Consider the following 57,671-nt stretch of genomic DNA (forward strand, 5'->3'; position numbering starts at 1 on the left):
GGCGCGCTTCTGGCCGCCGCCGCCGACCGCAGACACGCGTTGCGGGTCAGCGACGAGGTGATCCGGCGCTGGCGCTCGTTCAGCCAGACCGGTACGCCCGGCGAGGACTGGCCGGCTTACACGCACACCCGCCGTGCTGTCATGGTGATCGACCGCAAGAGTCGCGTCGAGATCGATCCGCACCAGCACCGCAGGCTGGCGTGGGACGGCTTCTCGCTGGCGCGGTGAACGTCATGAACGACGAGGGCGACCAGAACGCGGGCATCATCGAAGAACCCGGCGACCTCACCGCGTCGTGGCTGACCGAAAAGATCGGCGCCGGGGACGTCACCGAATTCACCGTCGAGCGGATCGGCACCGGCCAGATGAGCGAGTGCTACCGCGTCCAGCTCACCTACGCGGTGCCCGGCGGTCCGTCGTCGGTGGTGCTCAAGGTCGCGGCCACCGATCCGATGAGCCGCCAGACCGGCCAGGCGCTGGGGCTCTACGAACGCGAAGTTCGCTTCTACGCCGAAGTGGCGCCGCGTCTGGGTGGGCCGATAGCGCCGTGTTATCACGCCGCCGTCGACGCCCAAACGGGCGCATTCGACCTGTTGCTCGGTGATGCGGGGCCAGCGCTGGTCGGCGACGATATTGCCGGTGCCACGGTCGCGCAGGCACAGCTCGCGGTCAGTCAGCTGGGGCGGCTGCACGGTCCGCTGCTCGGTGACGCGGCACTGGCCGAAGCGCCATGGCTCAACCGTGATTCGCCGCTGAACCAAGCCATGGTCAGCGGGCTGTACGCGGGGTTCCTCGACCGCTACGGCGAGCAGATCGACCCACGCAGTCGCATGGTGTGTGAACGGTTGGTGGCGGCGTTCGACGGCTACCTGGCTCAGGAGTCCTCCCGAGGCGCAATCCAGGGCTTGGTGCACGGTGACTACCGTTTGGACAACCTGCTTTTCGGTGCCGCCGGTGCCGAGCGGCCGTTGACAGCGGTGGAATGGCAGACCGTATCTTGGGGCCCGGCTCTGACAGATCTGGCCTACTTCCTGGGCTGTGCCCTGCAACCGAATGAGCGGCGCGCGCACTACGACGACCTGCTGCGGACCTATCACGATGCGTTGGGCCCGGAAGCGCCGATCACGCTCGAGCAAGTCGCCGACGAGGTACGGCGGCAGAGCTTTTTCGGCGTGATGATGGCGATCGTGTCATCGATGCTGGTGGAACGGACCGACCGGGGCGATCGGCTGTTCATGACGATGCTGCACCGCCACTGCGAACACGTTCTGGACACCGACGCCCTGGCCACGCTGCCGGATGCGGCACCGCCGGAACCGTTGTGCCCGGGTGAGCAAGACGAAATGGCGCACGAGCCCACCGATGAGCCGCTCTGGAGTGAAAGCTGTTACGCCGATTTCGTCGATGCCGCACAGGGTTTGGGCGGCTGGTTTCGTCTCGGCCGAATAGCGAACCAGCAGAAGGCGTGGGTACACGCGTTGCTGTGCGGGCCCGACATGGCGACCGTGGCGGTTGCCGACATCGAGGTCGCGCTACCCGATGACCCGTGGTCGGTGCGAACCGGTGATATTGAGCTGCGCCACCATGCCACGGCACCGCTGCAGACCTATGCGGTGGAGTTGCGGGCGCGAGGCCAGGCATACGAGGACCCGTCAGCGTTGCTGCGCGGGGAGCCCGGGGATCCGGTCGAGGTAACGATGAACCTGGTCTGGACAACCAACGGAGTCCCCTACCAATACCGGCTGACGTCGCGTTACGAGATCCCTTGCACGGTAGCGGGTACCGTGACCGTCGACGGGACGCACTATCGCGTCGATGCGGTCCCCGGACAGCGTGACCATTCCTGGGGTGTGCGCGACTGGTGGAGCATGGACTGGATGTGGAGTGCGCTGCATCTCGACGACGGAACCCACCTGCACGGGGTGAACATCCAGCTGCCGGGCACTCCCGCCTTCAGCGTTGGCTACGTTCAGGATTCCGGCGGGAACCTCACCGAGCTGCAGGCCGTGAACTTTCGGGAAGCGTTCGGCGGCAACGGCTTACCGCAGAACACGACGTTGAGTCTGAAACCGGGTGATATCACGGCGAAAGTCGACGTACGTGCCCACGCGCCGGTACGCCTGAGTGCCTCCGACGGGCGCGTGAGCCATTTCCCGCGCGCGTGGGTCGCTGTGGCCACCACGGATGGTCGCAGCGGCGTCGGATGGATGGAATGGAACCGCAACCAGGTGTGAGCGTCCACCGGTCGCCGAAACCGTCACCGATCGTGGTGATGGGTGTTTGCGGGGCAGGCAAGTCGACGGTAGGGGCGGCGCTGGCACAGCGTTTGGGGGTGCCGTTCACGGAGGCTGACACGCTGCATTCGCAGGCCAACGTCACGAAGATGGCCGCCGGCAAGCCCCTTGACGACGATGATCGCCGCCCCTGGTTGCGGCGGGTCGGGCGGTGGTTGGCCGACCATCCCGGCGGGGGCGTGATCAGCTGTTCGGCGCTGGCGCGCCGGTACCGCGACGCGTTGCGGGAGAACTGTCCGCAGGTTGAGTTTCTCCATCTGAGCGGCTCCGCAGAACTGATCGGCCGCCGTTTGGCCGCCAGGTCGGATCACTTCATGCCGGCCACCCTGCTGCGCTCCCAACTGGACACATTGGAGCCGCTCGGTGACGACGAGCGAGGTGTAACCGTGGACATCGACGGTGTGGGCGGCGATGTCGATTCGATCGTCGAGGCGTTCCTGGCTAGTGGCTAGTGCCGACGGCCCCTAACCGGGGCCTCGACCCGCGCACGCGCGGTGTCGGCGAGCTGGGTGCCTTGGTGGCGTGCGGTCTCGGCAAGTTCAGCCCCGCGAACGCGGGCGCTGTGGGCTAGGCGCTCGCCCCGCCTGCGTGCCGCCTCGGCCAGCGGGGCACCTTTCTCCGCTGCGGTGCTTGCCAGCTCCCTGCCGCGTTCCAGCGCGGCTTCCGCATAGGGGGCGCTCTTCGCCGCTGCGGTGCTGGCCAGCTCGCGGCCGCGCTCGGCTCCCGCCTGTATGCCATGCACGATCTTGTCGCCCAACTCGGACTCCACCCGCATGTCGTCGGATCCCGGCAGAGCCGAAGACACCGCGCCGGACAACTTCTCGGCGGCCCGCCGGCCCCGCCAGGCCAATGACGGCTTGCCCGCGGTGTCGGCGGACGCGATGATCAGTCCGCCGAGCAGGCTTACGTCAGTGAGGAATTCCCGTCGCTTCTGGGCTTTGCGGTCCGGGTCTGGCTCGTTCCAAAACATGTGGGCGCCAAGGTTTCCCGGTACCACCGTCAAGGCCAACGCAGCGGAGGCCAGGCGCGGCAACCAGCCCGTGGCCAGGAGCAGGCCACCGCCGATCTGAACGGCGGCGTTGATCTGGGCGACGGTTTCGGGATCCGCCGGGACGCGGCTGCCCATCGGTTCCGGCAGGGTGCGCAAACCCGCCACCGCGGGTGCGGCGGCCTGCGCCGCCGGCCTGGGGTTCAGCAGCGACTCGACGCCCTGGCCGATGAACGCCGCCGACAGCATGGGTCGTGCGATTCTGCGGATCAACATGATTCTCGTATTACCCGCTGTGCCGGCGAACAAACCCACGGCCGGTTTGTCCCGCCGCACGGTGACCACGTCCCGCTGGCGATATGGTGGACGCTGTGCGAGCGTTGATCATCGTCGATCTGCAGAACGATTTCTGCGCCGGCGGCGCGCTGCCAGTGCAAAACGCTGACCTCGTGGCACGCGCGATCAACGACTATCTGGCTGGTAGCCCCGGATATGACCGCGTGGTGGCCACCCAGGACTTTCACATCGATCCTGGTGCTCACTTCTCGGATTGCCCGGATTACTCGTCGTCATGGCCGCCGCACTGTCGTGCCGGCAGTACCGGCGCCCAGTGCTGTCCGGATCTGGACGTCGCCCCGATTGAGGCGGTGTTCCGAAAGGGCGCCTACTGCGCTGCCTACAGCGGATTCGAGGGTGTGGATCACCACGGCACGACGCTGGAGGACTGGCTGCGACAGCGAAGTATCGATGCGGTCGACGTGGTTGGTGTTGCCACCGACCACTGCGTGCGTCAGACCGCCGAAGGCGCGGCTCGGGCCGGCTTCGCTACCCGGGTGCTGCTGGACCTGACCGCGGGCATTTCGGCCGAGACAACCGAGGTGGCGCTGGCCGGGATGCGCACCGCCGGGGTCGCGTTGGTCGGGAGCCGGTAATGGCCCTACCCAAGCGCGACGATCTCCTGGCCGCCGTCGAGCGGTCGCCACGGGCCGCCGCGGCCCACGATCGCGCCGGCTGGGTGAGTCTGTTCACCAGCGACGGCCGCGTCGAAGACCCAGTGGGGTCGATGCCACACGTGGGGCATGAACAGATCGGCCGGTTCTTCGACACGTTCATCGGTCCACGAGACATCAAGTTCCACCGGGACCTCGACATCGTCTGCGGCACGGTGGTACTGCGCGATGTCGAACTCGAGGTGGCAATAGCTGCGGGCGTCACGATGTTCGTCCCCGCCTTTCTTCGCTACAACCTGCGAAAGGCCAGCGACGAATGGAAGATCGCCGTGCTGCGGGCGTATTGGGACCTGCCGGCGATGATGCTGCAGTTCCTGCGGCGCGGGGGGGGGGGGGGGGGGGGGGGCAGGTAGCCAAGCCCGCAGTCATGCTCTCCCGGGGTTTACTGGGCAATCAGGGGTTGCGCGGGACCGCGGGTTTCATGACCGGATTCCGGCGGTCGGGTGCGCGTCACCAAGCGCTGGTGTCGACCTTCCTCGACGCCGTCGTTCGTGGCGACAGCCAGGCCGCAACGCGGACCCTCTCGGACACGGCCACAATAACTTTGGGCGACGACGATGTGCCGGAGCTGGCTGAACTCATCGAGCAGCTTCGTCGGGCCACCTGGTCGAAGATGATCGGATCCGGGTCCACCGTCACGGTGTCAGTTGTCACTGATCACGGGCGGGGCATCATGTTCGCCGAGTTGCCCTGGCGAGGCAATGAAATCCACCGAGTCCGCTACTTCCCGAGCTGATCGCGGCCAATCCGGCGCAACGCGGGTACTAAGGACCTAGATACCGTCGGCGTTGGAGCCGGGGCCACCATCGAAAGCGAAATGTTCGACAAGCCGCTGCGGCGCCGGGAGCTGCTGCGGGGTGCTGGACTACTCACCGCGGCGGCCCTGGCACCGGTGGCGGCCGGTTGCGCTTCCGACGATGACGCCCTGACGTTCTTTTTCGCGGTGAATCCTGAGGAAGCGGACGCCCGGATCCGGGTTGTCGAGGCGTTCGGGCGCAGTCATCCCGACATCAAGGTGCGGACGTTGTTGTCAGGTCCGGGGGCCTTGCAGCAGATATCGACGTTTTGTGCCGGCGGCAAGTGTCCAGATGTATTGATGGCGTGGGAATTGAGTTACGCCGAACTGGCCGATCGAGGCGTGTTCCTGGATCTGAACACCATGCTGGCGCGGGACCAGAAGTTCGCCGACGAGCTGGCCGCGGACAGCATCGGGGCACTGTATGACACCTTCGCCTACAACGGGGGCCAGTACGCGTTTCCCGAGCAGTGGTCGGGAAACTTCCTGTTCTACAACAGAGGGCTCTTCGCGGACGGCGGTGTGCCACCTCCGCCGACCAGCTGGGACCAGCCCTGGAGCTTCGCCGAGTTTCTGGACACGGCCCGCGCGCTCACCAAGCGCGACGGCGCGGGCCGGGTCACACAGTGGGGATTTGTCGACACGTTTGTGCCGCCGCTTTCGGCCGGGCTGTTCGCGTTGAACAACGGCGTACCGCGGTCGACTCCGCGGATGAATCCGACCCACCTCAATTTTGACGACGACGCCTTCATCCAGGCCGTGCAGTTCTACGCGGACCTGTTCGCCAAGCACCAGGTGGCCCCCACCGCATCGGAGCTGCAGTCGATAGCCACCACCGACCTCTTCTCGTTGGGCAAGGCGGCGATGGCACTGGGCGGCCATTGGCGATACCAGACCTTCGACCGCGCCGACGGGTTGGAGTTCGACGTCACCGCGTAGCCGTTGGGCCCAACGGGCGCGCTGCGTGCTCCAACATCGGCGCCACCGGTCTGGCGATTGCGGCCAGCAGTGCACGCAAAGAACAAGCCTGGGAGTTCGTCAAGTTCGCCACCGGTCCGGCCGGGCAGGCGTTGATCGGCGAGACCGATCTGTTCGTCCCTGTGCTGGGGTCCGCGCTCAACTCGGCCGGGTTCGCCAAAGCCCACCGCAGGGTTGACAATCTGGCTGTGCTCACCGCGGGGCCGGGCCACTCACAGGGGCTACCGATCACACCGGCGTGGCCGAAGGTCCACGCCTTGATGGATCGCAACTTCGGCCCGGTTCTGCGCGGATCTCGGCCCGCGACATCGTTGATCGGCATGTCGCGGGCCCTTGACGAAGTGCTGCGCAGCCCATGACGTCCATCGACACGCGCAGCACGCCAGAACCTGGCGCCGAAACGGGCCGGTCGCGCCGCTGGCAACGCCGCTCGTGGGCCGGCCGCATGTTCGTGGCTCCAAATCTCGCCGCCGTTGCGGTGTTCCTGTTGTTCCCGCTGGGATTCTCGCTCTACATGAGCTTTCAGAACTGGGATCTGTTCCGCGCCCCCACCTTTGTCGGTTTGCAGAACTTTGCCAAGCTGTTCACGTCTGACCCGTTGTTTCTGATCGCCCTGCGGAACTCGGTGGTCTACACCGCTGGAACCGTCGTGCCGACCGTTCTGATCAGCCTCGTGGTGGCTGCTGTGCTGAACCGAAAAGTGCCCGGAATCGGTGTCTTTCGGACAATCGTCTTCCTGCCGTTGGCCATTTCGTCCGTGGTGATGGCGGTCGTGTGGCAGTTCGTCTTCGATACCAACAACGGGCTACTCAACATCATCCTCGGCTGGATCGGAGTCGGTCCCGTCCCGTGGTTGATCGAGCCCAGATGGGCCATGGTCTCGCTGTGTCTGGTCAGCGTGTGGCGAAGTGTCCCGTTCGCCACCGTCGTCTTGCTGGCCGCGATGCAGGGCGTCCCCGAGACCGTTTACGAGGCCGCCAAAATCGATGGCGCGGGCGAGATCAGGCAGTTTGTGTCCATCACGGTCCCGCTGATTCGTGGCGTAATGTCGTTCGTCGTTGTCATCTCGATCATTCACGCCTTCCAGGCGTTCGACCTCGTCTACGTCCTCACCGGTCCCAACGGCGGACCGGAAACGGGAACCTATGTGCTGGGCATCATGCTCTTTCAGCACGCCTTTTCGTTCCTGGAGTTCGGATATGCGTCCGCGCTGGCCTGGGTGATCTTTGCCATCTTGCTGGTGTTGACCGTGCTGCAGCTCCGGATCACCCGGCGACGGTCGTGGGAGGCGTCCAGTGGGCTCAGCTGACCGGGTGGTGCAGCGCAACATTGTGCGTGCTGTCGCCCTCTATGCGGCGCTGATCGCGATCGCCTGGTGTGCTCTGTTTCCGATTCTGTGGGCCCTGTCCGGCTCACTGAAGAAGGGCGGTGAGGTCAGCGAACCGAGATTGTTGCCGTCGGACCCACAATGGTCCAACTACGCTGAGGTATTCACCTTGATGCCCTTCTGGCGAATGTTCTTCAACACCGTGCTCTATGCCGGTTGCGTCACCGCCGGGCAGATCTTCTTCTGCTCACTGGCCGGATATGCGTTTGCGCGACTCGAGTTTCGAGGCCGCGACACACTTTTCGTCCTCTACCTGGGCACTTTGATGGTGCCGCTCACCGTGACGGTGATTCCGCAGTTCATCCTGATGCGAACGGTGGGCTTGGTGGATACGCCCTGGGCGATGATCGTGCCGGGACTGTTTGGTAGCGCGTTCGGGACCTATCTGATGCGCCAGTTCTTCCGGACGCTGCCCAGCGACTTGGAGAAGGCCGCGACTCTCGATGGTGGCTCGCCGTGGCAGATCTACTGGCGAATCCTGCTGCCGCACGCGCGGCCAGCGGTGATGGTGCTCGGTGTGCTCACCTGGGTCAATGTGTGGAACGACTTCCTATGGCCCCTGTTGATGGTCCAGCGCGACAGCATCGCCACGTTAACCCTCGGTCTGGTGCGGATGCAGGGAGAGTACGTGGCTCGGTGGCCGGTACTGATGGCAACATCGATGCTGATTCTGTTGCCACTGGTGGCCGTCTACGCCGTCGCGCAGCGCGCCTTCATCCGTGGTATCGCCGTGACTGGACTGGGCGGGTGACCCGGATGGCTTCGGTGAGTTTCGAGGGGGCAACACGTCGATACCCGGGTGCGGACCGTCCGGCCGTCGACAGCCTTGATCTCGTGGTCGACGACGGCGAATTCGTGGTGCTGGTCGGTCCGTCCGGCTGCGGCAAGACGACGTCGCTGCGGATGCTGGCCGGATTGGAAAAGGTAGATGCCGGGCGGATCCGGATCGCTGAGCGCGACGTCACCAATGTCGATCCGAAGAGTCGCGACGTGGCGATGGTGTTCCAGAACTATGCCCTGTACCCGCACATGACCGTGGCACAAAACATGGAATTTGCACTGAAGGTCGCCAAGACCCCCAAGGCTGAGATCCGCGACCGGGTCCTTCAGGCAGCCAAACTGCTCGATCTCGAGGCTTATCTCGATCGCAAGCCCAAAGACCTCTCGGGCGGCCAGCGCCAGCGAGTAGCGATGGGGCGCGCTATCGTGCGCCGCCCCCAGGTGTTCCTGATGGACGAGCCGCTATCGAATCTTGATGCCAAGCTGCGGGTGCAAACCCGCAACCAGATCGCCGGACTGCAACGGCAGTTGGGTACCACCACCGTCTACGTGACCCACGATCAGGTAGAGGCCATGACCATGGGCGATCGTGTTGCGGTGCTGTGCGACGGCGTACTACAACAATGCGCGGCCCCGCGTGAACTCTACCGCCGGCCCGACAATGTGTTTGTCGCCGGATTCATCGGATCGCCGGCCATGAACATGTTCATCCTGCCGATCGTCGATTCGTCAGTGTTGCTGGGGGATTGGTTGATTCAGCTACCCAGGGAGGTGACCGTGCCGGCACCCGAGGTCGTTGTCGGAGTCCGGCCCGAGCACTTCGAAGTGGGCAACCTCGGAGTCGAAATGGAAATTGACGTGGTCGAAGAGCTCGGCGCCGACGCCTACCTTTACGGTCGGATCAGCAACGGCGGCACGATGATCGACCAATCCGTTGTGGCTAGAGCGGATGGCAGCAACCCGCCCGAGCGGGGTAGTCGGGTGCGGCTGTATCCACAACCGGCGCAATTGCACTTCTTCACCGTCGACGGCCGCCGTATCGCTTGAGCCGCAGCGTTCCGATCGGGTTCATGCCCCGGCGCCGGAACCCTCCGTCGTCCGGCGCGCCGCCTACCGGCAAATCGACTCGATCGGGCTACCCTGGCGTCCGTGAGCGCAGCGCGTGTCGATCTGGTGTGCGAAGGAGGCGGGGTCCGCGGCATCGGGTTGGTCGGTGCGGTGGATGCCTTGGCCGAGGCTGGTTACGAGTTTCCGCGTGTCGCGGGCAGCAGTGCGGGTGCCATTGTCGCTGCGATGGTCGCCGCTTTGCAGACCGCCGGTGAACCGCTGTCGCGGCTCGCGGAGATCATGCGCACCCTCGATTACCGGAAGTTCCTTGACCGTAACCTGATCGGGCATATCCCGTTGATCGGTGGCGGGCTCTCGCTGCTGGTGTCCGACGGGGTCTATCGAGGCGCGTACCTCGAACAGCTGCTCGCCGGCTTACTCGCCGATCTTGGCGTGCACACTTTTGGCGATCTGCGCACCGGCGAGCAGCCCGAGCAGTTCGCCTGGTCGCTGGTGGTCACCGCCAGTGATCTGTCCCGGCGCCGGCTGGTCCGCATCCCGTGGGATCTGGACTCCTATGGCCTTGACCCGGACGAATTTTCGGTGGCGCGGGCGGTGCACGCCTCCTCGGCCATCCCCTTCGTCTTCGAACCCGTTCGGGTGCGCGGAGCTACCTGGGTTGACGGTGGTTTGCTGTCCAATTTTCCGGTGGCACTGTTCGATCGTGCCGACGGCGAACCGCGGTGGCCGACCTTCGGAATCCGGCTGTCGGCGCGCCCGGGAATTCCTCCCACCCGTCCGGTGCGCGGTCCAGTGTCACTGGGAATCGCCGCGATTGAGACGCTGGTGAGCAATCAGGACAACGCCTACACTGATGATCCATGTACCGTGCAACGCACCATCTTCGTACCGGCTGACGGCGTGAGCCCGATCGACTTCGACATCACGTCCGAACAACGGGATGTGCTCTACCGGCGCGGATTACAGGCGGGCCGCAAGTTTTTGCAGAGTTGGAATTACGCCGACTACCTGACTGAGTGCGGGAGTCCTGCCGCGCCCTCGCCCTAGCGTCTTGCCCCGGCGCGCTTGGCCAAGAGGGCTCAGCGGATATCGGCGGAGTGATTTTGGCCAATGCCGCCCAACTTGCCTCGGACGAACGTACCATTTGCACCAATTCCGAGTGTGTCGTGGATCACTTTGTCGCGACCGGCGGCGAAGAGTCACTGGGAGGTGTCGATCTTGCAGGTCACCGTGGTGCCCGCGGTAGTTGAGATGGCGGCCAACGATCTGGCAATTATTGGTTCGACGATCAGCCAGGCCAATGCGGCCGCGTTGGCTCCGATAACGGGGCTACTGCCGGCGGGCACCGACGAAGTTTCGGCGGGCATTGCGGCGTTGTTCGAAGCGCACGGGAACGCATATCAGACGCTCGGCGCTCAGACGCTGGCATTGCACGAGCAGTTCGTCAAGCTGATGAGTGGTGGGGCCGCGCAATATGCCGCCGCTGAGGCGGCCAACGCGTCACCGTTGCAGACGGTCGAGCAAGCTGTGCTCGACCTGATCAATTCCCCCGCGGTGGCGCTGACCGGGCGTCCACTGATTGGCAATGGCGCCGACGGGGCGGCGGGGACCGGCGAAAACGGCGGCGATGGCGGCTGGCTCATCGGCAACGGGGGCAACGGCGGGTCCGGAGGGGTCGGCCAGAATGGCGGTAGCGGCGGTTCGGCCGGGCTGTGGGGCCGCGGTGGCAACGGCGGCCTGGGCGGCACCGGTGCCGACGGCGCGAGCGGTCAAGCCGGCAGCGCGGGCGGTGCCGGCGGCAACGGCGGCGCCGGTGGATGGATCTATGGCCACGGTGGAGACGGTGGCATCGGCGGTGCCGGGGCAACGCCACGGCATCGGGATCGGTCGCAGCGGGCCTGGACGGCGGCGCCGGCGGTGCCGGGGGTTCGGGCGGTCACGCCGGGCTCTTGTTCGGTAACGGCGGTAGCGGGGGCCTCGGCGGCGTGGGTGGACAAGCGACCGGCGCCACAACAAGCTCGGATTTGGGCGGTGTCGGAGGCGCTGGCGGCAATGGCGGCTCCGGTGCCCACGGTGGCTGGCTGATCGGTAACGCCGGAAATGGCGGGGACAGTGGCAGCGGTGGCGGCAGCGACGAAACCCAAACCGGTGTCATGAACGGTGCCACCGGTGGCAGTGCCGGACTCGCCGGTGGCGGCGGCGACGCGGGGGTCATCGGCAACGGCGGAGCCGGCGGTAGCGGCGGAAAGGGAGCCGCCGGGTCCACGCTAGGGGGTGCAAGCATCTTCGGCGGTAGCGGCGGCAATGGCGGCTCCGCGGGGGATGGCGGTGCGGGTGGTTTGGTATTGGGCAATGGTGGCGCTGGTGGTAATGGAGGTCAGGGCGGCGACGCCGGCGCCAACGGTTTCGCGGGCTTCGGCGGCCTTGGCGGCGAGGGCGGCTGGGTTGGCAACATAACGCTCGGACCGATCGGCGTCGATGGCGTGGGTTGATCGGTCACGGCGGCGACGGTGGCAACGCCGGCGACGTAGGGGCCGGTAGCCTCAGCGTTCAGTTTGGCGAAACAGGCGGTTCCGGTGGTCAAGGCGGGCTGCTCTATGGCAACGGCGGCAACGGTGGCAATGCCGGCAGCGGCGGAACCAGCGGCTTCGAAGGCGTGGCGGGCCAGGGCGGAGCCGCGATGCTGATCGGTAACGGCGGGGCTGGTGGGAACGGGGCCACCGGTGGGACCGGCTTCGGCAACGTCCTTCAGGAATCCGGGGGTGCCGGCAGCGACGGCGGCATCGGCGGTAGCGGCGGCCTGCTGTTCGGCAACGGTGGCGCCGGCGGCAACGCCGGGGACGGCGGCGTCGGTGGAACCGGCTTCGACAATGGTGACGGTGGTGTCGGCGGCCAGGGCGGGTCAAGCGGACTGTTATTCGGCAACGGCGGTGACGGTGGCGACGGCGGGGCCGGCGGAACCGGCGGCAGTGCGGGCACCGGCGGTGCCGGCGGCAACGGTGGCAATGCCGCGCTCCTGATCGGTACGGGCGGCAACGGCGGAGCCGGTGTCCCGCCGGCGTCCGGCGGCTCCGGTGGCAGGGGAGGACTGATCGGCTCGGCCGGGCAGAACGGGTAGGGGTAGGCGACTGCGGGTGCGCTGCCTCAAACCGGTTGTGCCCGGACCAGCGGCCACCGGCGCGGATCCCGTTTTTCCAGGAGCTAGCTTGCGCGCCCGTCATCAGCTGTCCGACATCGTGCAAAATGTTTCCAGCGCAGTGATTTTCGAGGTCTAACCGGCGCGCCGCAGCGACGATCGCCCGTCCGGTTTCCTACTATTGCCGCGTGGTGGATCGCTATGGAACCGATGTGCTGGCCGCGGGAGCGCGACGCAAACCCCGATCCGTTGAGCACCCGGTGGAGCTCGGCATGGTGGTCGAGGACGCACAGTCGGGCTACGTGGGGGCGGTGGTCCGCGTCGAATACGGCCGCATCGATCTCGAAGACCGGCACGGCAAGACCCGCGGATTTCCACTCGGCCCGGGCTATCTGATTGACGGTCGCCCGGTGATTCTCACCGCGCCGAAGCGGCCCGCTCCGTCCGGTCCGGGCCGGACGCGATCGGGCTCCGTCGCGGTCGTGGGGACGCGTGCCCGAGTTGCCCGCGCGAGCCGGATCTATGTCGAGGGCCGCCACGATTCCGAACTGATATCCCAGGTTTGGGGCGAAGACTTGCGCATCGAAGGCGTCGTCGTCGAGTATCTCGGCGGCGTTGACGACCTGGTCCAAATCGTTGCCGACTTCAGACCCGGTCCGGACTGTCGGCTGGGTGTTCTGGTGGACCACCTGGTGGCCGGCTCGAAAGAGGCACGGATAGCCGAGGCGGTACGCCAGGGACCGGGTGGTTGCGACACCCTGGTCGTTGGTCATCCCTATGTCGATATCTGGCAAGCCGTGAAGCCGCAGCGGCTCGGTCTGAAGCAGTGGCCGAATGTGCCGCGACACATCGAGTGGAAGCACGGCATCTGTGAGGCGCTCGGCTGGCCGCATGCCGATCAGGCGGACATCGCCCGCGCCTGGCAGCGCATCCGCTCCAAGGTGCGGGACTGGAACGATCTGGAACCGGCGTTGATCGGTCGGGTGGAAGAACTCATCGACTTCGTGACCGCGCCTGGCGTGTGACCACCGCCCACCGCGGCGCTATTGTCCGTCACGCCGAGGACGGACCGGGTGCGTGCCGCGGAGCTGGTGGCACGAGCTGGCCATCCTCTGGCAGCTCGCGCATTGATGGCACGCCGCGGGAAAAATGATCGCCGTGATTTCATTTCGCGCTCCGGTGCGAGGGCAGGCTGCGCATTCGTGCTCGAGCCGTTGGGTCTGGCCCAGCATCCGGCCGGTGACGGTCCGTCACGCACGATGGCAAAACCGCAGCGCGACGCCGGCGATCTCGCACGCTGGCTCCCGCTAGATCCGCCCGCAGCGGATTCCACCGGCATTGTGTTCTGCGCCACAGTATTTAGGGAAGCGATTAGCAAACCTAAGCAGCTATCGACGGCGAGATCGGGCTGGGGGGTGCGTTGCTGCTCGTGGGCGCAGGCATGCGCAGCCGCCAACATCCAACACACCCCTGCGCTGTCGGGCGTGGTGATGCTCGTGTCTATGGTGTAGATCACTGCGGAGTGGCGTCACGTATGGCTGCGCGCCATGCGCCAGATGCCTGTGGCCGCATATTTGTCCGCCGTGCCGGAAGGAGTGAGTGCATGACCGGCTTGCTTTTAGTCGAGTCTTTCCACGTGAGGCGGGTGCGTGATGTGGCGCCCGGCGCGGGTGTGCGCGCATGACGGCGGCTATTTGGATGGCTGCACCACCTGAGGTGCATGCGGCTTCGTTGAGTACGGGGCCGGGACCGGGGCCGTTGCAGAACGCTGCGGCCGCGTGGGCGTCGTTGAGTGCTGAGTACGCGTCGGTGGCCGAGGAGCTCGCTGGTGTTCTTGGCGGGGTGCAGGCTCAGGCGTGGCAGGGGCCGAGCGCGGCCAGCTATGTGGCGGCTCATCTGCCTTATGCGGCGTGGCTGACCAAGACCAGTGCCGACTATGCGGTGATGGCTGCTGAGCATGAGGCGGCGGCTGCGGAATATGTTGCGGCGCTGGCGGCGATGCCTACCTTGGCGGAGCTGGCCATCAACCATGCCGCTCACGCGGTGTTGCTTGGGACGAATTTCTTTGGGATCAACACCATTCCGATTGCGCTTAATGAGGCCGACTATGCGCGGATGTGGGTCCAGGCGGCCACGGTGATGAGTGTTTATGAGGCGGGCTCGACTGCGGCGCTGGCTGCCGCGCCGCGCGGCGTGCCGGCCCCGGTGGTGCTCAAAGCCGGTGCGGCGGAGGGTGTTTCTGCGGCCGCTCTGCCCGCCGCGGCGACGGAATTGCCGATCATCATTGTGATTTTGATCCAGATCATTCTGGTATTGCTCGAGATCCTGTATGCGATCGTCGCCTACACGATCATCTTGAGCATCATCTTGCCGATTATCGTCGTCGTAGAGGCGTTTGTCCTGTCGGTCGTGGCGGTTATCTTGGGCACTCCGATTCTGTTGGTCTCGTCGCCATTCCTGTTGACTGGCTCTCCTTGATCGGGTTGACGGCTGGGGTGCCGGTGTCGTTGGCGACGGCACTGCCGATTGGCATTCCCGCGTACCTGGCCGACCAGTCGTGCAGGGACGAGTTGAACGACACCGACCAGGAGCACGTGGTGTTCGTGGGCGCGCGCGCGGGGATGGCGCCATTGCTGACTGCGTCAACCGCACCGGCGCCGGCAGCGGGACTGGCCTCGGCTGGATCGACGGTGCCGGCGAGCAACTCGGTCTCAACGGTGGCTTCTGAGCGGGGTGCCGACATGTCGAGCTTTGCCGGCACCTCCACCAAAGGGTCCGTTAGGCAGCCAGCGGGCCTGACCGCGTTGGGCGGCAGCGAGTTTGAGGGCGGATCGCGGGAGCCGATGCTGCCGGCGACGTGGGGGTCGGCGTTGGTGGGCGTGGCCAACTGACACGTTGTGTCGGGTGATGTGTCTCCCTGATTCTGGGGACGGTCAACGCACCCGCGAGGGCAATACCGCGGCGTCAACAACGTGTCTGGGCAATATCTAGCATCCCGCTGTCGGCTGCTCGGGGGGCGTCCGCTGCCAGCCTGCCCGATACCATTCACGACGGCCCGTGCGCTGGCCGTACTGGGCCGCCGATTATTGCCGAACGTCACCTAGTCGCACTTGGTCGTCCAGGCCGCGCTGATCCGGCTCACAATTTGTGGCGCGCGCCACAAGTGCCCAAAACCGTTGGCGAACATCTCATTTGTCCTCGGCTCACAATGCGCCTCACTGACATTTCGGGCATATGACGTTCATGTCGATCGTGTAAATCGCTGCCCAATGGCGTCACGTGTGGCTGCGCGCCAAGCACTAAAGGCGTGTGACCGCATATTTGTTCGCTGTGCCTGAAGGAGTGAGTGCATGACGGCGGCTTTTTGGATGGCTGTACCGCCTGAGGTGCATTCGGCTTTGTTGAGTGCGGGTCCGGGGCCGGGGCCGTTGCAGGAGGCTGCAACGGCGTGGGCGTCGTTGAGTGTTGAGTATGCGTCGGTGGCCGAGGACCTTGCTGGTGTTCTTGGCGGGGTGCAGGCTCAGGCGTGGCAAGGGCCGAGCGCGGCCAGCTATGTGGCGGCTCATCTGCCTTATGCGGCGTGGCTGACCAAGGCCAGTGCCGACTATGCGGTGATGGCTGCTGAGCAAGAGGTGGTTGCTGCGGAATATGTTGCGGCGCTGGCGGCGATGCCTACTTTGGCGGAGCTGGCCCGCAATCATGCCACTCATGCGGTGTTGCTTGGGACGAACTTCTTCGGGATCAACACCATTCCGATTGCGCTTAATGAGGCCGACTATGCGCGGATGTGGGTCCAGGCGGCCACGGTGATGAGTGTCTATCAGGCGGGCTCGAATGCGGCGCTGGCTGCCGCGCCGCGCGGCATGCCGGCCCCGGTGGTGCTCAAAGCGGGTGCGGCGGAGGGTGTTTCTGCGGCCGCTCTGCCCGCCGCGCCGGCCGACGGCCCGTCCATCCTGTGGATCCTGGTTCAGATCATTCTGATATTGCTCGAGATCCTGTATGCCATCGTCGCCTACACGATCATCTTGGCCTTTGTCCTGCCTTTTCTGATCCTTGTGGAGGCGTTTGTCTTCACGATTCTGGGGCTCATGTTCTCGATCTTCGTGGGGTTCCTGGGGCTGCTATTCGGGCCCCCGCTTCTTACGATCGCCGCGCCATTGCTCCTCAACGGCGCTGTGATCGGGTTGTCGACGGGGGTGCCGGTCTCATTGGCGACGGCATTGCCGATTGGCATTCGGGCGTACCTGGCGGACCAGTCGCGCAGGGGTGAGTTGGGCGATGCCGGCCAGGACCAGGTGGTGTTCGTGGGCGCGCGCGGGGGGATGGCGCCGTCGTTGGCGGAGTCAACCGCGCCGGCGCCGGCGGCGGGACTGGCCTCGGCTGGATCGGCGGTGCCGGCAAGCAACCCGGCTTCGGCGGTGGCTTCTGAGCGGGGTGCCGACATGTCGAATTTTGCCGGCACCTCCGCCAAAGGGTCCACTGTGCGCCCGGCGGGGTTGATGATGTTGGGCGGCAGCGAGTTTGAGGGCGGCTTGCGGGAGCCGATGCTGCCGGCGACCTGGTAACCAGGCGTAACGCGACTCTCACGTGGGCGTGGCCGGTGGGGTACGCAACACGCCGAAGTCCTGAAAAGTCAAAACAATGTCTTGGAATGTCAAGAGACGGTCGCCGTGTTGCGGCATCGTAGGTGGCGTGGGCATCCGCCGTCACGGCGCTGTCCTGACGATGACCGGTCGTGGTGTCGCTGTGGCGGCACCACGGGCACGGCTGAACTGGCTACGACGGGCTGATGCCTCGCTACGGGCCGAGGAATGCGAGGAGTGGATGGTGCAGGCGAGGCCGCCGGGCGGCGCATTGTTGCTCTCGGCGGAGTCACGACGGCGACATGTATGGAATGCACTGTGCTGTAGGTCTATTGAAGTTCAGTTTCTTGGGCTCGCATTCCGTGCGAGACGCGGTGGAAAGCAATCGAATTTCGTTGATGAGTCAGAAGGGGGAAGGTAGTGGTATTGCGGGTAGTTCCTGAAGGTCTGGTCGCGACCAGCGCGGCCGTGGAGGCGTTGACCGCTCGGCTGGCAGCTGCCAATGCTGCATTGGCGCCGCTGATTACTGCGGTGGTACCGTCGGCGGCTGATCCGGTGTCGCTGGAGGCGGCGGTCGGGTTCAGCGCGCACGGTGTCGAGCATGTCGCCGTCACTACGGAAGGCATTGAGGAACTAGGCCGTTCCGGTGTTGGTGTGGGTGAATCGGGTCTGAGCTATGCCAGTGGTGACGCCGCTGCAGCGTTGACCTATGGGTTGTTCATGTGAGCTACTCGAGATGACGTCGCCCATTTGGATGGCTGCTCCGCCTGAAGTGCATTCAGCGTTGCTGAGCAGCGGCCCCGGGCTCGGACCGCTGCAGGCGGCCGCGGCCGCCTGGGCGGGCCTCGGCGAGAAGTTCGCGCTGGCGGCGGTTGACATCAGCTTTGTGCTTGGTGAAGTCAGCTGGCAATGGGAAGGCGCAGGCGCGGAAAGCTATGTAGCCGAAAAGATTCGGTATAAGGCATGGCTGGCCGAGGCGGTCCTGGTGTGTGCCGAAGCTGCCGCAGCTCTTGAGGCCGCCGCAGCGGCATACAGCGGCGCGTTGGCCGAGATGCCAACGTTGACGGAGTTGGCCGAAAACCACACCGTGCACGAGGTGTTGGTCGCAATGAACTTCTTTGGCGTCAACGTGGCTCCCATCGCTCTAAACGAAGCCGACTATGTGCGGATGTGGATTCAGGCCGCTGGCGTGATGGGCGTGTATCAGGCCTGCTCGACCGCTGCGTTGGCGGCAGTGCCGCCAGCGGCTCCGGCACCGGTGCTGGTGAATCCCGGTATCGACGCGCCAGCCGTCGCGGTCAGCCACTTGGACATGCTTGCTGACAACGACGACTCGGGACACGCCGGATTCGGAAGCTTCATCGACACGGCATCCGTGCTCTCGGACGCCTCCTACTCAACCGCTTTCGGATCCATGTTCGATCAATCGAGCATCGGTGTGGATTGCGTTACCGTTGATGCCCATCACATCGGTGCTGCGTACTACGTCCACTATTGGCAGTACCAGTTTCTGCCGCAGTTCGGTGCTCTGCTCAACGAAAACCCCTCCCTAGCGGTCGGTCTTCTGTCCATGGTTCAGGCCGCCGCGGCCGGTGCTGTGGCGCCGGCCACCATCTCGCTGGCGGTGGGAGCCGAGGCTTCGTTGTCGGCCAGTTTGCCGCTGGCAATCACCCAGCATCTCGGAGACGTGCCGATTTCCGTTGGGGATCAAGGGTCTTACCGTGATGTGCTGCGCGGGCCGGATGAGGTGTCGGGGGTGGGCCAGGCTGCGCGGCCTTCATCGGTACACGACACTTCCGGCGTAGAGCCGATGCCGCTCGAGACCGGCAGCCAGCACGCGGGCACGTCGGGCTTTGCCGGAACTACTGTCAGCAAGGCGGTGGTGCAACCGGCCGGGCTGGCGCTCTTCGGCGGTGATGAATACGGGCGCGGTGCAGCCAGTCCGCTGTTGCCCAGGCTCTGGCAAACAAACTGTTTCGCCCCGGTGGGCGAGAACAGGATGGTGGAGCTGGCGTTGTCATAGGTAGTACGCGGAAACATATCGATAGAAAGGACATTTATGAGTCTGTTGGATGCCCACATCGGCCAGTTGGTGGCCTCGCAGTCGGCGTTTGCCGGCAAAGTCGGGCTGATGCGTCACACCATCGGTCAGGCGGAGCAATCGGCGCTGTCGGCGCAGGCCTTCCACATCGGCGAGTCCGCGACGGCCTTTCAGGCCGCGCATGCCCGCTTTGTGGAGGCCGCCGGAAAAGTCAACACCCTGCTGGACGTGGCGCAGGCAAACCTCGGGGATGCCGCGGGCACGTATGTGGCTACCGATGCCGCCGCCGCATCGAGCTATCCCGGCTTCTGAGTTTCCCAACACGTTGCCTCGAGGAAAGGATCCATATGTCACAGATCATGTACAACTACCCGGCGATGCTGGCTCATGCCGGCGACATGTCGGGCTATGCCGGCTCGCTGCACGGCCTGGGTGCTGATATCGCCGCCGAGCAGGCCGCGCTGTCCAATGCCTGGCAGGGCGATACCGGTGTGACCTACCAAGGTTGGCAGACCCAGTGGAATCAGGCCATGGAGGACTTGGTGCGCGCCTATCAGTCGATGGCAAGCACCCATGAATCCAATACCCTGGCCATGAGCGCTCGTGACCAAGCCGAAGCGGCTAAATGGGGCGCCTAGTGCGCTCGTCGGTAAAGTTCGCCGGCCTAGGCCGGCACGCACGTCGGAATATGCTCTAGCAGTTAGTGATTGCCGGACGGTCGGCAGCATCGATCACCAGCGCGGTGGTTTCGCGGCCAGCGCGCTGTGGATGGTGCTGTCGGCACCGGCTCAGCTTGGCCTTTGGGTTACTTGCGTTGTGAGACGCCCTCCCAAAACTGTTGGTGAACAGAGCTTCTCTCGCCTTGACGGCGCTGTCTCGGTGCAATGCCCGATATCGAACAGGACAACGTCTGGAATGTTTCAGGGATGTGATCGGCGGTTCGGATACGTAGATCACAGTGCATTTTCGTCACGTTTCGCTTCTCGCCAAGCACTAAACGGCTGCAACTCAGAAATATTCGCCTTGCGAGAAGGAGAATCCGAATGACCGACGTGCTTGCGATCGACGCCGAGGGGCTCGACCGGCTGTCCTGTGGCGCCAAGGCGGACCCCAGCGCGGGTAAGAAGACGCTCAAGGCCAAGACAGTGTGTGAAGCCGGCTTTCGCAACATGACCTACGTGCGGGACCTGGCGGCGGTGCTCGTCGGCGAACCGCCGTCGCTGCTCGGCGATGACTCGGCACCAAACCCCTCCGAGATCACGCTGGCCGCCTTGGGGTCATGTATCTCGGTGGGCCTGCTGGCCAACGCGACCCACCGTGGCGTCGCCTTGACCAAAATCGAGGTCGAGATGGAAGCCGACATCGACATCTCCGCCGTGTGGGGCGTAGGTGACACCCCGGCCGACAAGCTCCTTGGTTTCACCGCGGTACGGTGCAAAGTCAGCCTCGCCGGCGATGCCGACGAAGCGACGCTCAACGAGATCCACGACAACGCGATCGCGTGGTCGCCCGTGGTGAATACCTTCCGCCGGCCGGCAACTGTCTACTCGACACTGAAGATCGGCTAGGCGGTTCGCCATGAGCCATAACGCGAGCAGGTCGTGCCCGGCCGCGGAACTATTCCACCCCGGCTCCGTACGGGTCGAGCATCGTCGCGGGCCCCTCGGTGATCGGGTGATCTTTCGCGGCAGGTTTTTTCTCGGCTACCCCTGCAACAGCACTGAACAGGAGGTCCCGCTGTGACCGCAACCGTGGATGCCGCGACTGATTTGCTGCATTCGGAGCTGCTAGCTGAAATTCGCGCTCATGCCAGTGCGTTGGACCGCGGGGACGGAACCGCACGTCGGAGCTTTCCGGGCCTTGGCGCTGTCGGACTGCTCGGGCTGGGCGCACCGGGTAACTCCGACGGGTGCCTGCCCCAGATGGCGGAGGCGATCTCCGTCATCTCGGGGGAGTGTATGAGCACCGGATTTAGTGTCTGGGCCAGTCGCATGGCTGTCGAGTACCTGCTCACCGCCGCAACGGAATACAGCCTCGCCGTCGTCGGCCCCCTGCTAGCCGGCGCTGCACTGGGGATTAGCGGCATGGCAGCAGCATTCAAAGAGGCGGCCGGTTGTGGCGACCTGGAGCTGACCGCCAGACCGGTCACGGGCGGCTACCAGCTCAGTGGGTCGATCCGGTGGGCCAGCAACCTCTACCAGGACTCTGTGTTGATGACGGCGGCACGCACCGAGCGAGGCGAGTAGCTGATCGTGGCTCTGCCGTTGGCCACCCCAGGCGTTGCCGTCGGGGATCACTTCGAGCTGTTGGCGATGGGCAGCACGGCGTCGTCGCAGCTGGAACTTCAGGATGTGTACGTCGCGTCGGAACAAGTTCTGTCCACCGACTGCGGGGGATTCCTCGACGCGGTCCGCCCGACATTCTTGGTGCTGCAGTCGGCCATGTGCATCGGCCTGGCCAGAACCGCATTGGCGCAGAGCAGGATCGCTCTGGCCGGGGTGAACTCGGTCTATGCTCCCGATTTCGACCTCATCGCGGAACGGCTTGCCCTGGCCGAGTCCACGTTGTCCGGTGCGGCCGCGTCGGTCGGCACACAGCGGCCTGCGGGCCGGCGCGAGTTGCTCTCGCTGCGACTCAGTTCCGCGAAGATCGCCTGTGCTAGTGCTGACCTGGAGATACGAGTGGCCGGAGGCAAAGGCTATGCGAGTAGGACGCCGACGAACCGCCGCTACCGTGAGGCTGCCTTCCTTCCGGTGCAGTCGCCATCTGAGGCCCAGCTGCGCTGGGAACTGGATAGATGCCGTTGAGTGACCGTGTGGGTCAACGATGACCCCGACCGCGGTACCCCCCGAGCCCACATCCGAGCACATGGTCGGCGGCATCCCGCTGGCCAGCTTGGTTCGGGACTACCACAGGCAGATGGTGAATTTCGCTCGCACCATGGTGAGTTCGCCGACGATAGCCGAAGAAGCGGTACAGGAAGCGTGGGTGCAGGTCATCCAGTCTTCGGACTCCTTCGAGGGGCGATCGTCGGTGGCAACCTGGCTATTCGGCATCGTTAAGAACACCGCATCGCGGTACCGGCGCCGCGACTCACGGATCCGTGCGCACGAGGTGCTGGCCACCGAAGAAATCGATCCGCTCTCTGGGCGCATGCATCCCGCCGGCCATCCGGATGCCGGGCACTGGAGCGTGCCGCCGTCGAGGCGGTTCATCCCAGAAGATCAAACTGTGGCGGAGGAAACAGTCGGTTTCGTAAGGGCGGCGCTGGATGCGCTGCCACCACGCCAGCGACGACTGGTCATCCTGCGCGATCTGTTAGGGATATCTGCCGAGGAGGCAGCCCATACTCTTGAGCTGTCCGCCGAAGCGCAACGCGCTTTGCTTTACCGGGGGCGAGGAAACCTTCGCGCCGAACTGGAGAAGCGCTACCAACGATGACCGTCTACGACAACACAGTTCCTGCGATTGACTGCGTCGAGTTCGTCCACCTCGTTGATGACCTGGTTGATGCGGATCCGCAGCAGTGGGGAGCGATCGTGGAAAAACACCTGCAGGACTGTCCTCCGTGTCTGGTCTACCTGCAACAAATGCTCGATCTGAAGATCCTGCTCAACGTCGCCTTCGACGGGGAGAAGCTCAGCAACGAGCAGATCGCGGGGGTCATCAACGCGATCAACGCGTTTCGCGCCAGCGAGCAGTGAGGTGTTCGCGGGTCAGCCTGGGCGGCGATGTGGGGTCCATGGACTCTGCTGCTCAACGCGGTCTGTCGTATACGGTCAGGTCGGGACTCAAACCAGGGCGATCTGGTGCCGGGATCCCGGTTGGCCTATCGCTCGCCAGGTACCTGGGCCCGACGCGAGGAGTATGGAATGTCGAGTGGTGCAAAGAAATATGGAATCTTGGTCGCTGTTGACGGCTCCGCGCAGTCGGATGCCGCGGTAGCCTGGGCCGCCCGCGAGGCGGGTCTTCATCGCACACCCATCACCTTGATGCACGGGGTGGCCCCCGTGGTCGTCGGTTGGCCTGTTGGCCAGCTGTATGCGGAAATGCCTGATTGGCAGCGGGACGAAGCCAACAGCGTGATGGAGCGAGCCCGTAAGGTCCTCTCGGAGGCGCTGGGTGATTCGGAGTCGCCAGACGTGCGCACAGAGGTCGTCTATTCCAATGTGGTGGCCGCGCTTATCGAAGCCTCAACGCAGGCCTCGATGGTGGTAGTGGGCAGCCAGGGGATGGGCGCACTGGGCCGCATGCTGTTGGGCTCGGTCTGCTCGGCGCTGCTTCACCATGCCCATTGTCCGGTCGCGGTGGTTCACTCCGATAGCGGCGCGGCTCCGGACCCAGGCGCGGCCGTGGTCGTGGGTATCGATGGATCACCGGCCGCGGAAGCCGCCACCGCTATGGCGTTCGAAGAGGCGTCCCGCCGGGGCGTGGACCTGGTAGCCCTGCATGCATGGAGCGACGTTGGCGTGTTTCCCATCCTCGGTATGGATTGGCGCGAGCGTGAGAGTCAAGGAGAGGAGATCCTGGCTGAGCGCCTGGCGAGCTGGCAGGAGCAGTACCCCGATGTGCACGTCAAGCGTTCGTTGGTCTGCGACAAGCCCGCGCATTGGCTGCTCGAGGAAGCTCAGCACGCACAGTTGGTGATCGTCGGAAATCGGGGCCGCGGAGGGTTCCCCGGCATGCTCCTGGGTTCGGTCAGCTCGACAGTGGCCCACTCGGCGAAAGTTCCGGTGATCGTCGTCCGTCCCGCCTAGTGGCAGCCGCCCGGCAAAGGTCTTTGGTCCCTGCTCGTCAGGCCTTTCGATAGACGCGGGTATCGCCAGGCGTTTTGTAACTTGTGGCCATGACCTATGTGATCGGCCGAGAATGCGTGGACGTCGCCGAAAAGTCGTGTACTCAGGAATGCCCTGTTGATTGCATTTATGAGGGCGCTCGCACGATGTACATCAACCCCGATGAGTGCGTTGATTGTGGTGCCTGCAAGACGGCCTGCCGGGTGGGCGCGATCTACTGGGAAGAGGACCTTCCGGACGAGCAGCGACACCACCTCGCCGACAATGCGGCTTTTTTTCGCGAGATCCTGCCGGGCCGCGACGCACCGCTCGGCTCGCCGGGCGGTGCGGATACAGTGGGGCGCATCGGTGTCGACACACCTTTGATCGCTGCCATGCCGCCAAGCGGCTTGTAATCGGAGGAGCACGGACATGTCCACACTCGGAAAGCGTCTCGGCGTTGTCGTTGGAGTCGACGGTTCACCGGCATCGAATGCCGCCGTTTGCTGGGCAGCCCGGGACGCGGCGATGCGGAATCTGCCACTGACCGTGGTCCACGTGGTCAACACCGATGTGGCGACGTGGCCGCCGATGCCTTATCCCGATACCTGGGCCGTGTGGCAGGAAGACGAGGGGCGCAAGGTCATTGCCGGTGCGGTCAAGATCGCCGAGGAGTCGGTGGCGGGGGACCGCGAGCTCACCATCAAAAGTGAGATCGTCTTCTCCTTGCCGGTACCGACCATGGTCGAGATGTCCGCCGAGGCAGAACTGATGGTCGTGGGCAGCTCTGGGCACGGAGCGCTGGCCCGGGTGCTACTGGGTTCGGTCAGCTCGAGCCTGGTGCGACGTGCCAGCTGTCCAGTGGCGGTCCTTCGCGACGAAGATCCGATGATCCCGGATCCGCTGCATGCGCCGGTCCTGGTGGGGATCGACGGCTCCCCGGCTTCCGAGCTGGCTACCGCGGTCGCGTTCGATGAGGCATCACGCCGCGGCGTCGAGCTGATCGCGGTGCACGCGTGGAGTGACCAGGATGTGGTCGAACTACCGGGCCTGAACTGGTCGACGATGGAAGCCGAAGCCCGGCTGAGCCTCGCTGAGCGGCTGGCAGGCTGGGAGGAACGCTATCCCGATGTGACCGTCCGGCGGGTGGTCGTATGCGACAAACCCGCTCATCAGCTGGTCGAAATGTCGCAAACCGTTCAACTGGTGGTTGTCGGCAGTCACGGCCGTGGCGGCATCACCGGTGTGCTGCTCGGCTCGGTGAGCAACGCGGTCGTGCATGCCGTGCGGATGCCGGTGATAGTGGCGCGGTCATCGTGATTCGGTTTCGCTACATCCGATGACGGCGCCGATTTCAGCGGGCTCCGCCGTGCAGGCGATGAATCAACGCCATTTCATGATCTGACCAAATACCTTTTCGCGCTTCGGTAGTCGCCTCGGCGGCCGGATCGCGTACCCCGCGCAGTCGCATGCAATCGTGTCTGGCGGTGATGATGCACATGGCTCCGGAGGGGTTGAGCCTGCGCATTATTCCGTCCACCGCTTGCTGTCCGATGCGCTCTTGTACCTGCAGCCGTGCGGCGTAACCGTCCACCAGCCGGGCCAGTTTGGACAAGCCGACGATGCGCTGGCCCGGATGCGGGCGGTAGGCGATCGTGGCGGTGCCGGTGAACGGCAAGAGATGGTGTGCGCAGGTGGAGGAGAACGAAATGCCGTGCATGACGATCAGTCCCGGGTCATCGGGCGCGGGAAAGTCGGTAGCGAGCTGGTCCTCCGGTACCTCGTGATATCCCCACAACATCTCTCGCCACGCTCGTGCGACGCGCGCGGGCGTCCCGGCGGTGTGCTCTCCGTCGTCCACGCCCAGTGCGTCGAGTAACTGCTGGACGGCGCATTCGACGGCCAGGTCTGGGTTGTTGTCGTACCACGCCGGTGAATTCATCGGGCGCCGGCCCGAATGCGGGTAGCCCGAATTCGGGTGGTAGGACGCCGCCCCGTACGCGACGCTGTCATTTGTCATTTGCCAGGCGCTGGGCCGCAACGGCGGCATCTGGTAGCGCCCCGGGTGGGGTGCCGATGGCATGGCGCTTATCCCACCGCCCGACTCATCTGGCAGGCGGCGATGGTCACGATGTTCACGTTGGAACCCTCTTGCTTGCGGGGGTGTCAGCCAAGAGCGCGCGACTTGGTCACTGCTCCACTGTCATGGTGCCGCCGCGGCGCGCCGTTGTCTGTCGGCTGATCAGTCATGAATGGGGGTGAAAGAGATGTCCCCCGATTGAGGGAAGCGGGCCAGGTACTCTCGGATACCTTCCAGATGCTTGCCGCCAAGCGATACGCCGACAGTCCCGTGTCATCAGCTAAATCCCAAAGCGTGCAAGTAATTTGGCGACTAAGCGCTGCTGTTGTGTGGCGTCCAACTGCGGATGTGTCTGGGCGAAGCGCGGCTGTTGTCAACTCCGGCAAGGTTTAGCGTCCGGCGGGACGGCCGCGCTTCGCCCAGTAGTGGATCAGGCTTCTATCACCTCAGGATGCGCAACGTTTTCGCTGATGGTTTTGTCGCCAGCGCCTCTGGTGATCGAAATCTTGCGCGGCTTGGCCTTTTCGGCCACCGGGATCTGCAGCTTCAGCACACCTTCCGTGTAGGAGGCCGCGATCCTGGCGGTGTCGAGGTTCTCGCCAAGCACTAGCTGGCGGCTGAATACTCCACGGGGTCGTTCGCTGGCCAGCATCTCTCGATTCGGGTCCACGGCCGGCCGTTCGGCGCGAACGGTCACCACATTGCGTTCGATGTCGATGTCCAGGGAGTCGGCGTCTATGCCCGGCAGATCGAACTCGACGACGAATTTGTCACCCTCTCGCCACGCGTCCATCGGCATTACCGCTGGTCGGGCCGACGTGCCAAGCACTTGCTGGGCGAAGCGGTCCAGGTCACGGAACGGGTCGGTACGCATCAACATTGCGGCCACCTCTCACTCCAATTCTGTAATTGTTAGTCCAATGTTTCTATGTCAGACGACATAGATTTATGTTTAACACTATCGGTAGCACAGCGCAAGTGTGATAGACAGGTTTTCTGCGCGAGGGGTAGTCGAGGAGGTGGCCATGGCCGATCGTCCCGGCCACGCCGGAGGGCCGGCCCCCGATGTCGGCGTGTACGGCATTTCGGTGACGGCGGAGCTTTCGGGTATCGCGGTGCAGTCGCTTCGTCTGTATGAGCGCCATGGGCTGGTGACTCCCGCGCGTAGCGAAGGTGGTACCCGCCGTTACAGTGCCGATGATCTGGTCCGGCTGCAGCGCGTCAGCGTCCTCATCGAGGCCGGCATCAATCTGGCCGGAATCTCACGCATTCTCAACCTCGAAGACGACAATGCCGCTCTGGCTGCGGCGAATTGCGACCTGCTGGCCAGCAATCGCTCCCTGCGCGATGCCGCGAGGGCGGCCGTGAGATTGATGAACCATGGGCGGTCCGCCGAGAACGGTGAGGGCGGCGACACTTCTTGACAGGTCCGCGCAATGCGGTCGAAAACCGTTTAGCTGCAGTCCATTATCTAGACTCGCGCGCTGAGGGGCCGGTACCGTGACCCGTTTGCAAGCCGATGGGCCCAGTCCGCCATTCGGACTGAGCCCATCGGAGGGTGCTGACTACTGATTGGCCTTCTGGCGCTCTTCGGCGACGTCGGCGCCGCGGCGAGCAGCTTCTGCCTCGGCTTCCTTCTTGGCCGCGTCACGCTGAGCGTCGGCCTTGTCCTGCTGGGCCTGACCCTCGCGCTTGACGTCATCGCAACCGGTCACGGCTCCAAAGACTTCCTTTGCCTTGCCCTTGGCGCCTTCAACGACGCCCTCGACAGCTTCTTGGGGGCCACTCTTGTCCGCCATGGATTCCTCCTTGATGCTTGTTGTCAAACGGCTACCGCGCAGTTCGATCGGTGCGCTCAGCCAGCAGAGTCCGGAGCACTAGCGCGTCTTCTTCACGTCTGGATCCGGAATTCCCCTGCACGAAGAGTGGTTTCCAGAAGGCTTCAGGCTCAAACGTGTGCCCTGAGTCACCTCGAGCGGCCCAGGCAGTCACCCGCGGCTGGTTGGGCCGTGGTCAGCTGGGGCGCGGTGGAGCCGACCCGCGCCGCAGATGCAGGAGCGGAAACGGACGCCCGTCGCCATCGGTTTCCGAGCGCCCGAACGTCACGAAACCGTGGCGATGATAGAAGCCGACGGCTTGCGGATTCTGCTCGTTCACATCGACCAACAGGTCCGGAATTGCGGCCAACGCAGCGCGCAGCAAGGCAGAACCGGCGCCGCGTCCGCGAAACTGCTGATCAATAAACAGCATTTCCAACTTCCCGTCGGCGATTCCGGAGAACCCCACCGGTAAATTCTCGGCGACCGCGACCGTCAGCGCAACCAGTCCCAGGTACTCATTGGCCAGCTTCGTCTCGTAGAAGTCGATATCGTCGGCGGTCAAGAAGTGGTGAGTCGCCTCGACCGCGCCGCGCCAGATTTGCACCAGCGCAGGCCATTCAGCCTGCCCACGACACGGCCGCAGCAAAAACTCGTTGGGCGCATTCATCCGACCAGGCTAGGTCAGCCGCGGCTCGTGCCTAACAGCGCGGGTCCGGCGGTGGACATCGGCACTAACTGGCTTGCAGCGCCCGGTCGGCCCATGAGCACAGGGCGACCGTGTCACGTGCTGCCCGCATCACCGTCCGGTCCGGCCGCACCAGCACCGCCTTGACTCCGCCGCGGCGCAGCCAATCGGCAAGGCTACTCGCGGGCGGGGTGACCACCACCAACACATCGCGCCGGCGCAAGAGCAGTTCCTGGGCCTCGCCCAGTGACGTCGAGGTGATGACGGCAAACCGCGTCCCGATCACAGCGTCGAGTCGTTGGCCTTCGGGCAGTAGTGGATTAGGGCATAGCGAGCCGGCGAGCTGTCGTGATCGGCCGAACCGATGTGTCTTGTGCACCAACGCCGAAGCATGCAGTGCGGGCGTGGTCGAGTCGCTGATCTTGTCGCGCAGGCCGGGAACGAAACGGACTCGGGGTAGTAGGGCGCGGCGAACAACGTTGCCCAACCGGCCGCCGCCGGTCATGAACTGACCGATGGCCAGCGCCAGTCGGATCAGCTGGCGGGTGTGCGGTTTGCGTTCCTGCTGGTAGGTGTCAAGGGCATCTGCGGTCAGAGTGCCGCATCGGACGGCGGCAATCTTCCAACTGAGGTTCATCGCGTCGCGCAGTCCGGCTCCCATGCCCTGGCCGATGAACGGGGGAGTGAGGTGCGCTGCGTCCCCCAGGATGAAGATGTTGCCGCGGCGCCACTGGTCGGCGATTTGAGCGCGGAACGTGTATTCGGCGACGCCCAACAGGGTGAGGTCTCCCTCCGCGATGTCGGTAGTCCACGGTGCGATCAGCGGACGCAACGCGCTTATCGAGTTGAAATCCTCGGTACGTTCACCGGGGCGTAGCTGAAACTCCCACCGATAGCGAGATTGCCCGATGCGCATGTAGGTGGCGGCGCGAAACGGATCGCACACTTGGTACACGCCGTCCCACTGCGCCAGGTCGCACTCGGTGGCCACATCCACGACCAGCCAGCGTTGCTGGAAGTTCAGATCCGCCATCGTGGATCCGATGTGGCTGCAGACCATGCTGTTGGCGCCGTCGCAGCCCAGTACGTATTCGGCGTCGACATGGTGGACCCTGCCGTCGGATCGATCGGTAAACGTAACGCGCAGCAGTTCGTTGGTATCGCAGATCTCGATGACCTCCGCGCCGCCACGCAATTGCGCGTGTGCGTAGCGCTTGAGGTTTGCCCGCAGCAAGGTCTCCAACTCCGGCTGGTCGAACATGTTGGCTTGCGGGAAGCCATGGAGGCTGCGTGCGGGGTCGCGATGGAATTCGGTGAGCACGTTGAATCGGTTGTCGAGCAGCCGCAAACCCTGCGTCGGCCGAGAGATTGCCGCAAATTCGTCGGCGATGCCCAGACGAGCGATCACCCGGTAGATTTCGTCGTCGAGGTGTACGGCCCGGGGCTGTGGGTACACGTCGGTCCAACGTTCCAGAACCATGGATTCGACGCCGTATTGGGCCAGTAAGGTCGCGGCGGTGATGCCGGTTGGCCCGGCGCCGACGATGACGACAGGTACCTGCCGGATCGTCTGGAATGGCTTGTCACTCACGCGTATCGCACAGCGGTGTGTTGGGTTCCGAGGTCGATGAGACCATCGTCGGTGCGCACCGAGGCTTCGACGATGTCACCGTCTTGAAGGTATTTCGGGTTGCTGGCCTGACGCTTGAAGAACGCTTTCCATTTGAGGGCCGGCGGCAACAGGTTTCCGATGATCTCGACCGGCTTGGGCGGCGCGCTGAGTGCGGTGCCCACCGGCGTGCCGGTGAGCACCAAGTCGCCGGGCGCGAGTTCCTGAAACTGGTTGAGTGATTGCAGGGCCTGCAGGGGCCGGTACAGCATGTCGCCCTCGACAAGGCTGTTCTGTCGCTCGTCACCATTCACGCTCAGTCGCAGTCGCAGCTCGCCGAAGCGCCGGAGTTCGTCGGCGTCGAGCAACACAAGCTGCGGTCCGATTGGTGTGAAGGTCGGGTAGGACTTGGCTTCATAGAATTGTGTCTGCGGAAGCTGAATGTCGCGTGCCGACACATCGTTGGCGACGACCAAGCCGGCGATGAAGTCGGCCAGATTCGCATCGGAGAGATTGGTTCCCAAGGGAATTGCCTGACCGATCACCAGCCCTATCTCCACCTCATAGTCGAGGAGTTGGACGTGTGCGGGCTTGACGATGTCGTCAAACGGGCCGGTGATCGATGCCGACGCTTTGCGGAAGAAGGTCAACGGAACCGCGGTCGGGTCCATCCCCGCATCCTTGACGTGCGATTCGAAATTGGTCATCTGAGCCACGACCCGGCAGGGTCGGGTCACCGGTGAGATCAGCTGGAGGCCGTCGATGGGTGTACGGTCGCCGCTGTTTGCAGCCAGGTCGATCGCGGCCCGGTCGGTAAGCAACTCGGCGGTGGTAACCGCGGCGGTGGCCACCTGCGCGGCTCCACTCGCGGTCTTTACCCACCAGCCGTCGGCGGTGTGCAGTACGGATATGGTCATAGGGAGGGAACTTTCAGTAGGCCGATGAGGCGGTTGAAGTCGAACTCATTGGTTGCCCGCAATGCGGTGATCATCGAAACTAGCTCGTGGCGAGCGGATTTCGGGCCGGTTCCGAGAAAGTCTTTGGTCGCCGGCGGCCCCCACTGGGCCAAGCCTGAAGCGGTCAACGGGGCCCAGCCGGGTTCGAGGCTGTTGTCGAACATGTCGCCATCGGTGAGGTGTTCGACAAGGAAGCCGTCGGGATCGCGCCAGTAGTCGAAGATCTGACTGCCTTGAATATGTCTGCCGATGCCCCACGAGCGAAAGTAGCCGCGTCCCTTGAGGTATTCGCCACCGGCGGCGAGGGCGTCGAGGTCACTTACCTGATAGGCCGAGTGCAGGTAGCGGTTGGCCGGACCCAGTGCCATCGCCAAGGTGTGGTGATCTGCCGGTGTCGAGCCGCGATCGCAGCGGATGAAGCTCATGGTGGGGCCGCGGTCGCGCTGACCGGGGAAGAACTGGAAGTCGCTGACGATCATCCCCAAGTGGTCCAGGTACCAGTTCAGCGCTTCGGCGTACCTGGTGGACTGCACCACCACATGGCCTAGCCGCTGTATCCGGGCGGGTACCCGCGGGGGGCGCTGGGGAAGGTTGGCGCGTGACAGATCATGTCCGAAATTCAGAACGCTTGGTTGCTGCGTTGGAAGCGTGGGCAGTTCATCCATGCCCGCAACCACGCGTACCGCCATTCCACTGGGGTCGACCAGATCGACCGTAAGCCCGCCGATGGTCTCCGGCAGCGGTCGTGCGGTTGCCCCGCATTTATCGGCAAGACGCAGGACGTCGACCTCATCGCAGGCCCGGTAGGCCACGCCGGCGAATCGGGTCCGTGGCGCACGGCGCACGATCACACAGGCCGCGCCCGCATCGGTGCCACGCAACCGAAGCTCGTCGGGGCTGCGCCATGCGGTCTGTAGGCCGAAGGCGCGCGCGAACGCCTCGGTACGAACCAGATCCGGCTTCTCGAACTCGAGCCACGCCAGGTCGACAACTTTGATGATCGGATTACCGGACCTGCCGGGGTGTTCGTCAGGCCGGGCGCCCTGTTCGCTGTGCATGTCCTGATGTACGCCCTTCTTCAGGTCACCGCCGATGTCGACCATCGCGTCCACCGCCACTTCCTTGGTCACTAACTGACGAAATCGTCACATACGAGGCGCCACTCGGTCAACATTTCTGACGAAATCATCACAAGTGATGCATACTGCTTTGGTGACGACATCGGATCGGGGCGCGCCCGCCCAGGCGAACCGCTCGGAGCGGCGTAAGCGGCGCACCCGCACGGCCCTTCTCAGGGCTGCGCAACGATTGATCGCCGAAGGCAAACTCAATGTGCCGGTGCTGGAAATCACCCAAGCTGCCGACGTCGGCATGGGCTCGTTCTACAACCACTTCGATAGCAAGGAGCAGTTGTTCGAGGCCGCTGTCGCCGATGTGCTGGACGCACACGGGGCGCTGCTGGACCGGTGTACCGCGTCGATCGAAGACCCCGCCGAAACGTTTGCTGCCAGTTTTCGGCTGACTGGCAGACTCTTCCGGCGCCGCCCGCAAGAGAGCGAGATCCTGTTGGCCAATGGCGCGGCCCTGCTGTCCTCGGACCGGGGACTGGCTCCTCGGGCCCTGCGTGACATCAAGGCCGCTTCCGATGCGGGTCGGTTTCGGGTAGAGGACCCGGAACTAGCGCTGGCCATGGCCGGCGGGGCGCTGCTGGGCCTGGGCACCTTGTTGCGGGCCGACCCGCAACGGGACGGCTGTGCGGCCGCCGACGCGGTGACCGAAGACCTATTGCGCTTATTCGGACTCGATGCCGAGCAGGCTCGCGCCATCTGTCGACGCCCACTGCCGGACCTGGACGGCTGGGATCAACCCGACTCGGCCGCGTGATGGCCGCCCTGGGGCGGCGTGTTTGCCGCTTTTCGCGCAGGTAGCCCTAGTGTTGGCCGACGGCGTGGGTCCGCGGACGATTTCGCGTATCCGTCGACCACAGGGCCGCACAACTCGGGCACTGCAGGTGCAACTCGGTCGCGCGATTGCTCAGTAGATATTGCCAATGGGTGCCGCAGTTGCGGCCGCTACGGCAGTCCTGGCATGTGTCGCGGCCCCACGGGCAGCGTGGGCACGGTAGCCAAGCCCGTCGGGAGGCATCGGCGTGTGGATCGATGGGCAGCATGGGCGTGCAACCAGCCTTTCTGTCTGGAAGTTAGGGTAGGCTACCCATATGGGCAGCGCAACCCGAATGGCTTGCCGGCCGCCTGGCCGGTGGCTTGGTTCTCGTCAGAGTCGCTGTCGCACAGCGCTTTACGGGCAGAGTTAGCCGGGCGTCGGCGGCGATCGTCGCGCAATCATGACCGGAACATGGGTCAGTAGCACCACCGCGGCGCTGACCGAACCGAACAGCATTGCGGCAAATCCGCCGCTGCCATGGCTGCCGATCACCACCAGCTGGGCTTGCGTCGAGCTGTCGACAAGCTCAGGTGCGGCGTTGTTGCGCGCGATGATGCGGTGAACGGCGACGTCGGGGTACCTCTCGGTCCAGCCGGCCAGTCGCTCGGCCACGATCTGGTCCTCTCGGGAACGCAGCGTCCGCCAGCCCGGACCGGGAAAGCCGACGATCGGATCAAACACATTCGGCGGTTGCCACGTGTGCACCACGGTCAGATCGACCTTGCGACGTGAGGCCTCGTCGAATGCGAGCGCGATCGCCAATTCCGAAGTCGGGGAGCCATCGATGCCGACCAGTACCGTGGACCGCTCCCTGTCGGGATTCAAGTCGACGTCATCGTGGATGACGACCACGGGACAGTGCGAGTGATAGATGAGGCCGGCGCTCACCGAGCCCAGGTGGCGTCCCCGCAGGGTGCCGGTACCGAGGTATCCGACCACCAGCAAGTCGGCGTTTTTGGACATGTCGACCAACGCAGACACCGCCGTCCCGCTGGGCATTTCCAGGTTGATCTGGTTCGGGCCGCGCTGACAGCTTTCGTTGGCGATCTGCAGGGCCTCGTCGAGCAGTTGTTGGCCGCGTTCTCGCAGTTTGCCGGTGTGTTGCGGAGCTAACGAGGAACTCAGCCGGGTCCCCGCGGTGGTGGGCAGCACATGAGCCAAAGTCAGTGCAACGTTGCGCAACTCGGCGTCGCGCGCAGCCCAGCGGATCGCGATCTTGGAACCGGGCGAACCGTCGACGCCGACCACAATCCCGGGATGTTTGCCGAACCTGGACATTGGTTTGCCTCGTTCCCCCTGCCCTTGGATGCTATCGGTGCGCCGTGGGGTTGGCGGGCGAATCAGTGACTGTGGTTGCCGTCGCGGGTTTCCGGCACGGCCGGTCCTTTTCGGTGCGCGGCCGGCCCTCACCCGTCAGGTGTTGGCGTCGCGGTGTGGGGGAGTTCACTCGGCCCTAGCCGGGCGGCAGGCCACTAGCACCAACCCGAAGGCGAAAACGATCGCGGCTACCCATGGAAATCTGCCGGACGGTGCGAAGCCCTCGGTGGCGATGAACCACAGGAAGTACGCTGACATGGCGGCGCCGGTCAGCATGACCGACTCGGCCCACCGCGCCGGCAGCGCCACACCGACCGTGGACAGCGGAGCCTCGAAGAGGCGCCGAAGCCACCACAGCATCACCATCTCGACCGCGGTGACCAGCATCAGCACCACCTCCCACTCCAGGCGGGTCAACCACCAAGCCGTTGTTCCGAGCTCCGGTTGCGGCAACAGCCCAGCCGGATAGGCGACGACGGCCACGATCACGACCGGCACCATGTGCTACAGATAGAGCGCCATCACGTTGTTGTTGGCGAACGACAGCACCCGATGAACCCGTCCGGATCGCAGTGCGCGATTGAGCGCAGGCGCGGCCATCACCGCGATTCCGGCTTGCAGGCATCCGAACGCCAGCATGGCAGCCGTGGGCGGTGTGGTGTTCTGTACGGCTTGGCCGGGAACGCCGATCATGCTGATCGGATAGTGGCCGATCCAAATCAACAGGGTCAGCGCAATCGCTGACACGGCAGCTAGCACCGCGGGTCGGCTGCCCGTCAACAGCCCCGTTTGCCAAGCGATTCCGAGCTGGTAGAGCATGCCCCAGCAGAACAAGTAGTTCAGCCAGCCCAGCTGGGGGAGATGGCCCCCCAGGGAAACCGCGTCTACCGCCACCACGGCCGCCGCCAGTGCCAGCGGTACGACCAAGCCCCAGCGATCATGTGCGGCAATGGCAATGGGGGTGAGGGCCGCGAGCACCACATAGACGGCGAGAAACCACAGGTGCATCGCCACCGCCCAACCCGCATAATCCAGCACCGAGCCGGGCACGCCGAAACCGCGCAGCGCGACCACTATTGCCGAGATCAGCCCGACATACACCGCCGTGGGGCCGAGCACTCGGGCCAGCCGATGCCGCACCCAAGCCTCGCGCGAGGCACGGTCGCCGTCGTAGTGGTGTCGCCACGACACCGCACCGGCATAGCCGGCGACCAGAAAAAACACCGGCACCGCCTGGAATGGCCAGGTCAGCCACTGCGTCCAGGGCAACTCCACCAGTGGGTTCTGCCGACCGAACCGCCCATCGTGATAGGTGACGGATCCGGCCAGCCAATGCCCTGCGACGATGAGCACCACGCCGGAGACGCGGTAGTAGTCCACCGCAAGGTCGCGCACCGGTTTCTTGGCGCCTGTGTTGGGCCGCGTTTCGGTTGGCGTTGCCTGATGATCGACCTGGCGGGCTCGGTCGCCCCTTCGCTTGCCGATTACGTCACCCACTCCGGCTGAGCCGCGACATCGACGGCACTGAAGTCCTTGTGCGCGAGGCCGGCCACGGTGCCGCCGTCGACCACGAATTCCGCGCCAGTCGAGTAACTCGACTCGTCGCTGGCCAGGTAGACGACCAGATTGGAGACTTGCATGGGTTCGGCGGCACGGCCCAGTGCGGTCTGGAACAGGTCCTCGGGGACCCACTCGGTCATTGGCGTCTTGACCAGCCCGGGGTGGATCGAGTTCACTCGAATGCCGCTGGGCCCCAACTCGAGTGCGGTGGATTTCGTCAGCCCGCGCACAGCGAACTTGCTGACCGTGTAGCCGTGGCTGGCGATGGTGCTGGCCAGCCCTTCGATCGATGAGATGTTGATGATCGATCCGCGGCCGGCCTCCTTCATGGGCTTGACCGCGGCGCGGATCCCCAAAAAGACACCGGTGACGTTGATGTCGAGGATCCGCTGCCATTCCGACAGCGCATAGTCCTCGATGGTCCCGATGTTCAGGATGCCGGCGTTGTTGACCAGAACATGCAGTCCACCGAATTCGTTGACCGCGGTGTCCACCGCGGCCGTCCACTGCTCGGGCTGGGTGACGTCGAGGTGGACGTAGCGGGCCGCGTCGCCCAGTTCGGCGGCGACGGCCCTGCCCTCGTCGTCGAGGATGTCGCCGAGGACCACGTGAGCGCCTTCGGCCACCAGCGCCCGAACATGCGATGCGCCCATGCCGCGTGCGCCGCCACTGACCAATGCGACCTCTCCGGTCAACCGCCCAGCCATAGCCTCTCCTCGTCGCTTCGTTGCGTTGCCGAACCTAGGTTCATATTGGTCGGGATTCCGCCGATTCGTCCACCTCCGGTGGCGCCAGTGCGGCCGCGGGCTCGATGTGCTTGCACCGTCCGACGAGCTCAGCGAGGCTGGCGTCGTCCTCGGCATCGCCCGGAACCGACAAGCTGATCCCCGAGCACACGCCCGAATACCACTCGGCCAGGATGTGGGGGATCTCCGGGTAGCTGCCCTGGGGCACAACGAGATCCATTACTTCGTCGGTGAGGTGGCCGGCGAGATCCGTCCAGTCCGCCCGATGGGCTATCTCGGAGAGGGTCAGCCCGACATCTTCGAGGCCGAAGTACTCCAGCTGTCGGCGATACGCGGGGGTGCTGTACAGGAACGCCAACTCGGCGCGACGGGGCTCGCGGAGGCGTTCGACGCCATCGTGGGTCGCGGCCATCATGGGCTGGGGATTGGTCACCACGGCGGGACCGCCGTCGGCTCGCTGGGCGGTCGCGGCCCCCTGCGCCAGAGCGGGAAGCGTGCTCGCCCGCAGCACGCGCGGGTGTGAGTTGGTGGGGTGACACACGAAGCCGTCCGACAACTCGCCGGCCAGGTTGCACATGCGCCGGTTCACCCCACCGGTCCAGATCCGCGGCGCCCGATGAGCTATCGGGCCCGGGTTGAAGTAGGGCTGCAGTCGCTCGAATCGGTAGTGCGGTCCGCTGTGATGCAGGGGCGCGCCGGTCTGGAACGAATCGAAAATCGCGCGTAGCAAATTCACGTAGTCGCCCAGGCGCGACACCGGGTCCGACCACTCGGTGGAGAATCGGCCGACGATGTTGCCGCGCACCTGCGAGGCGATCCCGAGCTCAAAGCGGCCATCGGAATACTTCGCCAGATCCCATGCGGCGTAGGCGGTAAGCATCGGACTGCGCGGAAAGACCACGATCATGCTGGTGCGGACGATGATTCGCTGGGTATGAGTCAGCGCCAGCGTTGCCACGGTGAACGCGTCATGAATGGTTTCCGGAACATGGATCACGTCGAAGCCCAGCCGCTCCACCCGCTGTGCCCAAGCGGCGACGTCCTTGAGATCCATTCGTGGCGGCCAGGACGCGATCATCTGCATGGCGCGCCGCGTTGACTCGCTCACCGGGCCAGCCCGCCCAACAGCAGTGTGGTGGTGTGGTCCATCCAAGCGGCATCGAGATCGCGTTCGTTTGCCAGGGCCATCATCACGGTTCCGTCGATCATGTCCAGCAAGATCCGGGCGTCGACGTCGGGGGTGGCTTGCCCGCTGGCCGCGGCGTGGTCGAGGAAGCGCTGCAGTTGACCGTAGCTGCTGCTCTGTAGCCGGCTGAGTAGCCGGGCCGAAAGGCCGGGCTCGGAGGGCAATTCGGCCATCAGCCCGGACAACGCGGAATGCACCGCCGGTCTGCTGAACAGATCGATGGCGGCACGCAGTAGTGCGCGGATGCCCGATTCGAGTCCATCGGTCAACGGCAGCTCGGTACTGGTCGGGTTGGGAAAGACCGCCTCGTATACCAACTCGATCTTGGTGGGGAACCGGCGGTAGACGGCCGGGGGAGTGGCGCCGGCCCGCGCCGCGACCAGGGGAATGGTGAGCCGGGCATACCCGATCTCCTCGAGGAGCTCGGTCGTCGCACGCAACACCGCGGCATCGATGCGGGCTTCCCTCGGTCGTCCCTGCGATCGAACTCGAGGTTCGGGCTGGTCAGTCCATGCCGTTGACTCCATTACGATCGGATCGTAATGTAATTCACACCGCGAGACAATGGTGCGGCACTGTCGAGAGGCAGAACGGCGGCCCGGACCCATTTACCCCGACTCGTGGATGCGGCCGTCCGATGCCGACGTTCGTCCGGACTCCGAACATGCGCGATCCGCACCCTGCGCTGTCGCTATGGTCGAATGGGCTGCTCGTCCTCGATATCCGTCCCCCCCAGATCTTTTGATCCGCATCTTTCATCGTGCTTGGACAGCGGCGACCTAGATACCACCGGAATCAAGCGCGAATGATTAGTGCGCAGGACGTCTCCGGCTAAAACGCCGGCCGGGTAGCACCAACATTCTCCGTGGCGGGGCACCCCGGAGTTGTTGCCGGCTTTTCCGCTCCCACCGGCGACGCCGGCGGGATGTTCTTGATTGTCCGGACGCTGATGCGCGCGCCGCGGCTTGGTATCAAGGTGACGTACTTTAGGTTCGGCGTCTCATCGGCCGCCGTTGTGGTTATCAATTCGGCCCGCCGCAGGACCTCACGTAAGACAACTCTCATTTCGACGAGGGCGAAGGTGGCCCCGAGGCAGCGGCGAGCGCCGCCTCCGAACGGTAGCCAGGTGGTCGGCCCCGGAGATACGCCTATCATCCGATCTGGGTCGAATCGGTCGGGATCGGGATAGAGCGCGGCGCTGGCATGCACCAGCCCGATTCCCGGCAGCGCCCATGCCCCAGCCGGTAGCTGGTAGCCGGCGACCTCGACGGGCGCTGCAAGCACCCGGCCCACCGCGAATGCCAGCGGGCGGATCCGCAACGTCTCCTTTACTACCGCGTCGAGGTATTCGTCGCCGGCGGCATCGCCTGCCGCGCTGGCGTGGGCTGCCGCCACCGCCCTCGTCAAGATCGTTGGGTGGCGGGTCAGGCGCTCTAGCGCCCAGGCCAAGCCTGTCGCGCTGGTGTCATACCCGGCCACTAGCAACGTGACGAGTTGGTCACGTAGTTCGCGGTCCGTCATTGCATTGTCGTTGCCTTCAGTGCGGATCAGCATCGCCAGCACATCGGCGCGTTTGCCTAGTTCAGCGTCGTTGCGACGGTCGGTGATCTCCGCGTACAGGAGGTTATCCACATCGGCAATTCGCTTTCGCAGCCCTCGCCACGGACGGCGGCTGAGAAGCTTCGGATTGGCGAGCGCCAAGGTGCCCCAAGGGCCCATGCTCAGCAGCCGCGGCACGGCCGTGCGCAGCGCCGCGAGGCGAGCCGGGTCGGTGACGCCGATTACCGTCCGCAGGATCACTTCCAAAGTGATCTCAGACATCCTCACGGTGACCGGGAACGTTCTTCCCGCCGGCCACCCAGCGACATTGTCCGCGGCGATCTCAGCCATCAGCCCGGCTTGGCGGGCAACGGCGTCGCGGTGGAAGGGGGCCAGCATGGTGCGTCGCCGGCATCGATGCGCTTCTTCATCCAGCACCATCAACGAGCTGTCCCCGATCAAGCCGTTCAACAGCGCATTCGCGTCGCCCGCGTGGAAGATGTGGGTATCGCCGGTAAACACCGTCTTGATGTCGCCAGGATCGGCCAGGTATACCTGCGTGCCCATCCTCGCGATCCGCAGTGTGAATACGTCGCCGTACCGGCGCCGGCAGGCGGCCAGAAATTGCGGCCCGCGCAGCAACATCAATACGCAGGGCTCCGGCGTTGTTGATTAGCAGGCTTGTGAGCTGGGTTGATGATCTTTGGTGCCGCGCTATTGGGGCCGGAGTGTAGGCACGGGCTATCTGGAGAACGATCGAGTTGGTTACTGTTCGTCGTTGGTCTGGAGTTGCCCGTGCCTACCGTTTCAGTATTGCCTGTGTCGTCGGTTCCAGAGGTGTTCGACCGCTGGAGTCCTGGTGAGCGCAGCGAGCTCATCGGATCGGAGTTTCTCGATGTGTTGGCCTCGGTGCCAGACCCGAGGGACCCACGCGGTCGGAGGTATTCGCTGATGGCTTTGTTGGCGATCGCGGTTCTGGCCACTGCCGCGGGGATGCGCGGCTATGCTGGTTTTGCCACATGGGCGGCCACCGCTCCCGATGATGTGTTGGCCCAATTAGGGGTCCGGTTCCGGCGGCCCAGTGAGAAGACCTTCCGCGCTGTTTTGTCTCGGCTAGACCCCGCCGACCTCAACGCCAGGATGGGCAGTTACTTCACTGCACACGTGGCCAGCAGCGACCCCAGCGGATTGGTGCCGATCGCGTTGGACGGCAAGATGCTGCGTGGTGCTTTACGCGCCAAAGCGACAGCCACGCATCTCGTGTCGGTGTTCGCCCACCGTGCCCGATTGGTGCTCGGTCAACTCGCTGTCGCCGAGAAAAGCAATGAAATTCCCTGCGTACGTGCCCTGCTCACGCTGCTGCCGGGTAGCTTGCGGTGGCTGGTCACCGTGGATGCGATGCATACCCAGGTCGTCACCGCGAAGTTGATCTGCGCCACCTTGAAGTCGCACTACCTGATGATCGTCAAGTCCAACCAAGCCAAAATACTTGCGCGTATCACCGCGCTGCCCTGGGCCGAGGTGCCCGCAGCCGCTACCGACGACTCCCGCGGCCACGGCCGTGTCGAGACCCGCACCCTGCAAATCATCACCGCTGCACGAGGAATCGGCTTCCCCTACGCAAAACAAATCATCCGGATCACTCGTGAACGCTTGATCACCGCCACCGACCAGCGCAGCGTGGAGGTGGTCTATGCCATCTGCAGCCTGCCGTTCGAGCACGCCCGCCCTACCGCGATCATGACCTGGATGCGTCAACACTGGGGAATCGAGAACAGCCTGCACTGGATACGCGACGTCACCTTCGACGAAGACCGTCAAAGGGCACATACCGGAAACGGCGCACAGGTCCTAGCAACGCTACGCAACACCGCGATCAATCTGCACCGCCTCAACGGCGCCGACAACATCGCCGAAGCCTGCCGGATCACCGCTTTGACCGCCAACCGCCGCCTAGACCTCCTCAATCCACAATTCCCCAGCTCACAAGCCTGCTAATCAACAACGCCGGAGCCCTGCATCAATACGGCTTGTAGTGACCGAGAAAGTGGTGGCCCTGGCGGCAGAACGCCAGAATTATTATGGGGCACTGGCAAATCCTATGGCTCGTGCTTTTATAAAAGTCGACTATGCGGTCAATTGCCGTTATTTTGGCGTAGATGCCATTGGTTTCGATGCTTCAAACATCGAAACCTTAACGCTACGTTGGCATTACCTGCGGAGACTGTTGCTGCTGAAGACTCATGCAAATTCTGCCGTCTGCAAATCGGACAATTTTTCTGACGCCGTCGGTGTCAAAATACCAAAGCTCGCGACACCGTGCAACCAATACTGGATTCATGACTAGAATGCGTAACTAGAATTCACAATTGGAATTTAGAACTAGAATTCATCACCAGAATTAGCGCAAGGATATTTGGGGGGTCCACAAGTATCCGGGTGGACGATCTCGATCGGCGTTTCGGTCAGGGCTCCGGCGTTGTTGATTAGCAGGCTTGTGAGCTGGGTTGATGATCTTTGGTGCCGCGCTATTGGGGCCGGAGTGTAGGCACGGGCTATCTGGAGAACGTTCGAGTTGGTTACTGTTCGTCGTTGGTCTGGAGTTGCCCGTGCCTACCGTTTCAGTATTGCCTGTGTCGTCGGTTCCAGAGGTGTTCGACCGCTGGAGTCCTGGTGGGCGCAGCGAGCTCATCGGATCGGGGTTTCTCGATGTGTTGGCCTCGGTGCCAGACCCGAGGGACTCACGCGGTCGGAGGTATTCGCTGATGGCTTTGTTGGCGATCGCGGTTCTGGCCACTGCCGCGGGGATGCGCGGCTATGCTGGTTTTGCCACATGGGCGGCCACCGCTCCCGATGATGTGTTGGCCCAATTAGGGGTCCGGTTCCGGCGGCCCAGTGAGAAGACCTTCCGTGCTGTTTTGTCTCGGCTAGACCCCGCCGACCTCAACGCCAGGATGGGCAGTTACTTCACTGCACACGTGGCCAGCAGCGACCCCAGTGGATTGGTGCCGATCGCGTTGGACGGCAAGATGCTGCGTGGTGCTTTACGCGCCAAAGCGACAGCCACGCATCTCGTGTCGGTGTTCGCCCACCGTGCCCGATTGGTGCTCGGTCAACTCGCTGTCGCCGAGAAAAGCAATGAAATTCCCTGCGTACGTGCCCTGCTCACGCTGCTGCCGGGTAGCTTGCGGTGGCTGGTCACCGTGGATGCGATGCATACCCAGGTCGTCACCGCGAAGTTGATCTGCGCCACCTTGAAGTCGCACTACCTGATGATCGTCAAGTCCAACCAAGCCAAAATACTTGCGCGTATCACCGCGCCGCCCTGGGCCGAGGTGCCCGCAGCCGCTACCGACGACTCCCGCGGCCACGGCCGTGTCGAGACCCGCACCCTGCAAATCATCACCGCTGCACGAGGAATCGGCTTCCCCTACGCAAAACAAATCATCCGGATCACTCGTGAACGCTTGATCACCGCCACCGACCAGCGCAGCGTGGAGGTGGTCTATGCCATCTGCAGCCTGCCGTTCGAGCACGCCCGCCCTACCGCGATCATGACCTGGATGCGTCAACACTGGGGAATCGAGAACAGCCTGCACTGGATACGCGACGTCACCTTCGACGAAGACCGTCAAAGGGCACATACCGGAAACGGCGCACAGGTCCTAGCAACGCTACGCAACACCGCGATCAATCTGCACCGCCTCAACGGCGCCGACAACATCGCCGAAGCCTGCCGGATCACCGCTTTGACCGCCAACCGCCGCCTAGACCTCCTCAATCCACAATTCCCCAGCTCACAAGCCTGCTAATCAACAACGCCGGAGCCCTGGCGTTTCGGTCCAGAGCGGCCGATCGCCGCTGGGGATCGGGCACGGGAGATAACCGCGCTAAAGCTTGCGCAACAAGGCCGCCGCGCGAACGTCGTCACCGACGGTGAACTGGAGGTGTGTCACCCCGTCGCGTTGCTCGGAGCGGATGGTGACCGTTTCGCCAAACTTGATCGGACTGCGGTACTCGAGCACGGCGCGGTAGGGGGCCGTCAAGGTCGTCTGTTGGCTGAGTATCTCGTGTATGCCGTGCCAGTAGATGGTGTTGTTGACATGCTCAAACGGATCAATATCTGTGCGACGCAACGGAAATGGTGTGTCCACACCGGCCGTGATCGGCTCGGTGAGCCAAGGCCGCCACTTGAGCCGGTGGTCGTCGGTGGTGCTGCCGAAGCGGGTCAGGCAAGCATCGGTGAGTCGTGACGGAGTCAAGGTGTCCTTGTTGACGCACAGCCAGAAGCCTTCGGTTTCGATCCGTCCACCGCGCGAGCCCTCCAACTGAACGCGCATGTTGCACCATCTGGTGGAAAGGGCCGCGCACCAACGGCGGAAGGTGATCTCGCTGGGTAGCTCGATCGGCTCGATAACGTCGATCACGGTGCGCAGGACGATCCAATGGGGGTGGACCTCGGCCAATTCGGCATCGGCGAGATGCTCGGCGCCGACTTCTTGGATGTAGCGCGCGACACCATCGAGGCGTAGCCGCATGTGTTCGTCGATATCGGTGGTGGCCAGTCGCCAGCTTGTTCGGTATACGTATCCAGCACCGGGGAGGGCGACCAACGGCGCTTGGGCGTCAGTGTTGTCCGGCACGTCCTGTCCTCACTGTTGTTGACTTGCGCCGTCGTGACCATGATCGCTGAGCAGCTTCTCCAGCTGCTCGCTGGCGATGTTCAACTTCGATCGGAACATTGATACCACCCGGTCGCGCACCCTCGGCTTGTGCGACAGGGGCGGGAGCAAGTCGGCTAGCAGGTTCAACCGCGCCGAACTCAGCCAGTCGGTGAGCTCGACATCGTCGAGCCAGCGCTGAACGTTTCGAAGGTCGGAGTGTGTCAGCCGCATCCAGTCCAGATCGGAATCCGGATGTGGAATCGGGGTACAGAGCTCGTTTTTCACCTCGTCCCCGTCGTAGGCGAGTTCAACGTGCGCGGTAAAGGCGGCACTGAATACCTGCTGGCATCCGCGTACCGCCTGCAGGGTGAGGTGATCGCCGTCGAAGACGGGTTTGGCCGGGCGCTGCGGTGCGCCGTCGGCGGTGCAGTCGACATAGAGGGCCGACGCTGAGCAGGGGACCGATCCGCCGTCGAGCACGATCTCGGTGGAGTCGATGCGCTGGACGTGGCCCATCCTCACCACGTCCTCGATGCGGCGCAGTTGGTCGAATTCGGGCTGTGACACCGTCGCGCACCGATACATGGTTGGCCGTACCGCAGGGTCGAGCCGAAGCAATGTTCCGGCCTTTTCGAGCCGGTCAAACAGATCCCGGATCGATGTTGCTCTACCGATTGCCTCGAGAGTGATGCCGTAACTATCGCGGAATTGCTTGATGAATGTCGGCCCGGGCTGCAGCGTGGCGCGGTCGATCACCCACGCGTCTCGGGGCTTGATCCAGGTCAGCTGGCCGGGATCGACGCTATTGCGTAGCAACCAAAGGCAGACATCCATGGCCGGTCTTGCCCGCGCCGACGATCACGTACCGGTCTTTTCCGGTGAACTTGGGCAGATCGTTGGGCGCAATGCAGTCGATCCCGGGCGCCACCGGGTAAGGCGTCGGCCGCATGGACGGCACGACGGCACGCAGGTAGGTGGCATCGACGATGCGACGGCTGACGGTGACCTGGTGTTCTGCTCCACCCAGGGTCCGGAACCGGCCATCACCGAGGTATTCGCTCATCGGGAAGTACTCGACCCGGCCGGTGGGAAGAAACTGCTGCTGCATGACGGCGTCGAAGTAGGCGCAGATCTCGCCGACGGGTGCGAGTTCGTTCAGCCCCTGGTTCCAGCCGACGGCGTCAATGGTGTTGTTGCCCAATGGCCGTGAGTTGACGCCGTAGTACGCCGACGGTTGATGCAGCCGTACGAAGGGGTAAGCCGTGGTCCAGTGCCCACCCGGCGCATGCGCGCGGTCGACGATAACCACCCGCGCATCGGATTCGGTGATGAGCGTGTCGGTGAACGCCATTCCCATTGCACCGGCTCCCACCACGAGGTAATCGGCTTCAATGGCTTTTGCTGGCGCCTGCACATGCTCTCCTTCGCGCATCGGTATGGGGCGACACTGAAGCCGCTGACGGTACGCGACCCACCGTCGCCCTGGCGAAGCGCTCCTTTGCTACCGCCGCGCCGAATGGAGTCTAAGCCCGCGCGCCACTGGACCGACCGTGGATGGGCCGCGGCAAGCGACGCGCGGGAGCCCGCAGGGGTGTCTGCGGAGCACCTCCGGGTGTATGACTGGTTGGGCTGCATGTTTGAGGAGGCCCCATGACGGACCCGAACACCCGAGAACGCACCTATCGATCAGGCTCGGGCGGCGGGTAGCCGGGTGTCGCGCGGGGGTGAGCGGAATTCGGGCCTGCGGGGCTTTCTGCAGGCTCTCACCCAGCGTCGCGTCGCGATCGCCGAAGGCCTGCGCAGCCGGTTGTGGCCAACACCGGCACTGGGCGTAGTGATGGCGATCGCGGTTGGGCTGGCGCTACCCGAAGTCGACAGCGCCGTCGATCCGCACATGCCGCCCGCGCTGACCAGCTACATATTCGGTGGTGGCGCCGATGCGGCGCGGGAACTGCTGAGCGCGATCGCGACCTCGTTGGTGACGGTGACGTCGTTGACGTTCTCGTTGACCCTGATCACCCTGCAGCTGGCCAGCAGTCAGTACACGCCCAGACTGCTCCGCACCTTCGCCGCCGATCATTTCGTTCAGCGCACGCTGGCGGTGTTCCTCGCCACGTTCGCCTATGCGCTGACGGTCCTGCGCAGCGTCCGCAACAAGCGCGGTGAAGGCGCCGAGTTCGTTCCCCAGATCGCGGTAACGCTGTCCTATCTGTTGGCCATGGTGAGTGTGCTGGCCCTGGTCTTGTTTCTGGGCCATCTGGTGCGTCAGATCCGGATCGAGATGATGCTCGGCCACGTCTCGGCTGAGGCGACCGCGACCGCCCACCGCGTGCTGGATCCGCTCGATGACGACGAGCCCGACGACCGCATTCCATCACCTCCGACGGCGCATTCGATGATCGTGACCCAAGCGTCGGGTTTCCTGGTGGAAGTCGATGAGCGCGCCGTCCTGGCCGCAGCGGTGGACGCCGACGCCGTCGTCTGGCTCGACCGTCAAGTCGGATCTTCGCTGATCGCGGGCGTGCCGGCCGCATTCTGCTGGTCGGCGGATCCGTCGTGTCCGCTTGATGCGGAAAGACTGGCGTCGCTGCGCAAACGCGGCTGCGCTGCGATGCGCACCGGTATGGAACGCACCAGCACCCAAGACATCAGCTACGGGCTGCGACAGCTCACCGATGTCGTGATCCGGGCACTTTCCCCGGGCATCAACGACCCGACCACCGCGGTGCACGGCTTGAGTTCTTGTGCGGCCGTTTTGTGTGACCTCGTCAACTACCGGCTGGGCTATCGGGTGCTGCGCGACGACGACGGGGCGCCCCGGGTAGTCGTCGCCGCGCCGGACCTGGCCGCGCTACTTGATGTCGTGTGCACGCAGGTGCAGCAGTATGGCTCCAGAGATCCGGTGGTGCTGGCCAGACTGCTGTCGCTGCTTCGCGAACTAGCCTGGACGGCGCGGCTGCCGGTGCATCGACGTGCCGTCGCCGGCCGGCTCGTCCGCGTTCAGCAGGCCATCGCCGAACAGGGCTTCGATGCCAGCGTGAGCGCTCAGCTCGATGCACTCGCCGGCGAAGTTCGTGCGGCGATGGATCGGCGGTGGTCACCGGCGATCGGTACCTCGACATGACCGATCTCACCGTGAGCGTCACCGACGGCATCGCGATATTGACCCTGAACCGTCCGCAGCGCCGCAACGCCTACACCGCCGAGATGGGACTGTCGCTCAGCTCGGCCTACCGGCAGTGCGATGACGATGATGCGGTGCGCGCGATCGTGGTCACAGGAGCCGGTGATGCGTTTTGCGCCGGCGCCGATTTCTCCGGGGACACAAATCCTTTTGACGCGCCCGACGGTGGCGGCGGGTTTACCGCAGCACCGATAGATCCCGCGACATTCGAGTTGCGCACGCCCGTCATCGCCGCAGTCAACGGCCACGCCATCGGGATCGGTCTGACCATCGCCTTGCAAGCCGACATCCGGATCATGGCGGAGTTCGCCAAATACGCGGTCGTGCAGGTCCGTCGCGGAGTCATTGCCGACTGCATGTCGCATTGGACCCTGCCGCATCTGGTGGGCAGTGCGGCGGCAGCGGACATCCTGTTGACCGGGCGCACGTTCGACGGCGCGGAGGCATTGGCCATGGGAATCGCCACCCCAGGGCTCCGGCGTTGTTGATTAGCAGGCTTGTGAGCTGGGTTGATGATCTTTGGTGCCGCGCTATTGGGGCCGGAGTGTAGGCACGGGCTATCTGGAGAACGATCGAGTTGGTTACTGTTCGTCGTTGGTCTGGAGTTGCTCGTGCCTACCGTTTCAGTATTGCCTGTGTCGTCGGTTCCAGAGGTGTTCGACCGCTGGAGTCCTGGTGAGCGCAGCGAGCTCATCGGATCGGAGTTTCTCGATGTGTTGGCCTCGGTGCCAGACCCGAGGGGCCCACGCGGTCGGAGGTATTCGCTGATGGCTTTGTTGGCGATCGCGGTTCTGGCCACTGCCGCGGGGATGCGCGGCTATGCTGGTTTTGCCACATGGGCGGCCACCGCTCCCGATGATGTGTTGGCCCAATTAGGGGTCCGGTTCCGGCGGCCCAGTGAGAAGACCTTCCGCGCTGTTTTGTCTCGGCTAGACCCCGCCGACCTCAACGCCAGGATGGGCAGTTACTTCACTGCATACGTGGCCAGCAGCGACCCCAGTGGATTGGTGCCGATCGCGTTGGACGGCAAGATGCTGCGTGGTGCTTTACGCGCCAAAGCGACAGCCACGCATCTCGTGTCGGTGTTCGCCCACCGTGCCCGATTGGTGCTCGGTCAACTCGCTGTCGCCGAGAAAAGCAATGAAATTCCCTGCGTACGTGCCCTGCTCACGCTGCTGCCGGGTAGCTTGCGGTGGCTGGTCACCGTGGATGCGATGCATACCCAGGTCGTCACCGCGAAGTTGATCTGCGCCACCTTGAAGTCGCACTACCTGATGATCGTCAAGTCCAACCAAGCCAAAATACTTGCGCGTATCACCGCGCTGCCCTGGGCCGAGGTGCCCGCAGCCGCTACCGACGACTCCCGCGGCCACGGCCGTGTCGAGACCCGCACCCTGCAAATCATCACCGCTGCACGAGGAATCGGCTTCCCCTACGCAAAACAAATCATCCGGATCACTCGTGAACGCTTGATCACCGCCACCGACCAGCGCAGCGTGGAGGTGGTCTATGCCATCTGCAGCCTGCCGTTCGAGCACGCCCGCCCTACCGCGATCATGACCTGGATGCGTCAACACTGGGGAATCGAGAACAGCCTGCACTGGATACGCGACGTCACCTTCGACGAAGACCGTCAAAGGGCACATACCGGAAACGGCGCACAGGTCCTAGCAACGCTACGCAACACCGCGATCAATCTGCACCGCCTCAACGACGCCGACAACATCGCCGAAGCCTGCCGGATCACCGCTTTGACCGCCAACCGCCGCCTAGACCTCCTCAATCCACAATTCCCCAGCTCGCAAGCCTGCTAATCAACAACGCCGGAGCCCTGATCGCCACCCGAACACTGCCGGGTCCGCACGTGCTCGGACACGCAATGGCCGTGGCGCGCGACATCGCGGCCAACACCGTACCGATGTCGGTCGCGCTGAGCAAGGGGCTGCTGTGGGACACCCTGATCAACGGCTACACACCGCGTCAGGTCGCCGAGCTGGAGACACAACTGCATCGGCGGGTCATGGGCAGTGCCGATGCACGCGAGGGAGTCGAGGCGTTCCTGCAGCACCGCGCCCCACGTTGGAGCGCGTCGGTGTCGTCGGCGTGGAAACCGTTGCCCGCACCCGATCATCGGGAGCAACCGTGACAACCGCGGCTACCCCGTGCCGACAGATGTCGGTGAAGGGCGGCAGCTTGGACGGCTAGGCGGGAGTGATCGCCGTCGCTAATTCTTGTGGCACAGAGGTCAATAGCGTGCTAACGATGCCGCCAACGGTGGGACCCGAGACAACCTCCTGAAAATACGGCAGGAACCAGGTCACGGTCGCTGTGGTGGCATGTGGAGCAACGAGAATCCCGTCGAACGGGACATCGAGGACCACGAATCCCAGACGGATCGGCAGCAACAACGGCAGCGTCACCCCACCATTGAGGAAGCCGTTGGCCAAGACAGCAGGAGCATCGACGAGGGCGCCCAATGCCTCCGCAATGTCCCCGCTCTGCACCGCGGTGGTGAAGGCGTTCAAGCTAATTTCGAATCCCTGCAGTGTGCTGAGCGCGGGACCTGCTGCCACGAACGCCACCGCGGGTGCCACGTCGGTGAGTGCTGTGCCACCGAGATTGATGAGGTTTTGCTGGATCTGTCCCCCAATGGCCGAGATCGGGGATAGGTCAGCCAACGCCCGATTCAGCGCCGACGGGTCATACAGCACGGCACCGAGGTCCTGGGCTGCGTTCTGCAGCGACGTGGCGATCGTTTGCCCGTAACCCAGCTGGTTGGCGAGGATCTGACTCAAGAAGGGCGCCGGATTGGCGGCCCACGTGCTGCCCAGGCTTTGCAGGTTGGCGGCCGTGTTCTCGATCAGTTCTTGGTACGGGGCGGCAATGTCCACCGTCGCCTGTGCCGCCGGTGCCGCGGTGGAGCCGAGCAGCGACAGCGACGCGAGCGAGGCAGGCAACGATGCGGAAACGGATTCCACGCTGGCCGCGACGTGCCCGGGAAGGAGCGTGGCCGCGCTGGCGACCCGGGTGGCCGAGGCGGCAACCACGGACTCGGCCACAGTGACCCGGCCAAGTGTGGCGTTCGCGCCGCTACGCACCGCAGTCGCTACGGCATCGACGGTTCGCAGGCCTGCGGTCCCGATGACGCCAGTGCCGGGGCCAGCGGTTGCGGAACCATCGGTGGGGATCAGCGGGTGCCCGAGCAATGCTCGAGCGGGCGCGTTCACCGTCTTGATCAGATTCTGCTCGGCGTTGGCGACTTCGGCGCTTAGGTATGCGGCCCCGCTGCCTTTCAACACGCTCACGAACTCGTCATGAAATGCTGCCGCCCGGGCGCTGAGGGTTTGGTACTCCTGAGCGTAGGAGCCGAATAGCGTTGCAATGGCGGTGGATACCTCATCGGAGGCTGCGGCTGCTATCCCCGTCGTGGGGACCGCGGCCGCCGCGTTCGCCACCCCCAGCGTCGAACAAACATCCACCAGATTTTCCGCGGACGTGGCTACCATGTCCGGCAGCACGGTGAGAAATGACATGTCTACCTCCTGCCCGGTCATCATCGACCCATTGGCATGGCAGAAACGATCGCAGCACCTTGCCAGCTCCACTAGAGACTTTCGTCGTTACCTGGTCGGGGCCCGCGTTCACATTCGCAGCTGTCCGGTTTCGGCCGGCTTGCGGTCACTCACCTACCAGGTGCCGGTCGACGGGATTGATGCGATTGACGACCAGGGGGTCAGTCCGGGTGAACGGGAAGTCCGGCAGGTCGTCGATGTGGGTGTTGAAGGTGGCGGCCAGCACCTCGCGCGAGTAGGCGCTCACCGAAGCGCGGTAGCCGATGTCGCCGGGTGTGGGTTGGTCGAAAAAGATGGTGAAGTGCCACTCGTCGCAGTCGATCACCTCGATGTGGTGCGGATAGGCGCGCGGGATGAAGTAGACGTCTCCCGCGTTCAGGTGCCAAGTGTCCAGGGTGCCATCGGGGTCCATGACTGTCATCCGGGCCGAACCCTGTTGTGCATAACCCATTTCGGCCGTGACGGGGTGTTAATGCGGTTCGCGCATGCCATCCTCCTTGATCCGCAGTGAGTACATCGACAAGTCCTTCAACGCCGGCCAGTACTGCACCCGCGCGAGCCGCGCCGAACCGACCGCGACGCTGATGGGCGGTTGCTGAGCCTCCACCGCAAACTTGTGCGGGTCGTTGTACGAGGCAGTGCCGGGGGCCACCGCAGGGCCGGATCGGGCCGCCAGCGCTCGGTCGGAGGCGCGACGACGGATCGTGCCGAACGCGGCGGCGTCCAGGTCGTAGGTGTTGCCCAGCACGGCATCGGTCATCGCGCCAAACGCAGCGCCCAAGCCGAAGTCTTCGGGGCGTTCGTGGCGGAAGGCGATGATGAACTCGGCGACGTCCTCGCCGATGTTCTCGATGTGGTGCAGCGACCCCGAGTCGATGTGGAACATCTCGCCGGCGCTGACGGTGAATGACGAGAACTGGCTTCCGCTGTCGAGCACTGACACCAGTGAGGTTCCGGACACGCAGGAGGTCAGCTCGTTGGCGTTGGCATGCCAGTGGGGGGTACGCATCGCGCCCGGGTTGATCAGCACTCGCTTGATCGACATGCCTCGCAGGATCGGGAAGGTGTCAGCGGTGACTCGGCGGATCGAACCCAGGTCGCTTTCCTCAACGATTTCGCCATCCCACAGGGAGATGGCGTGGGTGGTGAGGCGGTCGGACGTCGTGGTCATTGAAGGTTCCTCTCCGGTAGCGGCAACCGGCTTGGGTCGATGCCTTTGCCATACCTCGGATCGTCGCAGCGCCGGCGAGTGACCGTCCAAGACTGATCTCGAATGGTTCAACAATCGGCGCCTATCAATGCGAAACGGGGCCTTGATCGCAGGCCCAGGCCTGTCGGGTAGTTCGTATCGGTGGCATCGTGGAGATCACCCTGGTGGGGAGGATTCTGATACTCGAGTGGCACTGCACAATTCGGGGTAAGGCGGCGTTCGTAGCGGCAGTCGTAATCGGGCAAACGGAGGCAGCAATGACCGAGACGCACAAGGTCGACTTCAGCGATGTGCGGTGGGGGTCGGTGGAGTGGACAAATCTCTGCACGCTGTACTTGCGGGCATGCGAGAGCCGCTCGCCGGCGCCAATTCTGGGCGACACGGCGGCAGCGGAGGCGGTGCAGCGCATCGAATACGACTGGGGCCGCATGGACCGCACCATGTGGCCCGCAACCAGCCAATACATGGTCACCATGCGGGCCAAGCAGTTCGATGACTGGTGTACGGACTTCCTGGGGCGCCATCGCAACGCCGTGGTTCTGCACCTGGGGTGCGGCATGGATACCCGAGCCTTCCGGCTGCACCCGCCACAGAGCGCGCAATGGTACGACGTCGATCAACCGGATGTGATCGCGTTGCGGCGCAAGCTCTACGACGACTGCGCCGGCTACCGGATGATCGGGTCGTCGGTGACCGATGAGGCGTGGCTGGACGAGATACCCACCGATCGCCCAACGCTGCTGGTCGCAGAGGGCCTGCTCATGTATCTCACCGAGCCGGAGGTCCGGATGTTGCTGCAGCGTGTGACGGATCGGTTTGGTGCCGGGGAGCTTGCCTTTGACACAACGTCGCCGTTGGGGCCGCGGCTGTTCAAGGCCTTTACCAAGGGCATCACCTAGTGGGGTATCAGTGACGTGCGGGACCTCCAGCAATGGAACCCGCGGCTGCGCTTCCTCGAGCAGACCCATGTTGGGGCGCTTTTTGCACGCATACCCTCGGCGCCGATACGACTGCTATGGCGGCTGGTCTATGCCACACCGGTGCGAAACTTCGACGTGCTCAACCGGTTTGCGTTCTAGTTCAGGCCACAACTCGGGGCCTCGCTCGGCCCCCGTCTAGTTAGGTGCCGTCGCTAGCCGCTCGTTGGATGCCTGCCAATGCCAAACAGTATGTATGGCATTGGAAAACTATTCGGTGCAAATGGTGTGATTGAACGGGAAATGTTGCCTAGCAATGCATTTCGTCAGTTCGGAGTGGGCGATTTCGGTGCAGGGCGGCAGGCGTTGCGCAGGCGGGGCTAGCTGGCCGTGAATTGGCCCAGCTCGTACATGCCGAGGGCTTTCTCGACATCGGCGACCTGGTCGACCACCCCTTGAAAACCGGCCTGGCCGAACTGCCGGTGCTCCTCGTCTTCGAACACCTCGGCCAGGTCGCGGAACTCTCCGGCCGGCATCACGTCCCGCAACGCCGGAAAGATGACGGTGTCTTCGCGTGCCTCGTGCGGCTCGTACATTCGGATGAACGCCGTCATATCCCGGACCAGGGCGTCTCGCCCTGGCTGGCCGGGCGCGCTACCCGCTGCGGCGGTAGCGGCGAGAATCCGGTCGGTGACTCCCCGGCCTCGTTGGTGCTGGGTGCGCAGTACGGAAGTGGTGTCGGTGAATTTTCCGGCCTGCTCCAGCGTGGGAAAGACATATCGTTCTTCGAGGGCTTCGTGATAGTTCTCGACGAACGCTCGGATTATCTGAGCGCTGGCGTTGAGTTCTTGTGTGGGAGCCGGATCGCCAACTTGCAGGCGGTGGATCCCTTCTCGGTAGATCAGCAAGATTCGTTTGAGGACCCCGTGCTCGCGCATCAGGTCTTCGGGAGCGGTGACGGTCACCTGCTCGGATGAGGATGCGCCCGCGTCGGCTGGCTTGCGCGGTGAACCGGTGCAAGCCGACAGGGCGATCGCACCGGTTACGGGCATCGCGATTCCGAAGAGGCGACGGCGGCTCAGGGGCCGGTGTGGCTCATCGATCACGATCGCACCTCTCGTGACCAGCCGCCTCAGCGGGAGGAGGCGGCCAGGTCCAATAGTTCGTCTACCGACCACTGATCGTCGGCGTGGTTTCCATATTTGGTGGCCAGCACCCGGCCGTCTGAACCGATGAGGAAGTCGGCCGGAAGTCCCAAGTGTCCCTCACCGATCCCCGCGGCGCCGCGCCACGATTGGCCCTTCATTCCCCGGCTCGCGGCCATCCAGGCCCGTGGGCTTAGCACGGCTTTCGGCGAGGACTCGACACCGAACTCGCGGTAGAGCTCTTTGGCGGGGTCGGCGATCGTCGCGAAGGGCAGTTCCGCCTGATACTCACGCATCGCCGAAGCGCTGGAGTGAAACACCGCGACCTCTCGGATTCCGGCGGCGACGATCTCATCGTGTCGTCCGCTGATCGACCGGAGATGAAGGTTGCAGATCGGGCAGCCGGCGAAGCGGCGGAACTGTAGATGTACCAGGTGATCCGGGTCGGGCACTGGCACCGTCTGGTCATGGATGTCGCTGAGTTGATGCGCGGCGAGAACGTCACCGACTTCGATTCTTCGCATGCAACCAGCCAACCACGAGCTTCCGACACCGGGTACCCAGTGCGCTGCATGATTCAGCCATCCGGCCCGGACGGCGTCAGGTCGTTCGATGAGCTGTTGCGGCCGGCGCCGGGCCGGGTGTCTTCTGGTGGCGACTGCCGGCCATGGGGTGCAGCGTCGGGTTCGGGCGTGCGCTCGAGCGACGACGTTTGGCTCAGTGCGGTCAGCGCCGACCATTTCGGCAAGAAAGCCAACGGTATGAAGGCCAACACCCCCAGGACGACTGCCACCACAAACACCACGCTGTACGCGCGCGAAAGTTCGTGCAACACGGGCTGGTCAAGGGGGACGCCGGGTCGGTGCTCACGCAAGATCTCGGCCTTGCTGGCATCGGAGGCATTTTCGCCATTGTTGAGCTGGCTGGTCAGGATCACCGACATTAGCGCGGTGCCTACCGCGGCTGCCATCTGCTGATTGACTTTGATCAGCGTTGAACCCCTCGCGATCTGGTTGGGGGCCAGGCTCTGCATTGCCACCGCGACAAGCGGCATCCTGGTGCAGCCCATGCCCATGCCAGGATCGTCAGACCGATCAACAGCATCGGAAGGTATTCGCGCTGGGTGGCGACCCCGAAGGCGAAGACGCCCATACCGGTGGCAATCAGCGTGACGCCGATGACGAGTACCCCGCGAGCACCGCGTCTGTCCACCAACGCTCCCGCCAACGGCACTGCCAGCGCGGCGCCGATTCCGCGGGGCAGCAAGCTCATCCCGGCTTGCAGCGGGGTGTGGTCGAGCAGCTGTTGGAAGTAGCTGGGAAAGAGCACCCCGGCGCCGAAAGTCGAGACGATGTAGAGAAACATCGCCACGTTGGCCAAGGTGAGCGCGCGGTTGGTGAGCAGGCGCAGATCGATGAGGGGCTTGTCCGCGCGGTAGAGGGCATGAAACACAAACCCGACTATCAAGGCGATACCGATTCCCGCCGGTACCCACACGTGGCGATCGGCCACGGTGCCATAGATGGGGATTTCCGACATCCCGTACAAAAACGCCGGCAGGCCCGGCGACAGCAGCAGCATCCCGACGACGTCGAAGGTTTCCGACGGTGCGGGCGTATCTCGAGGGAACACGATCGCGGCCAGACCCACCGCGACCACCCCGACCGGCAAGTTGACCCAGAAGATCCACTGCCAGCTATAGCTGTCGATGAGCCAGCCGCCCAAGGCGGGACCAAAAGCCGGAGCGAGCACACCCGGAATCCCCAGCACGGCCATCACACGGCCAACCCGTTTGGGGCCCGCCTCGCGGTTGACGATGGTCAGGGCCAGCGGCGCCAGCATGCCGCCACCGAGACCCTGCACCACTCGAGAAGCGATCAGCAGGGCGATGTTTGGCGCAATCGCGCACAGAAGTGAGCTCAGGGTGAACACCAATATCGAACCCATGAACATTCGTTTGGTACCGAATCGGTCGGCCGCCCAGCCTGCCAGGGGGACCACAGCAGCCAACGCAAGCGTGTAGCCGGTGATCGTCCAGGCAACGACGGCCTGGGTCGAACCGAAGGTGTCGACGAATGTGCGCTGTGCGACGGTGACGACGCTGGTGTCCACCATGGTCATGATCGAGCCCAGAACGCACACGCCGGCAATCCGCCACAGTCCGGCGTCCAGCCGGTCCGGATAGCTGTGTTGGTCTCGGTTGTCCGGATGAGTGTCCGGTGATCTCGGTCGGCGCGGGGTGCCCGCGCGGCGCATCACCATAGGATCCGGAACCCTTGGGCCACGCCGGAAGTTGGGGTCGGGGGCGCGTCCGCCGCTGGAGCTAGAGCCGGCCGTTGGCGCCGACTGGGGGTGATGGAATTTGTCACGGGGAGCGCGACGCCCCAACTTGGCGTTCCGCGCGGTCCACACCGCTGTCCTTCACGCGGACCGCAGGAGTGAGCTCTTCGATGGCGCGCAGAGCCGTCGACGTCCTTTCGTCCCAGTCGCCACTGACCACCACGAACGGGCGTCTGGCCGTCTTCAGGGCGTGTTGGCAGCGCGCGAAGAACTCGCCGCGATCGCCGGGCCGGCCACCCCTCTGGTCTGCGTTGCAGGGCAGATCGGGTTTGGTGAGCAGCGTGAGATCGTAAGGACGCCGGGCACAACAGTCGAGTTCGCGCGGGCTGTGCCCAAGCAGGAACTCGGCCCATACGGTGGTCGCGAGGGGATCGGTGTCGCAAATCAGGATGCGATCGGCATTGCGGGCCAGCGCCTCTTCCGACGCGATTTGTCCGCGAACGATCTCGGTCCAATCCTCTAGCGAGTCGGGATTGAGCCCCCGCGGTGTCCTTGCCCACTCCGGCACCCACGTCGTTCCGAGCCTTTCGGCGAGGGCTCGTGCGAGGGTGGTCTTACCGGTGGATGCGGGGCCGATGATGCTGATGCGCTTCACGAAGGCAGGCCGCACGCACCGTGGGATGTAGCGCCAGTAGGCAAGCGGGTCCGCTCTGATGCGCGTTCCGCTCACCGGAACGATGTTGCGGGCTTGATCGACCGCCACGAAACGCGCTCCGAGAACCTTGGCGAGGTCCTCGCCGTAAGGCTCGGAAGCAAAGACGAAGTCGGGGCGCCGGGGGAGTACCCGCTCGAGGCGCTGCTTCCAGATGTCCCAGTACGACGGATGCTCCGGCGGATGCTGTGGGTTTTCCACGGCAACGGTAACCACGTGGTCGAAGGGAAACAGCTCACGCATCCAGGCAAATCGTTGGGTACCCGAAATCGGGTCTTCGTCCTGTACCGAGATCACGATGGTCAGATCATCCACCCATCGGCTTGCGAACTCGCCGAGATAGACGTGTCCGGCATGGGGTGGTAGGAACCTCCCGAGCACCATGCCGTGAGTCACGAGGGTGCTCCCGCGGTGACGGGGCTTCCGGGCCTACCGCTGGGCCGATCGGATCCAACCGCCGGCGCCTCCCCGACGGTGCGCCCGAGCAACTGCCGTGTGACGCCTCTCATCCGCGGGTAGCCGCCGAAGATCTGCGTCATCGCCGCACTATCTCGTCGCCCAGTGCCTGCGCGCAGTCTCGCGTAGCCCGTAGGACACCACCGTGGGGTAAAACATGATGGTCACCAGGATAAACGCCGATCTCTGACGGTGCGGCAAGTTTCTGCGCAGCATTCAAAAGATTGGGCGGGCGTCGAAAACGGGGGACCAC

Annotated in this window: 45 protein-coding genes and 12 pseudogenes (1 of these 57 running past the window's edge); 35 read left to right on the forward strand and 22 right to left on the reverse strand. The window is 64.3% G+C overall.

All coding sequences use genetic code 11. The annotated features are described in order from the left end of the window. The 3 genes in view from SHTP_RS11795 to SHTP_RS11805 are tightly spaced (at most 5 nt apart) and all read left to right on the forward strand, a layout consistent with a single transcriptional unit that may run on beyond the window. A protein-coding gene (locus SHTP_RS11795; protein ID WP_096370689.1) for a carboxylesterase/lipase family protein crosses the window boundary here: on the forward strand, positions 1-228 show its final stretch. It extends 1,278 nt beyond the left edge of the window; 228 of the gene's 1,506 nt are visible here — the last part of the coding sequence; the start codon falls outside the window, past its left edge; it ends in the stop codon at positions 226-228. 5 nt (positions 229-233) lie between these two features. Next, complete coding sequence (locus SHTP_RS11800; RefSeq protein ID WP_096372435.1) at positions 234-2,234, forward strand: DUF7064 domain-containing protein; 2,001 nt, start codon at positions 234-236, stop codon at positions 2,232-2,234. Continuing rightward, on the forward strand, positions 2,231-2,746 hold the full coding sequence (locus SHTP_RS11805; RefSeq protein WP_020725481.1) for a gluconokinase: 516 nt from the start codon (positions 2,231-2,233) through the stop codon (positions 2,744-2,746). The genes SHTP_RS11800 and SHTP_RS11805 overlap by 4 nt, the downstream gene beginning before the upstream one ends. Here SHTP_RS11805 and SHTP_RS11810 read toward each other — a convergent pair. Then, a complete protein-coding gene (locus SHTP_RS11810; RefSeq protein ID WP_096372436.1) occupies positions 2,743-3,558 on the reverse strand; it encodes a DoxX family protein in 816 nt (271 codons plus the stop codon). The two genes, SHTP_RS11805 and SHTP_RS11810, sit on opposite strands and share 4 nt — an antisense overlap. A gap of 95 nt (positions 3,559-3,653) precedes the next feature. Here SHTP_RS11810 and SHTP_RS11815 point away from each other — a divergent pair, with 95 nt between their 5' ends. From SHTP_RS11815 to SHTP_RS11925, 22 genes and pseudogenes are all read left to right on the forward strand, one after another. Further along, complete coding sequence (locus SHTP_RS11815) at positions 3,654-4,214, forward strand: isochorismatase family protein (protein WP_096372437.1); 561 nt, start codon at positions 3,654-3,656, stop codon at positions 4,212-4,214. After that, positions 4,214-5,028 (forward strand): annotated as a pseudogene (locus SHTP_RS11820) (nuclear transport factor 2 family protein). The gene SHTP_RS11815 and the pseudogene SHTP_RS11820 overlap by 1 nt, the downstream one beginning before the upstream one ends. A gap of 81 nt (positions 5,029-5,109) precedes the next feature. Then, positions 5,110-6,425, forward strand: a pseudogene (locus SHTP_RS11825) (ABC transporter substrate-binding protein). Beyond that, positions 6,422-7,375: a carbohydrate ABC transporter permease gene (locus SHTP_RS11830; protein ID WP_096370690.1), complete on the forward strand. Its 954-nt coding sequence runs from the start codon at positions 6,422-6,424 to the stop codon at positions 7,373-7,375. The pseudogene SHTP_RS11825 and the gene SHTP_RS11830 overlap by 4 nt, the downstream one beginning before the upstream one ends. Further along, the gene (locus SHTP_RS11835) at positions 7,362-8,204 is read left to right on the forward strand and encodes a carbohydrate ABC transporter permease (RefSeq protein WP_096370691.1); all 843 of its coding nucleotides are present in this window, start codon (positions 7,362-7,364) and stop codon (positions 8,202-8,204) included. Before SHTP_RS11830 ends, SHTP_RS11835 begins: the two co-directional genes overlap by 14 nt. Positions 8,205-8,209: 5 nt before the next feature. After that, complete coding sequence (locus tag SHTP_RS11840; protein WP_096372438.1) at positions 8,210-9,280, forward strand: ABC transporter ATP-binding protein; 1,071 nt, start codon at positions 8,210-8,212, stop codon at positions 9,278-9,280. Positions 9,281-9,373: 93 nt separating this feature from the next. Beyond that, positions 9,374-10,348 (forward strand): patatin-like phospholipase family protein, encoded by a 975-nt coding sequence (locus SHTP_RS11845; protein WP_096370692.1) that lies wholly within the window; start codon positions 9,374-9,376, stop codon positions 10,346-10,348. A gap of 204 nt (positions 10,349-10,552) precedes the next feature. Further along, positions 10,553-12,419, forward strand: a pseudogene (locus SHTP_RS30395) (PE family protein). A 206-nt stretch (positions 12,420-12,625) separates the two neighbouring features. Then, positions 12,626-13,462, forward strand: coding sequence for a DUF3097 domain-containing protein (locus tag SHTP_RS11855; protein WP_020787250.1), 837 nt, complete (start codon positions 12,626-12,628; stop codon positions 13,460-13,462). 655 nt (positions 13,463-14,117) lie between these two features. Then, positions 14,118-15,328 (forward strand): annotated as a pseudogene (locus tag SHTP_RS30020) (PPE family protein). Between the two features lie 459 nt (positions 15,329-15,787). After that, the gene (locus tag SHTP_RS11865; RefSeq protein ID WP_096370693.1) at positions 15,788-17,002 is read left to right on the forward strand and encodes a PPE family protein; all 1,215 of its coding nucleotides are present in this window, start codon (positions 15,788-15,790) and stop codon (positions 17,000-17,002) included. Between the two features lie 438 nt (positions 17,003-17,440). Further along, positions 17,441-17,746 (forward strand): PE family protein, encoded by a 306-nt coding sequence (locus SHTP_RS11870; RefSeq protein ID WP_096370694.1) that lies wholly within the window; start codon positions 17,441-17,443, stop codon positions 17,744-17,746. Between the two features lie 10 nt (positions 17,747-17,756). Then, on the forward strand, positions 17,757-19,043 hold the full coding sequence (locus tag SHTP_RS11875; protein WP_096370695.1) for a PPE family protein: 1,287 nt from the start codon (positions 17,757-17,759) through the stop codon (positions 19,041-19,043). Positions 19,044-19,079: 36 nt separating this feature from the next. Then, the gene (gene esxG, locus SHTP_RS11880; protein WP_012394694.1) at positions 19,080-19,373 is read left to right on the forward strand and encodes a type VII secretion system protein EsxG; all 294 of its coding nucleotides are present in this window, start codon (positions 19,080-19,082) and stop codon (positions 19,371-19,373) included. Positions 19,374-19,408: 35 nt separating this feature from the next. After that, complete coding sequence (locus SHTP_RS11885) at positions 19,409-19,699, forward strand: WXG100 family type VII secretion target (protein WP_011740245.1); 291 nt, start codon at positions 19,409-19,411, stop codon at positions 19,697-19,699. A 405-nt stretch (positions 19,700-20,104) separates the two neighbouring features. After that, entirely contained in the window at positions 20,105-20,629 is a 525-nt protein-coding gene (locus tag SHTP_RS11895) for an OsmC family protein (RefSeq protein ID WP_096370696.1), read from the forward strand. 171 nt (positions 20,630-20,800) lie between these two features. After that, positions 20,801-21,868: pseudogene (locus tag SHTP_RS11900) on the forward strand (acyl-CoA dehydrogenase family protein). A gap of 19 nt (positions 21,869-21,887) precedes the next feature. Beyond that, the gene (locus SHTP_RS11905) at positions 21,888-22,502 is read left to right on the forward strand and encodes an RNA polymerase sigma factor (protein WP_020725466.1); all 615 of its coding nucleotides are present in this window, start codon (positions 21,888-21,890) and stop codon (positions 22,500-22,502) included. Next, entirely contained in the window at positions 22,499-22,765 is a 267-nt protein-coding gene (locus tag SHTP_RS11910) for an anti-sigma factor (RefSeq protein WP_015355734.1), read from the forward strand. Before SHTP_RS11905 ends, SHTP_RS11910 begins: the two co-directional genes overlap by 4 nt. 168 nt (positions 22,766-22,933) lie before the next feature. Then, complete coding sequence (locus SHTP_RS11915; protein ID WP_096372439.1) at positions 22,934-23,818, forward strand: universal stress protein; 885 nt, start codon at positions 22,934-22,936, stop codon at positions 23,816-23,818. A gap of 89 nt (positions 23,819-23,907) precedes the next feature. Next, complete coding sequence (fdxA, locus tag SHTP_RS11920) at positions 23,908-24,252, forward strand: ferredoxin (protein ID WP_096370697.1); 345 nt, start codon at positions 23,908-23,910, stop codon at positions 24,250-24,252. A 16-nt stretch (positions 24,253-24,268) separates the two neighbouring features. Then, on the forward strand, positions 24,269-25,156 hold the full coding sequence (locus SHTP_RS11925; RefSeq protein WP_096370698.1) for a universal stress protein: 888 nt from the start codon (positions 24,269-24,271) through the stop codon (positions 25,154-25,156). A gap of 34 nt (positions 25,157-25,190) precedes the next feature. Here the strand turns inward: SHTP_RS11925 and folE are convergent, their stop codons facing one another. Next, complete coding sequence (gene folE, locus SHTP_RS11930) at positions 25,191-25,919, reverse strand: GTP cyclohydrolase I (RefSeq protein WP_096370699.1); 729 nt, start codon at positions 25,917-25,919, stop codon at positions 25,191-25,193. Positions 25,920-26,346: 427 nt separating this feature from the next. Further along, positions 26,347-26,796: an Hsp20/alpha crystallin family protein gene (locus tag SHTP_RS11935; RefSeq protein ID WP_011740236.1), complete on the reverse strand. Its 450-nt coding sequence runs from the start codon at positions 26,794-26,796 to the stop codon at positions 26,347-26,349. 145 nt (positions 26,797-26,941) lie between these two features. Here SHTP_RS11935 and SHTP_RS11940 point away from each other — a divergent pair, with 145 nt between their 5' ends. Then, the gene (locus SHTP_RS11940; protein ID WP_012394684.1) at positions 26,942-27,340 is read left to right on the forward strand and encodes a MerR family transcriptional regulator; all 399 of its coding nucleotides are present in this window, start codon (positions 26,942-26,944) and stop codon (positions 27,338-27,340) included. Between the two features lie 141 nt (positions 27,341-27,481). Here SHTP_RS11940 and mbp1 read toward each other — a convergent pair whose 3' ends face one another. The 5 genes from mbp1 to SHTP_RS11965 all read right to left on the reverse strand — a co-directional run bounded on the left by mbp1 (position 27,482) and on the right by SHTP_RS11965 (position 32,116). Continuing rightward, on the reverse strand, positions 27,482-27,715 hold the full coding sequence (mbp1, locus tag SHTP_RS11945) for a microaggregate-binding protein 1 (RefSeq protein WP_096370700.1): 234 nt from the start codon (positions 27,713-27,715) through the stop codon (positions 27,482-27,484). A gap of 214 nt (positions 27,716-27,929) precedes the next feature. Beyond that, positions 27,930-28,403: an acetyltransferase gene (locus tag SHTP_RS11950; protein ID WP_012394682.1), complete on the reverse strand. Its 474-nt coding sequence runs from the start codon at positions 28,401-28,403 to the stop codon at positions 27,930-27,932. A gap of 64 nt (positions 28,404-28,467) precedes the next feature. Continuing rightward, complete coding sequence (gene mhpA, locus SHTP_RS11955) at positions 28,468-30,012, reverse strand: bifunctional 3-(3-hydroxy-phenyl)propionate/3-hydroxycinnamic acid hydroxylase MhpA (protein ID WP_096370701.1); 1,545 nt, start codon at positions 30,010-30,012, stop codon at positions 28,468-28,470. After that, positions 30,009-30,947, reverse strand: a complete 939-nt coding sequence (locus SHTP_RS11960) for a fumarylacetoacetate hydrolase family protein (RefSeq protein WP_096370702.1) — start codon at positions 30,945-30,947, stop codon at positions 30,009-30,011. Before SHTP_RS11960 ends, mhpA begins: the two co-directional genes overlap by 4 nt. Then, complete coding sequence (locus SHTP_RS11965; protein WP_096370703.1) at positions 30,944-32,116, reverse strand: VOC family protein; 1,173 nt, start codon at positions 32,114-32,116, stop codon at positions 30,944-30,946. Before SHTP_RS11965 ends, SHTP_RS11960 begins: the two co-directional genes overlap by 4 nt. Before the next feature lie 67 nt (positions 32,117-32,183). Here SHTP_RS11965 and SHTP_RS11970 point away from each other — a divergent pair, with 67 nt between their 5' ends. After that, on the forward strand, positions 32,184-32,870 hold the full coding sequence (locus SHTP_RS11970) for a TetR/AcrR family transcriptional regulator (protein WP_081435712.1): 687 nt from the start codon (positions 32,184-32,186) through the stop codon (positions 32,868-32,870). Between the two features lie 426 nt (positions 32,871-33,296). Here SHTP_RS11970 and SHTP_RS11980 read toward each other — a convergent pair whose 3' ends face one another. The 6 genes and pseudogenes from SHTP_RS11980 to SHTP_RS12005 all read right to left on the reverse strand — a co-directional run bounded on the left by SHTP_RS11980 (position 33,297) and on the right by SHTP_RS12005 (position 39,923). Beyond that, on the reverse strand, positions 33,297-34,208 hold the full coding sequence (locus tag SHTP_RS11980) for a universal stress protein (RefSeq protein ID WP_020725455.1): 912 nt from the start codon (positions 34,206-34,208) through the stop codon (positions 33,297-33,299). Positions 34,209-34,373: 165 nt separating this feature from the next. After that, positions 34,374-35,627: pseudogene (locus tag SHTP_RS11985) on the reverse strand (acyltransferase family protein). 104 nt (positions 35,628-35,731) lie between these two features. Continuing rightward, positions 35,732-36,514 (reverse strand): SDR family oxidoreductase, encoded by a 783-nt coding sequence (locus tag SHTP_RS11990; protein ID WP_096370704.1) that lies wholly within the window; start codon positions 36,512-36,514, stop codon positions 35,732-35,734. 40 nt (positions 36,515-36,554) lie between these two features. Further along, on the reverse strand, positions 36,555-37,637 hold the full coding sequence (locus tag SHTP_RS11995) for an LLM class flavin-dependent oxidoreductase (protein ID WP_096370705.1): 1,083 nt from the start codon (positions 37,635-37,637) through the stop codon (positions 36,555-36,557). 20 nt (positions 37,638-37,657) lie between these two features. Beyond that, entirely contained in the window at positions 37,658-38,266 is a 609-nt protein-coding gene (locus SHTP_RS12000; protein WP_197706244.1) for a TetR/AcrR family transcriptional regulator, read from the reverse strand. Positions 38,267-38,570: 304 nt separating this feature from the next. Beyond that, entirely contained in the window at positions 38,571-39,923 is a 1,353-nt protein-coding gene (locus SHTP_RS12005) for a cytochrome P450 (RefSeq protein WP_096370707.1), read from the reverse strand. Positions 39,924-40,073: 150 nt separating this feature from the next. Here SHTP_RS12005 and SHTP_RS12010 point away from each other — a divergent pair, with 150 nt between their 5' ends. The 3 genes from SHTP_RS12010 to SHTP_RS12020 all read left to right on the forward strand — a co-directional run bounded on the left by SHTP_RS12010 (position 40,074) and on the right by SHTP_RS12020 (position 43,090). Further along, positions 40,074-41,276, forward strand: a complete 1,203-nt coding sequence (locus tag SHTP_RS12010; RefSeq protein ID WP_420811867.1) for an ISAs1-like element IS2404/ISMul1 family transposase — start codon at positions 40,074-40,076, stop codon at positions 41,274-41,276. 37 nt (positions 41,277-41,313) lie between these two features. Beyond that, positions 41,314-41,625 (forward strand): hypothetical protein, encoded by a 312-nt coding sequence (locus SHTP_RS12015; protein WP_096370708.1) that lies wholly within the window; start codon positions 41,314-41,316, stop codon positions 41,623-41,625. A 262-nt stretch (positions 41,626-41,887) separates the two neighbouring features. Next, entirely contained in the window at positions 41,888-43,090 is a 1,203-nt protein-coding gene (locus SHTP_RS12020; protein ID WP_420872997.1) for an ISAs1-like element IS2404/ISMul1 family transposase, read from the forward strand. Between the two features lie 78 nt (positions 43,091-43,168). Here SHTP_RS12020 and SHTP_RS12025 read toward each other — a convergent pair whose 3' ends face one another. Continuing rightward, complete coding sequence (locus SHTP_RS12025; RefSeq protein ID WP_096370710.1) at positions 43,169-43,921, reverse strand: acyl-[acyl-carrier-protein] thioesterase; 753 nt, start codon at positions 43,919-43,921, stop codon at positions 43,169-43,171. A gap of 9 nt (positions 43,922-43,930) precedes the next feature. Continuing rightward, positions 43,931-45,374: pseudogene (locus SHTP_RS12030) on the reverse strand (NAD(P)-binding protein). A gap of 279 nt (positions 45,375-45,653) precedes the next feature. On the opposite strand from SHTP_RS12030, the gene SHTP_RS12035 reads away from it, so the two are divergent. The 4 genes and pseudogenes from SHTP_RS12035 to SHTP_RS12050 all read left to right on the forward strand — a co-directional run. After that, positions 45,654-47,066, forward strand: coding sequence for a DUF2254 domain-containing protein (locus SHTP_RS12035; protein ID WP_096370711.1), 1,413 nt, complete (start codon positions 45,654-45,656; stop codon positions 47,064-47,066). Further along, positions 47,063-47,602, forward strand: a pseudogene (locus SHTP_RS12040) (enoyl-CoA hydratase-related protein); the annotation flags it as partial. The gene SHTP_RS12035 and the pseudogene SHTP_RS12040, both read left to right, overlap by 4 nt. Positions 47,603-47,737: 135 nt before the next feature. Continuing rightward, the gene (locus tag SHTP_RS12045; protein WP_420872998.1) at positions 47,738-48,940 is read left to right on the forward strand and encodes an ISAs1-like element IS2404/ISMul1 family transposase; all 1,203 of its coding nucleotides are present in this window, start codon (positions 47,738-47,740) and stop codon (positions 48,938-48,940) included. A gap of 20 nt (positions 48,941-48,960) precedes the next feature. Further along, positions 48,961-49,272: pseudogene (locus tag SHTP_RS12050) on the forward strand (crotonase); the annotation flags it as partial. Between the two features lie 55 nt (positions 49,273-49,327). Here SHTP_RS12050 and SHTP_RS12055 read toward each other — a convergent pair. Further along, complete coding sequence (locus SHTP_RS12055) at positions 49,328-50,659, reverse strand: PE family protein (protein WP_096372440.1); 1,332 nt, start codon at positions 50,657-50,659, stop codon at positions 49,328-49,330. Between the two features lie 145 nt (positions 50,660-50,804). Continuing rightward, positions 50,805-51,869, reverse strand: a pseudogene (locus SHTP_RS12060) (cupin domain-containing protein). Positions 51,870-52,165: 296 nt separating this feature from the next. Here SHTP_RS12060 and SHTP_RS12065 point away from each other — a divergent pair. Continuing rightward, positions 52,166-52,987 (forward strand): annotated as a pseudogene (locus tag SHTP_RS12065) (class I SAM-dependent methyltransferase). Positions 52,988-53,205: 218 nt separating this feature from the next. Here SHTP_RS12065 and SHTP_RS12070 read toward each other — a convergent pair. The 4 genes and pseudogenes from SHTP_RS12070 to SHTP_RS12085 all read right to left on the reverse strand — a co-directional run bounded on the left by SHTP_RS12070 (position 53,206) and on the right by SHTP_RS12085 (position 57,358). Continuing rightward, on the reverse strand, positions 53,206-53,931 hold the full coding sequence (locus tag SHTP_RS12070) for a hemerythrin domain-containing protein (protein WP_096370713.1): 726 nt from the start codon (positions 53,929-53,931) through the stop codon (positions 53,206-53,208). Positions 53,932-53,957: 26 nt separating this feature from the next. Then, positions 53,958-54,494, reverse strand: coding sequence for a peroxiredoxin-like family protein (locus SHTP_RS12075; protein ID WP_012394661.1), 537 nt, complete (start codon positions 54,492-54,494; stop codon positions 53,958-53,960). Between the two features lie 53 nt (positions 54,495-54,547). Beyond that, positions 54,548-56,226 (reverse strand): annotated as a pseudogene (locus SHTP_RS12080) (DHA2 family efflux MFS transporter permease subunit). 109 nt (positions 56,227-56,335) lie between these two features. Beyond that, complete coding sequence (locus tag SHTP_RS12085; RefSeq protein ID WP_096370714.1) at positions 56,336-57,358, reverse strand: AAA family ATPase; 1,023 nt, start codon at positions 57,356-57,358, stop codon at positions 56,336-56,338. Positions 57,359-57,671: the final 313 nt, after the last annotated feature.

It is taken from the genome of Mycobacterium ulcerans subsp. shinshuense (assembly GCF_002355775.1).
GTDB classification, from domain to species: Bacteria; Actinomycetota; Actinomycetes; order Mycobacteriales; family Mycobacteriaceae; genus Mycobacterium; species Mycobacterium marinum.

Excerpts from the sequence above, each read along its gene's own strand:
- SHTP_RS11800 (WP_096372435.1), top strand. The coding sequence starts at position 234 with ATGAACGACGAGGGCGACCAGAACGCGGGCATCATCGAAGAACCCGGC.
- SHTP_RS11810 (WP_096372436.1), bottom strand. The coding sequence starts at position 3,558 with ATGTTGATCCGCAGAATCGCACGACCCATGCTGTCGGCGGCGTTCATC.
- SHTP_RS11830 (WP_096370690.1), top strand. The coding sequence starts at position 6,422 with ATGACGTCCATCGACACGCGCAGCACGCCAGAACCTGGCGCCGAAACG.
- SHTP_RS11840 (WP_096372438.1), top strand. The coding sequence starts at position 8,210 with ATGGCTTCGGTGAGTTTCGAGGGGGCAACACGTCGATACCCGGGTGCG.
- SHTP_RS11865 (WP_096370693.1), top strand. The coding sequence starts at position 15,788 with ATGACGGCGGCTTTTTGGATGGCTGTACCGCCTGAGGTGCATTCGGCT.
- SHTP_RS11875 (WP_096370695.1), top strand. The coding sequence starts at position 17,757 with ATGACGTCGCCCATTTGGATGGCTGCTCCGCCTGAAGTGCATTCAGCG.
- esxG (WP_012394694.1), top strand. The coding sequence starts at position 19,080 with ATGAGTCTGTTGGATGCCCACATCGGCCAGTTGGTGGCCTCGCAGTCG.
- SHTP_RS11885 (WP_011740245.1), top strand. The coding sequence starts at position 19,409 with ATGTCACAGATCATGTACAACTACCCGGCGATGCTGGCTCATGCCGGC.
- SHTP_RS11895 (WP_096370696.1), top strand. The coding sequence starts at position 20,105 with ATGACCGACGTGCTTGCGATCGACGCCGAGGGGCTCGACCGGCTGTCC.
- SHTP_RS11905 (WP_020725466.1), top strand. The coding sequence starts at position 21,888 with ATGACCCCGACCGCGGTACCCCCCGAGCCCACATCCGAGCACATGGTC.
- SHTP_RS11910 (WP_015355734.1), top strand. The coding sequence starts at position 22,499 with ATGACCGTCTACGACAACACAGTTCCTGCGATTGACTGCGTCGAGTTC.
- SHTP_RS11915 (WP_096372439.1), top strand. The coding sequence starts at position 22,934 with ATGTCGAGTGGTGCAAAGAAATATGGAATCTTGGTCGCTGTTGACGGC.
- fdxA (WP_096370697.1), top strand. The coding sequence starts at position 23,908 with ATGACCTATGTGATCGGCCGAGAATGCGTGGACGTCGCCGAAAAGTCG.
- SHTP_RS11925 (WP_096370698.1), top strand. The coding sequence starts at position 24,269 with ATGTCCACACTCGGAAAGCGTCTCGGCGTTGTCGTTGGAGTCGACGGT.
- folE (WP_096370699.1), bottom strand. The coding sequence starts at position 25,919 with ATGCCATCGGCACCCCACCCGGGGCGCTACCAGATGCCGCCGTTGCGG.
- SHTP_RS11935 (WP_011740236.1), bottom strand. The coding sequence starts at position 26,796 with ATGTTGATGCGTACCGACCCGTTCCGTGACCTGGACCGCTTCGCCCAG.
- SHTP_RS11940 (WP_012394684.1), top strand. The coding sequence starts at position 26,942 with ATGGCCGATCGTCCCGGCCACGCCGGAGGGCCGGCCCCCGATGTCGGC.
- mbp1 (WP_096370700.1), bottom strand. The coding sequence starts at position 27,715 with ATGGCGGACAAGAGTGGCCCCCAAGAAGCTGTCGAGGGCGTCGTTGAA.
- SHTP_RS11950 (WP_012394682.1), bottom strand. The coding sequence starts at position 28,403 with ATGAATGCGCCCAACGAGTTTTTGCTGCGGCCGTGTCGTGGGCAGGCT.
- SHTP_RS11960 (WP_096370702.1), bottom strand. The coding sequence starts at position 30,947 with ATGACCATATCCGTACTGCACACCGCCGACGGCTGGTGGGTAAAGACC.
- SHTP_RS11970 (WP_081435712.1), top strand. The coding sequence starts at position 32,184 with ATGCATACTGCTTTGGTGACGACATCGGATCGGGGCGCGCCCGCCCAG.
- SHTP_RS11980 (WP_020725455.1), bottom strand. The coding sequence starts at position 34,208 with ATGTCCAGGTTCGGCAAACATCCCGGGATTGTGGTCGGCGTCGACGGT.
- SHTP_RS11990 (WP_096370704.1), bottom strand. The coding sequence starts at position 36,514 with ATGGCTGGGCGGTTGACCGGAGAGGTCGCATTGGTCAGTGGCGGCGCA.
- SHTP_RS11995 (WP_096370705.1), bottom strand. The coding sequence starts at position 37,637 with ATGCAGATGATCGCGTCCTGGCCGCCACGAATGGATCTCAAGGACGTC.
- SHTP_RS12000 (WP_197706244.1), bottom strand. The coding sequence starts at position 38,266 with ATGGAGTCAACGGCATGGACTGACCAGCCCGAACCTCGAGTTCGATCG.
- SHTP_RS12005 (WP_096370707.1), bottom strand. The coding sequence starts at position 39,923 with ATGTTGCTGCGCGGGCCGCAATTTCTGGCCGCCTGCCGGCGCCGGTAC.
- SHTP_RS12055 (WP_096372440.1), bottom strand. The coding sequence starts at position 50,659 with ATGTCATTTCTCACCGTGCTGCCGGACATGGTAGCCACGTCCGCGGAA.
- SHTP_RS12075 (WP_012394661.1), bottom strand. The coding sequence starts at position 54,494 with ATGCGAAGAATCGAAGTCGGTGACGTTCTCGCCGCGCATCAACTCAGC.